Source organism: Plasticicumulans lactativorans, assembly GCF_004341245.1.
In the GTDB taxonomy this organism is placed as follows: domain Bacteria; phylum Pseudomonadota; class Gammaproteobacteria; order Competibacterales; family Competibacteraceae; genus Plasticicumulans_A; species Plasticicumulans_A lactativorans.
On sequence record NZ_SLWY01000005.1, the window covers coordinates 165,782 to 221,845 of the forward strand.

Annotated in this window: 51 protein-coding genes and 1 tRNA gene (2 of these 52 only partly in view); 38 read left to right on the top strand and 14 right to left on the bottom strand. The window is 72.9% G+C overall.

The genetic code is table 11. From position 1 onward, the window contains the following. Positions 1 to 2,357 carry the 5' portion of a bifunctional acetate--CoA ligase family protein/GNAT family N-acetyltransferase gene (locus EV699_RS05455; protein WP_132539763.1) on the bottom strand. Its footprint begins 289 nt before the window's first position, so the window shows 2,357 of its 2,646 coding nt (coding positions 1–2,357); its start codon is at positions 2,355 to 2,357; its stop codon lies off the left edge, out of view. A 170-nt stretch (positions 2,358 to 2,527) separates the two neighbouring features. Between EV699_RS05455 and acsA the strand changes: the two genes are divergently transcribed. Both acsA and EV699_RS05465 read left to right on the top strand, forming a co-directional pair. Then, positions 2,528 to 4,279 carry an acetate--CoA ligase gene (gene acsA, locus EV699_RS05460; RefSeq protein ID WP_132539765.1) on the top strand — a complete coding sequence of 584 codons (1,752 nt, stop codon included), beginning with the start codon at positions 2,528 to 2,530 and terminating at the stop codon, positions 4,277 to 4,279. Between the two features lie 166 nt (positions 4,280 to 4,445). Then, positions 4,446 to 4,697, top strand: coding sequence for an acyl carrier protein (locus tag EV699_RS05465; protein WP_132539767.1), 252 nt, complete (start codon positions 4,446 to 4,448; stop codon positions 4,695 to 4,697). Between the two features lie 54 nt (positions 4,698 to 4,751). Here the strand turns inward: EV699_RS05465 and EV699_RS05470 are convergent, their stop codons facing one another. After that, positions 4,752 to 5,375, bottom strand: a complete 624-nt coding sequence (locus tag EV699_RS05470) for an exopolysaccharide biosynthesis protein (RefSeq protein WP_132539769.1) — start codon at positions 5,373 to 5,375, stop codon at positions 4,752 to 4,754. Between the two features lie 618 nt (positions 5,376 to 5,993). Beyond that, positions 5,994 to 6,069: transfer RNA gene (locus tag EV699_RS05475), tRNA-Ala, on the bottom strand. A gap of 66 nt (positions 6,070 to 6,135) precedes the next feature. On the opposite strand from EV699_RS05475, the gene EV699_RS05480 reads away from it, so the two are divergent. Both EV699_RS05480 and EV699_RS05485 read left to right on the top strand, forming a co-directional pair. Further along, a complete protein-coding gene (locus tag EV699_RS05480; RefSeq protein WP_132539771.1) occupies positions 6,136 to 6,813 on the top strand; it encodes a TIGR04283 family arsenosugar biosynthesis glycosyltransferase in 678 nt (225 codons plus the stop codon). Positions 6,814 to 6,815: 2 nt separating this feature from the next. After that, entirely contained in the window at positions 6,816 to 7,478 is a 663-nt protein-coding gene (locus EV699_RS05485; RefSeq protein ID WP_132539773.1) for a TIGR04282 family arsenosugar biosynthesis glycosyltransferase, read from the top strand. Here EV699_RS05485 and amrA read toward each other — a convergent pair. Together amrA and amrB are read right to left on the bottom strand one after the other, a co-directional pair. Beyond that, positions 7,436 to 8,035 carry an AmmeMemoRadiSam system protein A gene (amrA, locus tag EV699_RS05490; RefSeq protein WP_132539775.1) on the bottom strand — a complete coding sequence of 200 codons (600 nt, stop codon included), beginning with the start codon at positions 8,033 to 8,035 and terminating at the stop codon, positions 7,436 to 7,438. The two genes, EV699_RS05485 and amrA, sit on opposite strands and share 43 nt — an antisense overlap. Next, entirely contained in the window at positions 8,010 to 8,801 is a 792-nt protein-coding gene (gene amrB, locus EV699_RS05495) for an AmmeMemoRadiSam system protein B (RefSeq protein ID WP_132539777.1), read from the bottom strand. The genes amrA and amrB overlap by 26 nt, the downstream gene beginning before the upstream one ends. Before the next feature lie 105 nt (positions 8,802 to 8,906). On the opposite strand from amrB, the gene amrS reads away from it, so the two are divergent. The 8 genes from amrS to secF all read left to right on the top strand — a co-directional run bounded on the left by amrS (position 8,907) and on the right by secF (position 17,015). Then, the gene (gene amrS, locus EV699_RS05500) at positions 8,907 to 10,013 is read left to right on the top strand and encodes an AmmeMemoRadiSam system radical SAM enzyme (RefSeq protein WP_132539779.1); all 1,107 of its coding nucleotides are present in this window, start codon (positions 8,907 to 8,909) and stop codon (positions 10,011 to 10,013) included. Between the two features lie 85 nt (positions 10,014 to 10,098). Further along, entirely contained in the window at positions 10,099 to 10,941 is an 843-nt protein-coding gene (locus tag EV699_RS05505; protein WP_132539781.1) for a 23S rRNA (adenine(2030)-N(6))-methyltransferase RlmJ, read from the top strand. A 16-nt stretch (positions 10,942 to 10,957) separates the two neighbouring features. After that, a complete protein-coding gene (locus EV699_RS05510; protein ID WP_132539783.1) occupies positions 10,958 to 11,806 on the top strand; it encodes a sulfurtransferase in 849 nt (282 codons plus the stop codon). 18 nt (positions 11,807 to 11,824) lie between these two features. Further along, positions 11,825 to 12,577 carry an NRDE family protein gene (locus EV699_RS05515; RefSeq protein ID WP_132539785.1) on the top strand — a complete coding sequence of 251 codons (753 nt, stop codon included), beginning with the start codon at positions 11,825 to 11,827 and terminating at the stop codon, positions 12,575 to 12,577. Positions 12,578 to 12,658: 81 nt separating this feature from the next. After that, a complete protein-coding gene (gene tgt, locus EV699_RS05520) occupies positions 12,659 to 13,780 on the top strand; it encodes a tRNA guanosine(34) transglycosylase Tgt (RefSeq protein ID WP_132539787.1) in 1,122 nt (373 codons plus the stop codon). A gap of 66 nt (positions 13,781 to 13,846) precedes the next feature. Beyond that, a complete protein-coding gene (yajC, locus tag EV699_RS05525) occupies positions 13,847 to 14,182 on the top strand; it encodes a preprotein translocase subunit YajC (protein WP_132539789.1) in 336 nt (111 codons plus the stop codon). Positions 14,183 to 14,195: 13 nt separating this feature from the next. Continuing rightward, positions 14,196 to 16,052, top strand: a complete 1,857-nt coding sequence (gene secD / locus EV699_RS05530; RefSeq protein WP_132539791.1) for a protein translocase subunit SecD — start codon at positions 14,196 to 14,198, stop codon at positions 16,050 to 16,052. 21 nt (positions 16,053 to 16,073) lie between these two features. Continuing rightward, positions 16,074 to 17,015 (top strand): protein translocase subunit SecF, encoded by a 942-nt coding sequence (secF, locus tag EV699_RS05535; protein WP_132539793.1) that lies wholly within the window; start codon positions 16,074 to 16,076, stop codon positions 17,013 to 17,015. Positions 17,016 to 17,084: 69 nt separating this feature from the next. On the opposite strand, the gene EV699_RS05540 is transcribed toward secF, so the two are convergent. Together EV699_RS05540 and suhB are read right to left on the bottom strand one after the other, a co-directional pair. Then, positions 17,085 to 17,429, bottom strand: a complete 345-nt coding sequence (locus EV699_RS05540) for a hypothetical protein (RefSeq protein ID WP_132539795.1) — start codon at positions 17,427 to 17,429, stop codon at positions 17,085 to 17,087. 115 nt (positions 17,430 to 17,544) lie between these two features. Next, positions 17,545 to 18,348 (bottom strand): inositol-1-monophosphatase, encoded by an 804-nt coding sequence (gene suhB / locus EV699_RS05545; RefSeq protein WP_132539797.1) that lies wholly within the window; start codon positions 18,346 to 18,348, stop codon positions 17,545 to 17,547. 90 nt (positions 18,349 to 18,438) lie between these two features. Here suhB and EV699_RS05550 point away from each other — a divergent pair, with 90 nt between their 5' ends. The 12 genes from EV699_RS05550 to der all read left to right on the top strand — a co-directional run bounded on the left by EV699_RS05550 (position 18,439) and on the right by der (position 29,924). Further along, positions 18,439 to 19,221 (top strand): RNA methyltransferase, encoded by a 783-nt coding sequence (locus tag EV699_RS05550; RefSeq protein ID WP_132539799.1) that lies wholly within the window; start codon positions 18,439 to 18,441, stop codon positions 19,219 to 19,221. A 47-nt stretch (positions 19,222 to 19,268) separates the two neighbouring features. Further along, positions 19,269 to 19,751: an Rrf2 family transcriptional regulator gene (locus tag EV699_RS05555; RefSeq protein ID WP_132539801.1), complete on the top strand. Its 483-nt coding sequence runs from the start codon at positions 19,269 to 19,271 to the stop codon at positions 19,749 to 19,751. Further along, entirely contained in the window at positions 19,748 to 21,346 is a 1,599-nt protein-coding gene (locus EV699_RS05560) for an aminotransferase class V-fold PLP-dependent enzyme (RefSeq protein WP_165904046.1), read from the top strand. Before EV699_RS05555 ends, EV699_RS05560 begins: the two co-directional genes overlap by 4 nt. Positions 21,347 to 21,378: 32 nt before the next feature. After that, positions 21,379 to 21,702 (top strand): iron-sulfur cluster assembly protein IscA, encoded by a 324-nt coding sequence (iscA, locus tag EV699_RS05565; protein WP_132539803.1) that lies wholly within the window; start codon positions 21,379 to 21,381, stop codon positions 21,700 to 21,702. Between the two features lie 130 nt (positions 21,703 to 21,832). Beyond that, a complete protein-coding gene (gene ndk, locus EV699_RS05570; protein WP_132539805.1) occupies positions 21,833 to 22,264 on the top strand; it encodes a nucleoside-diphosphate kinase in 432 nt (143 codons plus the stop codon). A gap of 13 nt (positions 22,265 to 22,277) precedes the next feature. Continuing rightward, positions 22,278 to 23,372, top strand: coding sequence for a dual-specificity RNA methyltransferase RlmN (gene rlmN / locus EV699_RS05575; RefSeq protein ID WP_132539807.1), 1,095 nt, complete (start codon positions 22,278 to 22,280; stop codon positions 23,370 to 23,372). Positions 23,373 to 23,380: 8 nt separating this feature from the next. Continuing rightward, the gene (locus EV699_RS05580) at positions 23,381 to 24,187 is read left to right on the top strand and encodes a tetratricopeptide repeat protein (RefSeq protein ID WP_132539809.1); all 807 of its coding nucleotides are present in this window, start codon (positions 23,381 to 23,383) and stop codon (positions 24,185 to 24,187) included. Further along, a complete protein-coding gene (locus tag EV699_RS05585; RefSeq protein ID WP_132539811.1) occupies positions 24,184 to 25,191 on the top strand; it encodes a helix-turn-helix domain-containing protein in 1,008 nt (335 codons plus the stop codon). Before EV699_RS05580 ends, EV699_RS05585 begins: the two co-directional genes overlap by 4 nt. 60 nt (positions 25,192 to 25,251) lie before the next feature. Beyond that, on the top strand, positions 25,252 to 26,544 hold the full coding sequence (gene hisS / locus EV699_RS05590; protein WP_132539813.1) for a histidine--tRNA ligase: 1,293 nt from the start codon (positions 25,252 to 25,254) through the stop codon (positions 26,542 to 26,544). 2 nt (positions 26,545 to 26,546) lie between these two features. Continuing rightward, the gene (locus EV699_RS05595; protein WP_132539815.1) at positions 26,547 to 27,176 is read left to right on the top strand and encodes a YfgM family protein; all 630 of its coding nucleotides are present in this window, start codon (positions 26,547 to 26,549) and stop codon (positions 27,174 to 27,176) included. A gap of 2 nt (positions 27,177 to 27,178) precedes the next feature. Continuing rightward, the gene (gene bamB / locus EV699_RS05600) at positions 27,179 to 28,339 is read left to right on the top strand and encodes an outer membrane protein assembly factor BamB (protein WP_132539817.1); all 1,161 of its coding nucleotides are present in this window, start codon (positions 27,179 to 27,181) and stop codon (positions 28,337 to 28,339) included. Positions 28,340 to 28,445: 106 nt separating this feature from the next. Continuing rightward, positions 28,446 to 29,924, top strand: a complete 1,479-nt coding sequence (der, locus tag EV699_RS05605; RefSeq protein WP_132539819.1) for a ribosome biogenesis GTPase Der — start codon at positions 28,446 to 28,448, stop codon at positions 29,922 to 29,924. Positions 29,925 to 29,968: 44 nt separating this feature from the next. Here the strand turns inward: der and EV699_RS05610 are convergent, their stop codons facing one another. From EV699_RS05610 to EV699_RS05620, 3 genes are all read right to left on the bottom strand, one after another. Next, a complete protein-coding gene (locus tag EV699_RS05610; RefSeq protein ID WP_132539821.1) occupies positions 29,969 to 30,565 on the bottom strand; it encodes a DedA family protein in 597 nt (198 codons plus the stop codon). A 127-nt stretch (positions 30,566 to 30,692) separates the two neighbouring features. Beyond that, positions 30,693 to 32,093: a DegQ family serine endoprotease gene (locus EV699_RS05615; protein WP_132539823.1), complete on the bottom strand. Its 1,401-nt coding sequence runs from the start codon at positions 32,091 to 32,093 to the stop codon at positions 30,693 to 30,695. A gap of 123 nt (positions 32,094 to 32,216) precedes the next feature. Next, a complete protein-coding gene (locus EV699_RS05620; RefSeq protein ID WP_132539825.1) occupies positions 32,217 to 33,281 on the bottom strand; it encodes a nucleotidyltransferase domain-containing protein in 1,065 nt (354 codons plus the stop codon). A 226-nt stretch (positions 33,282 to 33,507) separates the two neighbouring features. On the opposite strand from EV699_RS05620, the gene EV699_RS05625 reads away from it, so the two are divergent. Genes EV699_RS05625 through EV699_RS05635 form a run of 3 tightly spaced genes read left to right on the top strand, consistent with a single transcriptional unit; the run spans position 33,508 to position 35,344 of the window. Then, positions 33,508 to 34,134, top strand: coding sequence for a hypothetical protein (locus tag EV699_RS05625; RefSeq protein WP_132539827.1), 627 nt, complete (start codon positions 33,508 to 33,510; stop codon positions 34,132 to 34,134). 5 nt (positions 34,135 to 34,139) lie between these two features. Beyond that, positions 34,140 to 34,436 carry an HPr-rel-A system PqqD family peptide chaperone gene (locus tag EV699_RS19875; protein ID WP_279389401.1) on the top strand — a complete coding sequence of 99 codons (297 nt, stop codon included), beginning with the start codon at positions 34,140 to 34,142 and terminating at the stop codon, positions 34,434 to 34,436. Next, a complete protein-coding gene (locus tag EV699_RS05635; protein WP_132539831.1) occupies positions 34,433 to 35,344 on the top strand; it encodes an HprK-related kinase A in 912 nt (303 codons plus the stop codon). Before EV699_RS19875 ends, EV699_RS05635 begins: the two co-directional genes overlap by 4 nt. A gap of 19 nt (positions 35,345 to 35,363) precedes the next feature. On the opposite strand, the gene EV699_RS05640 is transcribed toward EV699_RS05635, so the two are convergent. From EV699_RS05640 to EV699_RS05655, 4 genes are all read right to left on the bottom strand, one after another. Then, positions 35,364 to 35,846, bottom strand: coding sequence for a YajQ family cyclic di-GMP-binding protein (locus EV699_RS05640; protein WP_132539833.1), 483 nt, complete (start codon positions 35,844 to 35,846; stop codon positions 35,364 to 35,366). Between the two features lie 63 nt (positions 35,847 to 35,909). Next, on the bottom strand, positions 35,910 to 39,848 hold the full coding sequence (locus EV699_RS05645; protein WP_132539835.1) for a translocation/assembly module TamB domain-containing protein: 3,939 nt from the start codon (positions 39,846 to 39,848) through the stop codon (positions 35,910 to 35,912). Beyond that, on the bottom strand, positions 39,845 to 41,617 hold the full coding sequence (locus EV699_RS05650; protein WP_165904048.1) for an autotransporter assembly complex protein TamA: 1,773 nt from the start codon (positions 41,615 to 41,617) through the stop codon (positions 39,845 to 39,847). Before EV699_RS05650 ends, EV699_RS05645 begins: the two co-directional genes overlap by 4 nt. Then, a complete protein-coding gene (locus EV699_RS05655) occupies positions 41,607 to 43,190 on the bottom strand; it encodes a bifunctional aminoglycoside phosphotransferase/ATP-binding protein (RefSeq protein WP_165904049.1) in 1,584 nt (527 codons plus the stop codon). The genes EV699_RS05650 and EV699_RS05655 overlap by 11 nt, the downstream gene beginning before the upstream one ends. Positions 43,191 to 43,301: 111 nt before the next feature. Between EV699_RS05655 and mrcB the strand changes: the two genes are divergently transcribed. The 11 genes from mrcB to EV699_RS05710 all read left to right on the top strand — a co-directional run. Then, the gene (gene mrcB, locus EV699_RS05660; RefSeq protein WP_243662570.1) at positions 43,302 to 45,710 is read left to right on the top strand and encodes a penicillin-binding protein 1B; all 2,409 of its coding nucleotides are present in this window, start codon (positions 43,302 to 43,304) and stop codon (positions 45,708 to 45,710) included. After that, positions 45,707 to 46,456, top strand: a complete 750-nt coding sequence (locus EV699_RS05665) for a tetratricopeptide repeat protein (RefSeq protein ID WP_132539841.1) — start codon at positions 45,707 to 45,709, stop codon at positions 46,454 to 46,456. Before mrcB ends, EV699_RS05665 begins: the two co-directional genes overlap by 4 nt. 40 nt (positions 46,457 to 46,496) lie before the next feature. Then, positions 46,497 to 48,428: a DNA repair helicase YoaA gene (gene yoaA, locus EV699_RS05670; RefSeq protein ID WP_132539843.1), complete on the top strand. Its 1,932-nt coding sequence runs from the start codon at positions 46,497 to 46,499 to the stop codon at positions 48,426 to 48,428. Between the two features lie 45 nt (positions 48,429 to 48,473). After that, positions 48,474 to 49,169, top strand: coding sequence for a tRNA (adenosine(37)-N6)-threonylcarbamoyltransferase complex dimerization subunit type 1 TsaB (gene tsaB / locus EV699_RS05675; protein WP_132539845.1), 696 nt, complete (start codon positions 48,474 to 48,476; stop codon positions 49,167 to 49,169). 112 nt (positions 49,170 to 49,281) lie between these two features. After that, positions 49,282 to 49,752: an Rsd/AlgQ family anti-sigma factor gene (locus EV699_RS05680; RefSeq protein ID WP_132539847.1), complete on the top strand. Its 471-nt coding sequence runs from the start codon at positions 49,282 to 49,284 to the stop codon at positions 49,750 to 49,752. Between the two features lie 20 nt (positions 49,753 to 49,772). Continuing rightward, entirely contained in the window at positions 49,773 to 50,204 is a 432-nt protein-coding gene (locus EV699_RS05685) for an acyl-CoA thioesterase (protein ID WP_132539849.1), read from the top strand. Between the two features lie 28 nt (positions 50,205 to 50,232). Then, a complete protein-coding gene (locus EV699_RS05690) occupies positions 50,233 to 51,717 on the top strand; it encodes a GTPase (protein ID WP_132539851.1) in 1,485 nt (494 codons plus the stop codon). Continuing rightward, positions 51,644 to 53,053: a GTP-binding protein gene (locus tag EV699_RS05695; protein WP_243662571.1), complete on the top strand. Its 1,410-nt coding sequence runs from the start codon at positions 51,644 to 51,646 to the stop codon at positions 53,051 to 53,053. The genes EV699_RS05690 and EV699_RS05695 overlap by 74 nt, the downstream gene beginning before the upstream one ends. Continuing rightward, positions 53,050 to 53,403 carry a DUF3301 domain-containing protein gene (locus tag EV699_RS05700; RefSeq protein ID WP_132539853.1) on the top strand — a complete coding sequence of 118 codons (354 nt, stop codon included), beginning with the start codon at positions 53,050 to 53,052 and terminating at the stop codon, positions 53,401 to 53,403. The genes EV699_RS05695 and EV699_RS05700 overlap by 4 nt, the downstream gene beginning before the upstream one ends. Beyond that, positions 53,391 to 54,101, top strand: coding sequence for a DUF599 domain-containing protein (locus EV699_RS05705; protein ID WP_132539855.1), 711 nt, complete (start codon positions 53,391 to 53,393; stop codon positions 54,099 to 54,101). The genes EV699_RS05700 and EV699_RS05705 overlap by 13 nt, the downstream gene beginning before the upstream one ends. Further along, on the top strand, positions 54,098 to 56,064 hold the 5' portion of the coding sequence (locus tag EV699_RS05710) for an ATP-binding protein (RefSeq protein ID WP_132539857.1). It continues 517 nt past the right edge of the window; 1,967 of the gene's 2,484 nt are visible here — the first part of the coding sequence; its start codon is at positions 54,098 to 54,100; its stop codon lies off the right edge, out of view. The genes EV699_RS05705 and EV699_RS05710 overlap by 4 nt, the downstream gene beginning before the upstream one ends.

Consider the following 56,064-nt stretch of genomic DNA (forward strand, 5'->3'; position numbering starts at 1 on the left):
CCGGGCACGGTGACGACCAGCGCCATCTCGCGGTGGTAGTCGATCTGCGTCAGGCGCGCCGCCATCGCGTGCGACAGCTCGCGGATCGGCTGGAAGAAGCGCAGCCGCAGCTCCTCGGGCGGGGTGCGCTTGACCAGTGCCTGCAGCGGCGGCTCGTCCTCGGGCACGATCGGGCGGATGCGCAGCTGGCGGCCGTCGGGCAGCGTCAGCTCGGCTTCGAGCTCCGCCGGGTAGGGGCGGATCGCCAGCCGGTCGCGCGGGCGCGTGCCGGTGAACGGCGCCACGCGGATGCTCGCGTCGAGGGTGAGCACGCCCTCGCCGCTGACCCGCAGCGGATTGATGTCGACCTCGTGCAGCTCGCCGAGGTCGATCGCCATCTGCGACAGCTTGATCAGCGTCAGCGCCACGGCGTCGAGGTCGGCGCCGCGCATGCGCCCGCTCCTGAGCACGTCGTGGATGCGCGTGCGCCCCATCAGCTCCTGTGCCAGCGCCATGTTGAGCGGCGGCAGCGCGTAGGCGATGTCGTTGATCGACACCGCCTCGGTGCCGCCGTGGCCGAAGCGCAGCAGCGGGCCGAAGGTGCGGCCGGTGAGCATGCCGATCATCAGCTCGTAGGCGCCCTGGCGCGGCACCATCGGCTGGATCGCGAAGCCGTGCACGGCCGCGTCGGGCTCGGCCGCGCGCACCCGTTCGAGCATCGCCGTGGCGGCGGCCTGCACCGCCGCGGGCGTATCGAGCCAGAAGGCCACGCCGCCGACCTCCGACTTGCTGGCGATGTCGTGCGACAGCACCTTCAGCGCGACGAAGCCGCCGAGGCCGGCGGCGATCGCCGCGGCCTCGGCGGGCGTGGCGGCGGCGTGCGTGGCCACCACCGGGATGCCGTAGGCCTGCAGCACCTGCGCGGCCTCGAACACGTCGAGCTGGCGGCGGCCCGCGGCGAGCGCCTGGCGGAGGATCGTCCGCGCGCCCTCGGTGTCGGGCGAGAAGGCCTCGGGGATCGACGACGGCGTTTCCATCAGCAGGTCGAGCGCGCGGCGGTGGCGGGCGATGCGGGTGAAGGCGGTGACCGCATCGCCCGGGTTGTCGTAGGTCGCCACCTGGCGCTCCTTGAACACCCCGCGCGCGGCCACCGCGCTGTCGGCGCCGAGCCAGCTGGTGATCACCAGGCGCCGGCTCTTGGCGGCGCGCTCGGCGACGGCGCGGGCGATGGCGAGGTCGTGCGCGGGCGCGTAGGGCGCGTGCAGCACCAGGATGGCATCGACCCCCGGGGCTTCGAGCAGGGTGTCGAGGGTGGCGACGTAGCGCTCCGGCGCCGAGAGGTCGCCGAGGTCGAGGGGGTTGTCGATGCGCGCGCCGGGCGGGGCGATCCTGGCCAGCGCGGCGCAGGTGTCGTCGCTGAAGCGGGCGATCGCGCCGCCGGAGCGTTCGAGCTTCTCGGTGGCGAGCAGGCCGATGCTGCGGCTGTTGCCGACGATGCCGAGGCGGTTGTTGTAGATCGGCTTGGCGGTGCCGAGTGCTTCCACCGAGTTGAACAGCTCCTCGATGCTGTGCACCCGCAGGATGCCGGCGCGGCGGAAGGCGGCGTCGTAGACGGCGTCCTCGGCGGGGTGCGAGCCGTAGTTGCTCGGGCGCAGCACGATCACCGGTTTCACGCGCGACGCGGCACGCGCCGCCGACATGAACTTGCGCGCATCGTGGATGCTTTCCAGGTACAGCAGGATCGCCTTCACGTAGCCGTCGCGGGCGAGGTAGTCGAGCATGTCGCCGAAGTCGACGTCGATCTTCGCCCCTACCGACAGCACGTGGGAGAAGCCGATGTTGTGGCCGCTGGCCCAGTCGAGCACCGCGCGCATCACCGCGCACGACTGGCCGACCAGCGCCAGCCCGCCGCTCTGGATCGGCGTGTGGCAGAGGCTCACGTTGACCCCGGCGCGCGGCGCGGCGAGGCCGAAGGCGTCGGGCCCGGCGATGCGCACCAGCCACGGCCTGGCGGCGTCGAGCAGGGCCTGGCGCAGGCTCGCGCCGCCGTCCTCGGCCGCCTTCAGCATCTCGTCGTTGAGCAGCAGCACGGCACGGGTGCCGCGTTCGCCGAGCTGGCGGATCTGCTCGGGGGCGGCGGCCATCGCCGTGGTGATCACCGCGAGGTCGGGCGCGAGCGGCAGGCTGGCGATGTCGGGGTAGCAGAGGATGCCGCGCAGGGCGGTGCGGTCGGGCGTCACCGGCATGATCGGGCCGCTGTAGCCCTGGCGCATCAGGTTGTGCACCAGGCGCGCGTCGGCGCCGTCGTCACCCTTGCCGCGGCCGAGCACGGCGATGGAGCGCGGCTTGAACAGGTGGTCGAGGTTGCGGATGGTCATGGAGCGGGCTCCGGAGGATGGCGAAGGGGGGCGCGCGGGCGCGATCGGCAGAGTGTAGGCGAGTGCGGCGCGCGGCCGCTGACGACGGGCAACAGCGGCTGGCGGCGGCGGGCGGGACCGTTAACATCGGTCCCCGGAAACGCCTCGTGGCGAGGCGGGGGAGTGGCGCTATGGACTATCCGATCATCGACAAGCCCGTCCCCGCAGGGGGCTGGAACCTCGCCGACTACGCGGCGGCCCGCCGCGACTTCGACTGGCAGCAGGCGTGCCGGCTGCTCGACGGCCGGCCCGGCGGCATCAACATCGGCTGCGTGGCCACCGACCGCCACGTGCGCGCCGGGCGCGGCGCGGTGGCGGCGCTGCGCTGGCTCGGCAAGGACGGCACCGTGCGCGAGCTGAGCTACGGCGAGCTGGCCGCCGCCTCCGACCGCTTCGCCGCGGCGCTGCAGGCGGCCGGGATCGCGCCCGGCGAGCGCGTCGCGGTGCTCGCCGGGCGCATCCCCGAGCTGTACGTCGCCGCGCTCGGCACGCTCAAGGCGGGGGCGGTGTTCTGCCCGCTGTTCTCGGCCTTCGGCCCCGAGCCGGTGTACACGCGCCTGAGCCGCAGCGAGGCCCGCGTGCTCGTCACCACCGCCACGCTGTACGCGCGCAAGGTGCAGGCGAACCGCGCGCGCCTGCCGGCGCTCACGCAGGTGGTGCTCGCCGCCGGCGAGGCGCCGGACACGCTGGGCTGGCAGGCTTTCCTCGACGCCGCGCGCGAGCCGCTGCGGCCCGTGTCCACCGGCGCCGAGGACGCCGCGCTGCTGCACTACACCAGCGGCACCACCGGCGCCCCCAAGGGCGCGCTGCACGTGCACGGCGCGGTGCTCGCGCACGCCTGGAGCGGCCACGCGGTGCTCGACCTGCGCCCCGGCGACGTCTACTGGTGCACCGCCGACCCGGGCTGGGTCACCGGCATGTCCTACGGGCTGGTGGCGCCGCTGGTGCTCGGCGCGACGCTGGTCGTCGACGAGGCGGAGTTCGACGCCGGGCGCTGGTACGACATCCTCGAACGCGAGCGCGTGAACGTCTGGTACACCGCGCCGACGGCGATCCGCATGCTGATGAAGTACGGCGCCGAACCGCTCGCCGGGCGCGGCTTTCCGGCGCTGCGCCTGCTCGCGAGCGTCGGCGAGCCGCTCAACCCCGAGGCCGTGGTGTGGGCCGAGCGCCACCTCGGCCGGCCCTTCCACGACACCTGGTGGCAGACCGAGACCGGCGCGATCATGGTCGCCAACTACGGCGCGCAGGCGGTGCGCCTGGGCTCGATGGGGCGGCCGCTGCCGGGTGTGGAGGTGGCGATCGTGCGCCGCCGCCGCGACGGTGGCCTCGACTTCCTCGCCGACGGCGAGGAGGGCGAGATCGCGATCCGCGCCGGCTGGCCGTCGATGTTCCGCGGCTACCTCGACGAGGCCGAGCGCTACGCGGCGTGCTTCGCCGAGGGCTGGTACCTCGCCGGCGACCTCGCCGTGCGCGATGCCGACGGCTACTTCTGGTTCGTCGGCCGCAACGACGACGTGATCAAGACCGCCGGCCACCTGATCGGCCCGTTCGAGGTCGAGAACGTGCTGATGGAGCACGCCGCGGTGGCCGAGGCCGGCGTGATCGGCAAGCCCGACCCCTACGCCGGCGAGGTCATCAAGGCCTTCGTCGCCCTCAAGCCCGGCCACGTGGCCGACGACGCGCTGCGCAAGGCATTGATCGGACTGGCGCGCGCGCGCCTGGGGCCGGCGGTGGCGCCGCGCGAGCTCGACTTCCTGCCGGAACTGCCGCGCACGCGCAGCGGCAAGATCCTGCGCCGCCTGCTCAAGGCCCGCGAACTGGGCCTGCCCGAGGGCGACCTGTCGACGCTCGAAACCGACAGCGACTCAGCGCGATCGTGAAGCCCTGTCGCAAATGACTGATCAGGAACGCAGATCATTGAATGTTGCTTAGCAACAATTTTTCATGGTGCGTCGCAGCAAAAACGGCCGGGAGCGATATAATCGGGCCAAAGCCCCCCTGCCTCGGGGCGATGGCCTGCCAAATCTCAACTTCCGGAGCCTCGCCATGACCACTGAAATGATTCACGACACGGTGATACGCCTGCTGTCCGAGATCGCACCGGATGCGCAGACCTCCAGGCTCGACCCCAACGTCAGCTTCCACGACCAGTTCGAGATCGACTCGATCGATTTCCTGCGCCTGATGATGGGGCTCGAAAAGGAACTGAAGGTCACGATCTTCGACTTCGACTACCCCAGGCTGTCGACGCTGAAGGGCTGTGAGGAGTACCTGATGGCGCGCGCCAGCGCTGCCTGAGGTCCACCCCAGGGGCCGTCCGCCGTCGCCCGACGCGCGGAAGGCCCCCGGCCTTCAGCCCAGCCCGAGGACCGTCAGGGCGACCTTGGCGGCGGTGAACGACACCGCCGAGGCGATCGCCAGGCTGAGCAGCCCCGCCACGCAGCCGGCCATCACCAGCAGGCCGTCGCGTTCCATCAGGCCGAGCGCCACCAGCACGATGGTCAGCGCCGGCGGCAGGTTGGCCAGCGGCAGCGGCAGCGCGAGCACGAAGGCCTGCAGCGCGCAGTAGCCGCCCAGCACGCGTTCGGCGCGCAGTCCGGTCCAGTGCACCGCGCGCGGGCGCAGCCAGCGTTCGAGCCAGCGGATGCGCGGCAGCACCTTGTCGAGCATGCCGACGAACACGTTGCGGGCGATCGAGCGTTCGAGCGCCCAGCGCGGCATCCACGGCGTCGGCCAGCCGAGCATCATCTGCAGGCTGACCAGCATCAGCGGGATGCCGAACACCGTCGACGAGCCGGGCGGCAGCGGCACCAGGTTGGGCATCGCGAACAGCAGCAGCAGGATGCCGAAGGAGCGGTTGCCGAGCAGTGAGACCAGGTCGCCGAGGCGCACGCGTTCGCCGTCGAGCCGGCTGGCGAAGTCCTCGAGCAACTCGGAGGTGCGGGCCTGGCCGGGGGGAAGGGAGACGGTGCTCATCGTGGGGGCTCGTGCTGGGGGGCGCTCGGGGGGCGCGCCGGCACATACCCTGCCACGGCCGTCGCCGCCCCGGAAGCCCGCGCGCGGCGCCGCCCCGCCACGCCTGCCCCGCCGTCGGCACGACGCCCCCGCCGGGACCGCGGGACCGCGGGACCGCCCACGGGACCTGCCGAGGGTGCCCGCCGTTGATCAGCAGGGTCTGCCGGTGACCCGCCGGCCGTCGCTGAGGATGCCGCCGGCCTCGTCGGCCCGCTTGACGGCCTGCCCCTTGAACTCGGCCGTGTACGCCGGCTTCGGGATGCGTTTCACGTCGTTTTGTAGGGCTTGAGGTGTTGCCCCTCGTCGACTTTGCGGCCTGCTCAAGAAGTGCTGCTTCGCGCCGCGGATCAGGCCATGGATTCCGGTGACGGGCTGGGCACGTCGCTGGATGCAGGGCCGCGGTGCCGCCTGTGGCCTCGGCGCAGGCGGCCTATGAGCCGGTCTGCGGCCATCCGACCGGAGCGCCTGGTTGCGCCCCGGGCAGTGCAGGCCGGGGAGGTGGCCGCTGCCGTGCAGTCCGGCCGGGAGCGGCCTTCCGCGCAATGAAAAAGGCCTGCAGCAAGTGCAGGCCCTTGAGTTTGGTGGAGCGGAGGAGGATCGAACTCCCGACCTTCGCATTGCGAACGCGACGCTCTCCCAGCTGAGCTACCGCCCCACGGTACAGGCGCCGCATTATACGAATCCCGTCCGGGGGCGCCAGCCCCGCGCAGGACTTTTTTCCATGCGGATCTCGATCGTGATGCCCGTGCTCGACGAGGCGGCCGAGCTCGGCGCGCGCCTGGCGGCGCTGCAGGCGCTGCGTGCGCAGGGGGTGGAGCTGGTCATCGTCGATGGCGGCAGCCGCGATGCGACGGTGGCGGTGGCGCGCGCCGGCTGCGACCGCCTGGTGACGGCGCCGCGGGGGCGGGCGGTGCAGATGAACGCCGGTGCTGCGGCGGCGCGCGGCGACGTGCTCTGGTTCGTGCACGCCGACACCGGGGTGCCGCTGCCGGCACTGACGGCGCTGCTGCGCGCGTGCGGGCAGGGGGCGCAGTGGGGGCGCTTCGACGTGCGCCTGTCGGGGCGCTCGCCGCCGCTGCGCGTGATCGCGACGGCGATGAACCTGCGCTCGCGGCTGACCGGCATCGCCACCGGCGATCAGGGGCTGTTCGTGCGTCGGGCGCTGTTCGAGCGCATCGGCGGTTACCCGCCGCTCGCGCTGATGGAGGACATCGCCCTGTCGGCGATCCTGAAGCGCATCGCCCGGCCGGCCTGCCTGCGCCCGCCGCTGACGACGTCGAGCCGGCGCTGGGAGCGCGACGGCATCCTGCGCACCGTCGTGCTGATGTGGCGGCTGCGCTTCGCCTACTGGCGCGGGGCCGACCCGGCCGAGCTGCGCCGGCGCTACTACGGAGACTAGCGATGGAGTTTCCCGGGCTGCGCGTGCTGGTGTTCGCGAAGGCCCCGTGCCCGGGCCGGGTCAAGACGCGCCTCGCGCCGCGCCTCGGCGCGCGCGGCGCGGCCTGGCTGTACCGGCGCCTGCTGCGCGGCGTGCTGGCGCAGGCCGCGGGGCTCGCGCCGCTCGAACTCTGGGGGGCGCCCGATGCCCGTCACCCGGCGCTGCGCGCCTGCGTGCGCGACTTCGGCGCGCGGCCGCGCCGGCAGGCGGGCGCCGACCTCGGCCGGCGCATGGACCTCGCGCTGCGCTGCGCGCTCGCCGGTGCCGCCGGCGCGGTGGTGATCGGCGCCGACTGCGTGTCGCTCACGCGCGCCGACCTGCGTGCGGCGCTGGCGGCGCTCGCCGGTGGGCGCGACGCCGTGCTGGTGCCCGCCGAGGATGGCGGCTACGTGCTGCTCGGCCTGCGCCGGCCCTGCCCGGCGCTGTTTCGCGGTGTCGCCTGGGGCGGGGCGCGGGTCGCGGCGCAGACGCGCCGGCGGCTGCGTCGCGCCGGCCTCGACTGGGTCGAGCTGCCGCCCGGCTGGGACCTGGACCGCCCGGCGGACCTGCGCCGCTACCGGCGGCTGGCCGCCCGCGCGCAGGCTCACGACGCGGCCGGGTCGTCGCCGAAGGCCTCGGTGGTGTAGCGCGCAAAGCGCAGCTCGGGCGACCAGTACGCCGCCGGCAGGCCCGCCTTGCGCTTCAGGTGGCCGAGGAATTCCGCCGGCGCCGGCAGGTCCTCCCACACCGCGGGCAGGAAGGTCGCGCGGTGCCCGGGCGCTTCGAGGATCAGGCCGTCGACGCCGGGGCGCAGTTGCGCCAGCAGTTCGGCCTCGCTGCCGGCCGGCAGCGGTTCGGGCGGCGTCAGCACCGAAACGTGCAGCTCGACGCGCGGCCACTCCGCCGCGGTGAGCGGCGGGAAGCGCGGGTCCTCGAAGGCGGCGGCGTGGGCGTGGGTGGCGACGTCCCGCACCAGCGGCACGCGCGCCTCCAGCGTGCCGATGCAGCCGCGCAGGTGCCCGTCGATCTCCAGCGTGACGAAGCTCGCGCCGGGCTCGCGCAGCCGCGGCGGGAAGGCCGCCACGTCGACTGCGAGGCGGCGACCGTGCGCGAGCGCGTGGGCGATCGCCGCGCGCGCCACGCCGAGCAGGGCGCGGCGCTCGCCGGCGCCGAGGTGTTCAGGCGACGAAGGCGTAGGCGCCATAGCCGACCACCTGATGGCGCGAACCCGCGGTATCGCCCGAGTTGCGCAGGTCCAGCACCTCGCAGTGCAGGCCGTGGCGACGTGCCGCCCACAGCAGCCCGGCCACCGGGCGGCAGCCGCAGGCCTGCTCGGGGCCGATCGGGCGCGGATCGAGCGCGGCGATCGCCTGCGAGGTGGCGCTGTCGCTCAGCTGCGCGGAGCGGTAGTCGAGGTAGTGCGAGAGGTCGGAGCTGACCACGATCAGCGTCTCGTCGCCGCCCCACAGGGCTTCGAGCACGCCGTCGACCTCGGCCGGCGAGGCCTCGCCCACCACCAGCGGCACCAGCCGGAAGGCGTCGAGCACGCTCTGCAGGAACGGCAGGTGCACCTCCAGGCTGTGCTCGGGGACGTGCGCGCGGTCGAGCGGGATGACCCCGGGCAGCCCGGCGATCGCCGCCAGGGCCTCCAGGTCGAGCGCCACCTCGCCGAGCGGGGTGGCGTAGGCGGTCACCGCCGGCGTGGCGATGCCGTGGAAGCCCACGCGGTGGCTCGGCCCCAGCAGCACCACGCGCGTCACCGTGTCGCGCAGGGCTTCGAGCAGGCGGTAGCCGCTCGCGGCGACCGGCCCGGAATAGATGTAGCCGGCGTGCGGCACGATCAGCGCCTTGGGGCGCAGCGGACGGACGCTGGCGGCGGCGAGGTGGGCGGCGACGGTGCTGCGCAGTTTGCGCGCATCGGCGGGGTAGAACAGGCCGGCGACGGCCGGCGGGCGTACGCGGGCGGACATGGTCGACTCCTGCCGCAACGGCGGTGTAACGGTACCTATACTTTAGATAGCATAAGCCTTTATGGCGGCATTCCAGCCGTCGATCAGCCTGCGGGGAGGCCCCCGATGAGCACGTATGACGCCAGTCCGAATGACGCCCGCTACACGGTGCCGGGCCGTTACTGGCACCGGCTGGACGACGGCCGCATCCAGTGCGACCTGTGTCCGCGCGACTGCCGCCTGCACGCCGGGCAGCGCGGGCTGTGCTTCGTGCGCGCCCGCGAGGGCGACGCGATGGTGCTGACCAGTTACGGGCGTTCGAGCGGCTTCTGCATCGACCCGATCGAGAAGAAGCCGCTCAATCACTTCCTGCCCGGCACGCCGGTGCTGTCCTTCGGCACCGCCGGCTGCAACCTGGCCTGCAAGTTCTGCCAGAACTGGGACATCAGCAAATCCCGCGAGATCGACCGCCTCGCCGACGCCGCGTCGCCCGAGCGCATCGCCGAGGTCGCGCAGCGGCTGGGCTGTCGCAGCGTGGCCTTCACCTACAACGACCCGGTGATCTTCCTCGAGTACGCGGTGGACGTCGCCGCCGCCTGCCGCGCCCGCGGCATCAAGTCGGTCGCGGTCACCGCGGGCTACATCAGCGCCGCGGCGCGGCCCGAGTTCTACGCCGCGATGGACGCTGCCAACGTCGACCTCAAGGCCTTCACCGAGGATTTCTATCACCGCCTGTGCGGCGGGCACCTGCAGCCGGTGCTCGACACGCTGGTGTACCTGAAGCGCGAGACCCAGGTGTGGTTCGAGATCACCACGCTGCTGATCCCCGGGCACAACGACGGCGATGCCGAAGTCGAGGCGCTGAGCCACTGGGTGATGGAGCAGCTCGGCCCCGACGTGCCGCTGCACTTCACCGCCTTCCACCCGGACTGGAAGCTCACCGACGTGCCGCACACGCCGCCGGCGACGCTGACCCGCGCCCGCGACATCGCCCGGCGCGCAGGCCTGCACCACGTGTACACCGGCAACGTGCACGACCGCGACGGCGGCAGCACCTGGTGTTCGGGCTGCGGCACGCGGCTGATCGGCCGCGACTGGTACGAGCTCGACGTATGGAACCTCGACGCCCGGGGGCACTGCCGCAGCTGCGGCACGCCCTGCCCGGGGGTGTTCGAGGCGCGTCCGGGTGCCTGGGGCGCGCGCCGCCAGCCGGTGCACATCGCCACCGCCTGAGTGCCGGCGCGCCGCGCCGGGTGCCGCTGGCCGCGCTGCGGGGCTTGCGGCATGCTGCACGCCCGTGCCTGCCGCCCGTGCGTCCATGCTCGCCTACCGTCACGCCTTCCACGCCGGCAACTTCGCCGACTGCTTCAAGCACACGCTGCTGCTCGAGCTGCTCGCCGGGCTGGCGCGCAAGGACAGGCCCTTCGCGGTGCTCGACAGCCACGCCGGTGCCGGCGTCTACGACCTCGGTGGCGCCGCCGCCGACAAGACCGGCGAGTGGCGCGCCGGCATCGGCCGGCTGTGGGACGCGCCCGCGCTCGGCCCCGAACTCGACGCCTTCCGCGCGGCGGTGGCGGCGCTGAACCCCGACGGCCGCCTGCGCCACTACCCGGGTTCGCCGCAACTCGTGCGCGGGGCGCTGCGCGCGCACGACCGGCTGATCGCCTGCGAGCTGCACCCGGCCGACCACGCGCTGCTGAAGGCGGCCTGCGCCGGTGACCGGCGCGTGGCGGTGCACCGGCGCGATGGCTACGAGGCCGCCGGCGCGCTGCTGCCGCCGCCGGAGCGGCGCGGGCTGCTGTTCGTCGACCCGCCCTACGAGGACAAGCGCGAGTTCGACCGCCTCGTCGAGTTCGTCGCGCGGGTGCACCGGCGCTGGCGCGAAGGCACGCTGGCGCTGTGGTACCCGATCCTCGACCGGGCGCCGAGCGAGCGCTTCGCCCGGCGCGTGACGGCGCTCGGCATCCCCGCGCTGCTGCGGCTCGAACTCGGCATCGCCCCCTACGACAGCCCGCACGGCATGGGCGGCAGCGGCATGCTGATCGTCAACCCGCCCTGGCAGCTCGACCGCAACGCCGCGCGCTGGCTGCCGGAACTGCTCGAACACCTGCGCGCCGGCCCGCACGGGCAGACGCGCGTCGATTGGCTCACCCCGGCCTGACCCGCAGGAGGTCCGCATGACCGCATCGCCGCTGGTCGACGCCCGCACCCTCGCCGCGCATCTCGACGATGCCGCGTGGGTGGTGGTCGACTGCCGTTTCAGCCTCGCCGATCCCGCGGCGGGGCGCCGCGACTGGGCCGCCGGGCACATCCCCGGCGCGCGCTACGCGCACCTCGACGAGGACCTCTCCGGCCCGGTGCGCGCCGACAGCGGCCGCCACCCGCTGCCGGACCCGGCGGCGTTCGCCGCCTGCCTCGGGCGCTTCGGCATCACCCCGGACTCGCAGGTCATTGCCTACGACACCGCCGGCGGCGCGATGGCCGCGGCGCGGCTGTGGTGGCTGCTGCGCTGGTTCGGCCACGCGCGCGCGGCGGTGCTCGACGGCGGCCTGGCGGCGTGGCTGCGCGCCGGCCTGCCGCTCGCCACCGACACCCCGGCGCCGCAGCCGACGGTGTATCCGCCGACGCCCGACGACCACGCCTGGCTGCCGAGCGCCTGCGTGCCGGCGGCACTGGCGCTCGGCGAGCGGCTCGTCGACGCCCGCGCGGCGGCGCGCTTTCGCGGCGAGGTCGAGCCGATCGACCCGGTCGCCGGCCACATCCCCGGCGCGGTCAACCTGCCGCACGACGGCAACCTCGACGCCGACGGCCGCTTCCTGCCGCCCGAGCGGCTGCGCGAGCGCTTCGCCGCGGTGCTCGGCGGTGCGGCGCCGGCGACGGTGATCCACAGCTGCGGCTCGGGGGTCACCGCCTGCCACAACCTGCTGGCGATGGAAATCGCCGGGCTGCACGGCTCGCGGCTCTACGCCGGGTCGTGGAGCGAGTGGGTACGCGACCCGGCGCGGCCGGTGGCGACCGGTGGCTGAGCGCGGGTGGCGGCAGCGATGTGCCTGATCCTGTTCGCCTGGCAGGCGCGGGCGCGCTACCGGCTGGTGCTGGCGGCGAACCGCGATGAGTTCTACGCGCGCCCGGCGGCGCCGATGGACTGGTGGCCCGAGCGCCCCACGGTGCTCGCCGGGCGCGACCTCGAAGCCGGCGGCACCTGGTTCGGGGTGACGCGCGACGGGCGCTTCGCCGCCGTCACCAACCACCGCGACCCGCACCGCAACGTCGACGGCCGCCCGTCGCGGGGGGCGCTGGTGGCCGACTACCTCGGCGGCGATGCCGCGCCCGGTGACTACCTCGCCGCACTCGCCCGCCGCGGGGAGGATTACAACGGCTTCAACCTGCTGGTCGGCGACCGCGAGACGCTGTGGTACTACGGCAACCGCGACGGCGCGCCGCGGCCGCTCGCGCCCGGCGTGTACGGGCTGTCCAACGCGCTGCTCGACACCCCCTGGCCCAAGGTGCGCCACGGCAAGCACGCGCTCGCGACGGCGCTGGCGCAGCCCGAGGTCGCGCCGGAGGCGCTGTTCACGCTGCTCGCCGAGCGCCGCGAGGCGCCCGACGCCGAACTGCCGGCGACCGGCGTCAGCCTGGAGTGGGAGCGGCGGCTGTCGCCGCTGTTCATCGCGAGCGAGAGCTACGGCACGCGCTGCTCGACGGTGCTGCTGTTCGGCGACGACGGCTGCGTGCAGGTGCACGAGCGCGACGCCGGTGACGGCGCCGAGCGCGGCTTCGGCTGGCGCCTGGGGTGACGGCGCGGGGGAGGGCGCGCGCTTGCCAATCCGCTGCCGCCTCCGGACACTAGCGCGCCCCCCGGCCCGGTTCTTCTCCCGATGCAGTTCGAACTCCTCCACACCGACGGCGCGGCACGGCGCGGCCGCCTGCGCTTTGCCCGCGGCAGCGTCGAAACCCCCGTGTTCATGCCGGTCGGCACCTACGCCACCGTCAAGGCGATGACGCCCGAGGAGCTGCGGGCGAGCGGCGCCGAGATCATCCTCGGCAACACCTTCCACCTGTGGCTGCGCCCGGGCACCGAGGTGATCCGCGCGCACGGCGACCTGCACGGCTTCATGCACTGGGACGGGCCGATCCTGACCGATTCGGGCGGCTTCCAGGTGTTCTCGCTCGCCGAGCTGCGCACCATCAGCGAGGCCGGCGTGAGCTTCCGCTCGCCGGTGAACGGCGACCGCGTGTTCCTCGGCCCCGAGGAGTCGATGCAGATCCAGCACGCCCTCGGCTCCGACGTGGTGATGATCTTCGACGAGTGCACGCCGTTCCCGGCCACCGAGGAGCAGGCACGGGCGTCGATGGAGCTCAGCCTGCGCTGGGCCGCGCGCTCGCGCGCCGAGCACGACCGGCTCGGCAACGCGCAGGCGCTGTTCGGCATCGTCCAGGGCGGCATGTACCCGGCGCTGCGCGCGGCATCGGCCGCCGGGCTGCAGGCGATCGGCTTCGACGGCTACGCGATCGGCGGGCTCGCGGTCGGCGAGCCGATGGCGGTGCGCAACGCCATGCTCGACAGCACCGTGCCGCACCTGCCGGCCGCGCGCCCGCGCTACCTGATGGGGGTGGGCAAGCCCGAGGACCTCGTCGAGGGCGTGCTGCGCGGCGTCGACATGTTCGACTGCGTGATGCCCACCCGCAACGCACGCAACGGCCACTACTTCACCCACGACGGCGACGTGCGCATCCGCAACAGCCGCTACCGCGACGACACCCGGCCGATCGCCGAGGACTGCGACTGCTACACCTGCGCGCACTACTCGCGCGCCTACCTGCGCCACCTCGACAACTGCGACGAGATCCTCGGCGCGCGCCTCGGCACGCTGCACAACTGCCGCTACTACCAGCAGCTGATGGCGCGCCTGCGCGACGCCATCGCCGCCGGCCGCCTGGCCGAGTACGTGCGCGAGTTCTACGCGCGGCGCGGGAAGCCGTCGGACGCCCGTGTATAATGCGCGGCCCGCGCCGGGAGCCGGCGCGGGCCCCACCACCACCGAACCCCCCGAGGATGCCCTTCCATGAGTTTCTTCATCGCTGATGCCATGGCGCAGGCCGCGCCCGCCGGCGCGCCGGCCGGCGGCGGCTGGGAAGCCCTGTTGTTTCCGCTGCTGCTGGTCGGTGTCTTCTACTTCCTGATGATCCGCCCGCAGCAGAAACGCGCCAAGGAGCACAAGGTGATGCTCGAAGGCCTGAAGAAGGGCGACGAGGTCGTCACCAACGGCGGCGTGCTCGGGCGCGTGACCGAGGTCGGTGAGAGCTTCCTGCAGGTCGAGGTCGCCGACGGCGTGCACCTCAAGGTGCAGAAGCAGGCCGTCGGCTCGCTGATGCCCAAGGGCACCTACAAGAACTCGTGAGCGGGGCCGTCCGATGCTGAACCGCTACCCCTGGTGGAAGTACGCGATCATCGCCGTCGCCACGCTGATCGGCATCGTCTATGCGCTGCCGAACGTGTACGGCGAGGACCCCGCGGTCCAGGTGTCGCCGACGCGCTCCGCGGCCGTGGACCAGGCCCTGTACCGGCGCGTCGCCGAGCGGATCAGCCAGGACGGCATCAGCCCCAAGACCATCGAGCTCGGCGCCGGGCAGCTGCTGGTGCGGCTGAAGGACACCGACGACCAGCTCAAGGTCGCCGACAGCCTCGAGCAGGCGCTGGGCCGCGACTACTCGGTGGCCCTGAACCTCGCGCCGAGCACCCCGGCGTGGCTGCGCGCGCTCAACGCCCATCCGATGTTCCTCGGCCTCGACCTGCGCGGCGGCGTGCACTTCCTGATGGAAGTCGACATGAAGGCGGTGGTCAAGCAGGCCGAGGAACGCTACGTCGAGGACATCCGCGCGCTGCTGCGCAACGAGAAGGTGCGCTACGTCAGCGTGGGGCGTAACCCCGGCGGCGGCGTGCGCGTGAGTTTCCGCGAGGCCGCCGACCGCGACCAGGCGCTCGGCCTGATCCGCGACAAGCTGACCACGCTGCAGGTGGGCGACGCCGGCGCCTCGGCGCTCGACCTGGTCCTCACGATCGGCGAGCCCGAACTGCGCGAGCGTCGCACCTTCGCGCTGCAGCAGAACATCACCACGCTGCGCAACCGGGTCAATGCGCTCGGCGTCGCCGAACCGGTGATCCAGCAGCAGGGCGAGTCGCGCATCGTCGTGCAGCTGCCGGGCATCCAGGATACCGCGCGTGCCAAGGAGATCCTCGGCGCCACCGCGACGCTCGAATTCCGCCTGGTCGACAGCAGCGGCGACATCAACGCCGCGCTGCAGGGACAGGTGCCGATCAACGCCAAGCTCTACAAGGGCCGCGACGGTCGCCCCTACCTGCTCGACCGGCGGGTGATCCTCACCGGCGACTCCATCACCGACGCCTCCAGCGGCATCGAGCAGCAGAGCGGCAGCCCGGCGGTGTACATCACGCTCGACGGCAAGGGCGCCAAGCGCATGGAGGACGGCACCAAGGACAACATCGGCAAGCTGATGGCGACGGTGTTCATCGAGACCCGCACCGAGACGCGCACGGTCGACGGCCAGCCGCAGAAGGTCACGACCACGACCGAAGAGGTCATCAACGCCGCCACCATCCGCGACCGCCTCGGCGCGCGCTTCCAGATCACCGGCATCGACAGCCCGCAGGAGGCGCGCAACCTCGCGCTGCTGCTGCGCGCCGGCGCGCTGTCGGCGCCGATCCAGATCGTCGAGGAGCGCACCGTCGGTCCCAGCGCCGGCAAGGAGAACATCGAGCAGGGCTTCGATTCCGCGCTGGTCGGCTTCCTCATCGTCGCCGCGTTCATGATCATCAGCTACCGCCTCTGCGGCGTGGTCGCGGTGATCGCGCTCGCCGCCAACGTGGTGCTGATCATCGCCATCCTGTCGCTGTTCCAGGCCACGCTCACGCTGCCCGGCATCGCCGGCATCGTGCTGACGATGGGCATGGCGGTGGATGCCAACGTGCTGATCTACGAGCGCATGCGCGAGGAGATCGACCTCGGCCTGACGCCGCAGGCGGCGATCAAGGCCGGCTTCGACCGTGCCTTCGCGACCATCGTCGACGCCAACTTCACCCACCTGATCGCCGGCGTCGCGCTGCTGCTGCTGGGGTCGGGGCCGGTGCGCGGCTTCGCGGTGACGCTGATCATCGGCATCCTCACCTCGCAGTTCACGGCGGTGATGGTCAGCCGCGGCGTCATCAACCTCATCTACGGTGGCCGTAAGGTCGAACGCCTGTCGGTCTGACCGGCGCGACGGAATCCGCACATGCGTCTGCTTCCCAAGAAAACGAACATCGACTTCCTGCGCTACGGCAAGCTCTGCGTCGGCCTGTCGATCGCGCTGCTGCTGGGCTGCATCGTCGCGCTGGTGCTGCGCGGGCTGAACTTCGGGCTCGATTTCACCGGCGGCACGCTGATCGAGGCGCGCTACTCGCACGCCGTCGAGATCCCGCAGGTGCGCGAGGCCTTGCGCGAGGCCGGCTTCGGCGATGCGCAGACGCAGTACTTCGGCTCGGCGGCGGAGGTCCTGATCCGCGTGCCGCCGCGCGAGGGCGTCAACACCGCCGAGATCAGCACGCGGGTGCTGGAGGCGCTGCGCAGCGGCACCGGCAACGCCGATGCCGAGATCCGCAAGATCGAGTTCGTCGGCCCGCAGGTCGGCAACGAACTGGTGCAGGACGGGGCACTCGCGGCGCTGATCGCCACGCTCGGCATCCTGGTCTACGTGGCGTTCCGCTTCGAGTGGCGCCTGGCGGTGGGGGCGATCGCGGCGACCGTGCACGACGTGGTGTTCTGCATCGGCGTGTTCGCCCTGTGGCGCATCGAGTTCGACCTGACCACGCTCGCCGCGGTGCTGGCGGTGATCGGCTACTCGGTCAACGACACCGTGGTGGTGTTCGACCGCATCCGCGAGAACTTCCGCAACCGCGCCTTCAGCAAGGCGACGACGAAGGAGGTGATCAATGCCTCGATCAACGAGACGCTCGCGCGCACGATCATGACCAGCATGACGACCCTGCTCGCCGTGATCGTGCTGCTGGGCTGGGGCGGGCCGGCGATCCACACGTTCTCGCTGACGATGGTGATCGGCGTGGTGGTCGGTACCTATTCGTCGATCTACATCGCCAGCGCCACGCCGTATTTCCTCGGCCTGAAGCGCGAGGATCTGCTGCCGCGGGCGAAGGAAGACCTCGACCACATTCCCTGAGCGGCACGCGCCGGGAGCGGTCACGCAAAAGGGGCGGCCTTGGCCGCCCCTTTTGCGTCGGGGCGCGCGTCAGCGCAGGCCGCGGATCTGGTCGAGCGGGTCCGTGTCGTCGTCGGCGCGTGCGGCCAGGCGGTCGGCGGTGCTGTCGGGCGTGTGCGCGGCGTCGCTTTCGACGCCGCGGATCACCATCACCGCCCAGATCGACGACACCGCCCACACGAACAGCCCGAACGCGAGCACCCAGTGACTCGGCCCCTGGGTGCTGCCGGCGACGTCGCCGTTCAGGCCCATCGCGATGCCGACCAGCGCGCTCATCCAGACCGTCGCGATCGGTGCCGCGCACCAGGCCGCGCGACCGCCGTACTTGGCGATCGCCAGCGGCGGGAGCACGGCGGCCAACGCCATCTTGTTCATCTGCGGGTCTCCTCTGCGGTCGTGCGGGTGCGGCCGTGGTCGGCCGTCTGTAGGGTTTTTCAGGGCGCTGCGGGATAGCACGCGGGCCCGTTTCCCGCAAGCGCCGGTCGCGGCCTCAGCGGGCGAGCGCGGGCGTGAGGTGCGGCTGCAGGGTCTGCAGCAGCGCCTTGAACACCTTCGGGTGCCCGGCGACGACGTTGCCGCTCAGCAGGTAGTCGTTGCCGCCGCCGAAGTCGCCGACCAGCCCGCCCGCCTCCTGCACCAGCAGGGCCCCCGCGGCGATGTCCCACTCGGCGAGCCCGATCTCCCAGAAGCCGTCGAGCCGCCCGGCGGCGACGTAGGCGAGGTCGAGTGCCGCCGAGCCGGCGCGACGCATCTCGGCGCACTGGGTGGCGAGCGCGGCGAAGCACGCCAGATAGGCGGGCATGTGCTGGGGGCGGCGGAACGGGAAGCCGGTGCCGAGCAGGGCGCCTTCGAGGCCCGGCAGCGGCCGCACGCGGATGCGGCGGTCGTTGAGTTGCGCGCCGGCGCCGCGCGAGGCGGTGAACATCTCCTGGCGCAGCGGGTCGTAGACCAGCCCGGCCTCCAGCCGGCCGCGCACCTTGAGCGCGATGGAGACGGCGAAGTGCGGGTGTCCGTGCAGGAAGTTGGTGGTGCCGTCGAGCGGGTCGATGACCCACTGGTACTCGGCATCGGCGGCGCCGTGGCTGCCGCTCTCCTCGCCGAGGATGGCATGGTCGGGATAGGTCCTGCGCAGCACGTTGACGATTTCGCGCTCGGCCTGGACGTCGACTTCGCTGACGAAGTCGTTGCGACCCTTCTCGCTGACGCTGAGATGGTCGAGCCGTTCGAGGTTGCGCAGGATGACCTTGGCGGCGGCGAGCGCGGCGCGCTTGGCGATGGTGAGCGTCGGATGCATGGCGGCGGGCTTACGTGTGAAAGATCGGGCCGGGGCGTCGGCAAAGCGGGCTATTATAGCAGACCGTGCTCTGCCCGCCGGCGAATCCCCATGCTCATCCCCCACCTGCGTATCGTCCTCGTCGACACCAGCCACCCCGGCAACATCGGCGCCGCCGCGCGCGCGATGAAGAACATGGGCGTCACCGAACTCGTCCTGGTGACCCCGCAGCAGTTCCCGCATCCCGAAGCGGATGCCCGCGCCTCGGGCGCCGACGACGTGCTCGCCGCCGCGCGCGTCGTCGCGACCCTCGACGCGGCGCTCGCCGACTGCGTGCTCGCCATCGCCACCACCGCGCGCACGCGCCACCTGTCGGCGCCGGTGCTGGAGCCGCGGGCGGTGGCCGAGCACGCCGTCGCGACCCTCGCCGAAGGGCCGGTCGCGCTGGTGTTCGGCCGCGAGCGCACCGGCCTCACCAATGCCGAGATCGACCGCTGCAACCTGCTCGCGCACATCCCGACCAATCCCGGGTACAGCTCGCTGAACCTCGCCGCCGCGGTGCAGGTGATGTGCTACGAGGCGCGTCTCGCCTGGCGTGCGCAGCAGGCCGACGCCGCGGCGGGCGGGAGCGCACGCGCGGAGCCGCTCGCCACCGCCGAGGAGCTCGAGGCGCTCTACGCCCACTACGCGTCGGCGCTGATCCGCATCGGCTTTCTCGACCCGGACAAGCCCCGCCACCTGATGCGCCGGCTGCGCTGCCTGTACCACCGTGCCGCGCTGCAGCGCAACGAGGTGGCGCTGCTGCGCGGCATCCTCAGCGCCGTCGAGGAGCGCAAGCAGCCCGGCAGCAAGTGCGGGCCGCGCCCGCCCCGGCGCGGGGATGGCAATAGTTGACCGCATTGCTCGGGATTGGCTATAAAACGGCGCGTTGAAGAGGCGCCATGAAACTGACCACCAAAGGCCGCTACGCGGTCACCGCCATGCTCGATCTCGCGATCCACTACCAGGGTGACCCGGTGGTGCTCGCCGACATTTCGGAGCGTCAGTCGATTTCGCTCGCCTACCTCGAGCAGCTGTTCGCCAAGCTGCGCCGCTTCGGGCTGGTGTGCAGCACGCGCGGGCCCGGGGGCGGGTACTCGCTCGGCCGGCCCGCGCACGCGATCACGCTGGTCGACGTCATCGAGGCGGTGGACGAGGGGGTCGACACCACCCGCTGTGGCGGGGCGTCGAACTGCCAGGGCATGCAGCGCTGCCTCACCCACGACCTGTGGGCCGAGCTCAACGAGCACATCAACGCCTTCCTGAGCGGGCACACGCTGGGCGATCTCGTCGAGCGCCACCGCCGCCGCGCCACGGCCGCGGGCGGCGAGCACGTGGTGGCGTTCGAGCGCAGTGAGCCGGCGGCGGGCGAGCGGGTGTCATGAACCGTCCGCTCTACCTCGACCACGCGGCGACCACACCGGTCGACGCCCGCGTGGTCGCCGCGATGGTCGACTGCCTCGGCGCCGACGGCGCGTTCGGCAATCCGGCCTCGGTGACGCACGGCTACGGGCGCGAGGCGGCCGAGCGGGTCGAGGCGGCGCGGGCCGAGGTGGCGGCGCTGATCGGCTGCGAGCGCCGCGAGATCGTCTGGACCTCCGGCGCCACCGAAGCCGACAACCTCGCGCTGAGCGGCGCGGCGCGGGCCGCCCCGCGCGGCAAGCGGCACATCGTCACGCTCGCCACCGAGCACAAGGCGGTGCTCGACACCTGCCGCCAGCTCGCCCGCGGCGGCTGGGAGATCACCTGCCTGGCGCCGGCGGCGGACGGCGTGCTCGACCTCGACCAGCTCGCTGCCGCGCTGCGGGACGACACCCTGCTGGTGTCGGTGATGGCGGTGAACAACGAGACCGGCGTGACCCAGGATCTCGAAGCCATCGGCCGGCTCACGCGCAGCCGCGGCGTGCTGTTCCACATCGACGCCGCCCAGGCCGCCGGGCGGATCGCGCTCGACGTGGCGCGCTTCGAGGCCGACCTGATGAGCCTGTCCGCGCACAAGGCCTACGGGCCGAAAGGCGTGGGCGCGCTCTACGTGCGCCGCTGGCCGCGCGCCCGCGTGGAGCCGCTGCTGCACGGCGGCGGCCAGGAACACGGGCTGCGTGCCGGCACGCTCGCGACCCACCAGATCGTCGGCATGGGCGAGGCCTGCCGGCTGGCGCGCGAAGCGCTCGAGCGCGACGCGGCCCATCTGCGTGCGCTGCGCGAGCGCTTGTGGGCGGGGCTGCGCGAGCTCGGGGGCGTGCAGCTCAACGGCCACGCCACCCGTGCGGCCGGCGGCATCCTGAACGTGAGCGTCGACGGCCTCGGCGCCGAAAGCCTGCTGCTCGCGCTGCCCGGGCTCGCGCTGTCGGCGGGCTCGGCGTGCACCTCGGTGGCGGACGAGCCCTCGCACGTGCTGCGGGCGATGGGCCTCGACGCGGCGCGGCTGCGCTCGGCGCTGCGCTTTTCGCCCGGCCGCCACACCACGGTCGAGGACATCGATCGTGCGCTGGAGGCGGTCCGCCGCGCCGTGGCGCGCCTGCGCGCGCTGGCGGGCGGGCGCCGACCGGCGCCGGGTGCCGCTCCGGCAGCCGGGGCGTTCGGCTACGGCCCGGTGGTGCTGGAGCGCTTCGCGGCCGCGGCCCGCGCCGGCGACTTCGAGCCCGGAACCCCGGGCGTCGCCCGCGGCCAGGCGGACGACCCCGCCGGCACCGAGACGCTCACCGTGCAACTGCGCGTGGATGCCCGCGGCATGATCGCGCAAGCGCGGTTTCGCGCCCACGGCAGTCCCGCGCTGATCGCCGCCGGCGATTTCACCGCCGAATCCGTCAGCGGCCGCACCGTCGAGGAGGCGCGCGGTCTCACCCATCGTCACATCGCCGAGGCCCTGCGCCTGCCGCCGTCGCGCCTGCCGGCGGCGGTGCTGGCAGGGCAGGCCCTGATCGCCGCGCTCGACGATGCCGTCGCGCGCCTGCTGCCGCGCCCGGTCGGCGCGGCCTGATTTCGAACCCGTACTTAAGGAGATACGCCCGCATGGCACTGACCCTCACCGAAACCGCCGCCGAGCGCGTGCACAACTTCCTCGCCAAGCGTGGCAAGGGCATCGGGCTGCGCCTGGGGGTACGCACCTCGGGCTGCTCGGGCTTCATGTACACCGTCGATTACGCCGATGCCGTCGAGGCCGGGGATCAGGTGTTCGAGAGCCGCGGCGTCAAGCTGATCGTCGCCGCGAAGAGCCTCGCGTTCCTCGACGGGATGGAGGTCGACTTCGTCCGCGAGGGGCTGAACGAGGGCTTCAAGTTCCGCAATCCGAACGTCAAGGGCGCGTGCGGCTGCGGCGAGAGCTTCAGCGTCTGAGCGCGCCGGGTCGCGTTGCCGCCCTGCCCCCGATGCCGCTACACTCTGCGCCCGCCGTCGCCCTGGCGGGCGCCCTTCCTTCCCGGTTTTCAAATCAAGCCCTTGGTTCACAAAGCGGAGATTTTCCCGAATGGCCGTTGAGCGCACGCTTTCCATCATCAAACCCGATGCCGTCGCGAAGAATCTGATCGGTCAGATCTACGCGCGCTTCGAGGCCGCCGGCCTGCGTATCGTCGCCGCCCGCATGCTGCAGCTGTCGGAAGAGCAGGCCGGTGCCTTCTATGCCGTGCACAAGGAGCGTCCGTTCTACAAGGACCTGGTCACCTTCATGACCTCGGGCCCGGTGATGGTGCAGGTGCTGGAAGGCGAGAGCGCGATCCAGAAGAACCGCGACATCATGGGGGCGACCGATCCCAAGAAGGCCGCCGCCGGCACCCTGCGCCACGATTTCGCCGACTCGGTCGACGAGAACGCCGCGCACGGCTCCGACGGCCCGGAGACGGCCGCCGCCGAGATCGAGTTCTTCTTCGGCCGGGACGGCATCTGCCCGCGCACGCGCTGAGCGACATCGACCCGTGGACACCCCGGCCCGCATCAATCTGCTCGACCTGACGCGGCGCGAACTCGAGGCTTTCTTCGCCGGTCTCGGCGAGAAGCCGTTCCGTGCCCAGCAGGTCATGAAGTGGATCTACCACGAGGGCATCACCGACTTCGAGGCGATGACCAACCTCTCGAAGAAGGTGCGCAGCCAGCTCATGGCGCTGGCCGAGGTGCGCCTGCCCGAGGTGGTGCTCGACCAGGCCTCCGGCGATGGCTCGCACAAGTGGCTGATCCGGGTCGATTCGGGCAACTGCATCGAAGCGGTGTTCATCCCCGAGACCGGCCGCGGCACGCTCTGCGTGTCCTCGCAGGTGGGCTGCGCGCTCAACTGCAGCTTCTGCTCGACGGCGCAGCAGGGCTTCAACCGCAACCTGTCGGTCGCCGAGATCATCGGCCAGGTCTGGCTCGCCAACCGCGCCCTCGGCTGGCGCATCGCCGGCGAGCGCGCCATCACCAACGTGGTGATGATGGGCATGGGCGAGCCGCTGATGAACTTCGAGGCGGTCGTCGCGGCGATGGACCTGATGATGGACGACTTCGGCTTCGGCCTGTCGAAACGCCGCGTGACGCTCAGCACCTCGGGCGTGGTGCCGGCCCTGCACCGCCTGCGCGAGGTGACCGACGTCAGCCTCGCGGTGTCGCTGCACGCGCCCTTCGATGGCTTGCGCGACGAGCTGGTGCCGATCAACCGCAAGTACCCGATCGCCGAGCTGCTCGATGCCTGCGCCGCCTACATCGCCGGCAAGCCGCACCGCCGCATCACCTGGGAATACGTGATGCTCGACGGCGTCAACGACAGTCCCGAGCACGCGCATGCGCTGGCCAGGCTGATCCGCCACATCCCGTCGAAGGTCAACCTGATTCCGTTCAACCCCTTCCCGCACACGCGCTACCGGCGTTCGCCGCAGGCGGCGATCGACCGTTTCCGTGACATTCTGATCGGGCATCGGCTGACCACGGTCACGCGCCGTACCCGGGGTGATGACATCGACGCCGCCTGCGGTCAGCTGGCGGGGCGGGTGCTCGATCGCGGCACGCGCGCGGTACGGGTGTTGCGGGCGGCGGGCTGAACCATCGCATGCACGCGTTTCGCTTCGCGCTCGTGCTGGCGCTCGCCGCCGGCCTTTCCGGCTGCCAGACCATCGGCAAGTGGTTCGGCGCCGAGGAGGACCCGAACGCGGCCGGGGTGCCGCAGGCCCCGCCGCCGCGCATCGAGCCGAATCGTGAGGAGGCGGCCCGGCTGAACCTGCGCCTCGGAATCGGTTACATACAGAGTGGCGACTACGCCGTGGCCGTCGAAAAGCTGAAGAAAGCCATCGAGTTCGACGACTCCGTCGCGGAGGCGCACAACGCCCTGGGGCTCGCCCACGAGCGCCTGCGCGAGCTGGGGGCCGCCGAACGCGAATACGCGCGCGCCGTGGAGCTCAATCCGAACTTCGCCCCGGCGCAGCTCAACCAGGCGCGACTGGCCTGCCTGCGAGGGCAGGTGGGGGTGGGCGAGAAGCGCCTCGTCGCGATGGCCGACAACCCCGTCGGCGACGTCACGCCCGAAACCGCCCTGGTCGAGGCGGCGTCGTGCGTGCGGACGGTGGCGCCGGAGCGCGCCGAGGATTACCTGCGCCGCGCGATCGAACTGAACCCGCGCGCGTCGCGCGCGCATTATGATCTCGCCGTGCTGCTGCTCGACCGCGGTCGTGCCACCGAGGCGCGGGTTGAACTGCAGCGCTTTCACGAACTCGCCGGCTACTCGGCCGAAAGCCTCGCCCTCGGCGTCCGGATCGCGGATGCCACCGGCGACGCCGCGCTGCGCCGCGAGTACCAAACCCTCCTGCAGAGCCGCTTCGGCGGCTCGCCCGACGCCCGCCGACTGCGCCCGCCGCGATGAAGAAAGCCGATACCCAACAGCAGGGCCGCACCCAACAGGACGTTTCCAGCCTCGCCGCATACCTGCTGGGCGGGCGCGAGGAGCGTGGACTGTCCGCGGCCGACCTGGCCCAGCGCGCCGGCCTGCCGCTGCCAGCGATCACGGCCCTGGAGAACGGGCGCTTCGCCGAGGTGGGGCCTCCGGTGTTCGTGCGCGGCTACCTGATCCGCTACTGCCGCGCGCTCGGCCTCGCCGAGGAGGCGGTGCTCGAACGCTACCGCGCGCTCGGCCTCGCCGAGCCCCCGCCGCTGCGCCTGCGCGGTGAGCCGGACGGCAGCGCGCCGCGCGGACAGGGCGTTCTGCGCCCGTTCACCTATCTGCTGGTGCTGGTGCTGCTGGCCTATGGCGGCTGGCGCGGTTTCGAACTGGTCTCGACGTACCTGGCGGGGTCGGGCACCTCCGGCACCACCACCACGTCCGACGCCGGCGTGCGACAGGAGCTCGCGCTGCCGAATGCCGCGCCGCCGCCGGCCACCTCAGCTGCTGCAGGGAGCGCTCCGGTCGCGCCGCCGCTGGCATCCGCTGCGCCGCCGGCGCCACCGCCCGAGCCGGTGGCGCGTGCCGCCACGGCCGAGGCGGCGACCCTGCAGCCGTCGCCGGCGGCTTCGGCGGCAGCCCCCTCCGCCACGGCGGCGGTCACGCCGAGCGTGGCGAACACGCCCGCGGCGTCCGCCCCCGCGGCGGCGGCCGACGCCGAAGCCCGGCTCGAACTCGAGTTCACCGCCGCCAGTTGGGCCGAAGTGCGCGACGGCGGTGGCCGGATCCTGCTGAACGGCACCTTGCGTGCCGGCTCGGCGCGCACGCTCACCGGCAAGGCGCCGTTCAAGATCGCCCTCGGCAATGCCCAGGCGGTGCGCCTGAAGCTGGACGGCGCGCCGGTCGACACCGCGGTCTACGCCCCCAAGCGCGGCACCGTCAGCCGCTTCACGCTCGGTGCCGACCAGGCGGCCGGCAGCGGCGACTGAACGTCCCCCTTTCCCCACGCGGCGGGTCCGTGCCGCCCCTCACCGAGCACGTTTCGAACGATGGCGAAGAATCTCCAGGCGATCCGCGGGATGAACGACATCCTGCCGGACGCATCCCCACGCTGGGCTGCGCTCGAGGCCGCGGTACGCGAGGTCCTGGGCAGCTACGGCTACGCCGAGATCCGCTTTCCGATCGTCGAGAGCACCGAGCTGTTCCGCCGTTCCATCGGCGAAGTCACCGACATCGTCGAGAAGGAGATGTACACCTTCGCCGACCGCAACGGGGACAGCCTGACCCTGCGTCCCGAAGGCACCGCCTGCTGCGTGCGCGCCTGCCTCGAGCACGGCCTGCTGCACAACCAGCAGCAGCGGCTCTGGTACGCCGGCCCGATGTTCCGCCACGAGCGCCCGCAGAAGGGACGCTACCGGCAGTTCCACCAGATCGGCGCCGAAGCCTTCGGCATCGACGGGCCGGACATCGATGCCGAGATGATCTGCATGACGGCGCGGTTCTGGCAGCGGCTCGGGCTCGGCGACGTGCGCCTGCAGCTGAACTCGCTGGGTTCGGCGGCGGCGCGGGCCGCGTATCGCGAGCGGCTGGTGGCCTACTTCGAGGCGCACGCCGATGCGCTCGACGAGGACAGCCGGCGCCGGCTCGCGAGCAATCCGCTGCGCATCCTCGACAGCAAGAATCCGGCGATGGCCCCGCTGCTGGCCGAGGCGCCGCTGCTGATCGAGCACCTCGACGCCGCGTCGCAGGTGCATTTCGAGCGCCTGCGCGAGCTGCTCGACGCCGCCGGCATCGCCTACGAGCTCAATCCGCGCCTGGTGCGCGGGCTGGATTACTACAGCCGGACCGTGTTCGAATGGGTCACGGACCGTCTCGGCGCGCAGGGGACCGTGTGCGCCGGCGGGCGCTACGACGGCCTCGTCGAGCTGCTCGGCGGCCGGCCGACACCCGGCGTGGGTTTCGCGATGGGCATCGAGCGCCTGCTCGGCCTGCTCGAAGCCGATGCGGAGCCCGCCGCCGCGGGCGCACCGCAGGCCTACCTGGTGACCGTCGGCGCCGCGGCCGAGCTCGCCGGCCTGGTGCTCGCCGAGTCCCTGCGTGACGCCCTGCCCGGTCTGCGCCTGCAGGTCAACGGTGGCGGCGGCCAGTTCAAGAACCAGCTCAAGCGCGCCGACCGCTGCGGCGCGACCTGGGCATTGATCCTCGGCGACCAGGAGGTCGCGGACGGCAGCATCGGCGTCAAGGCCCTGCGTGAAGACGAGGAGCAGATTCGTCTGCCGCGCGCGCACCTGACCGAGTGGCTGCGTGCGCGCCTGCCGGCCCGGAGCGGGAGTACAGCGTAGCGATGGACGATTTCGTCACCGAAGAGCAACGGGTCGAAGCCCTGCACGCCTGGTGGCGCCGTAACGGCGCGGCCGCGATCCTGGTGGTGCTGTTCGCCCTGGCGGGCCTGCTCGGCTGGCAGTACTGGCAGCAGCGGCAGCGCGGCGCGGCGCAGCAGGCGTCGCTGCAGTACGACGGCGTGCTGGCCGCGCTCGGCGCCGGCGACGCCGCGCAGGTCCGCGAGCGCGGCCAGTTGCTGCGCAACGCCCACCCCGACTCGACCTACTCCGTGCTCGCAGCCTTGGCGATGGCGCGGGCGGCGAGCGATGCCGGCGATGTCGCGGCGGCGCTGGAGCAGCTCGGCTGGGTGGCCGCGCATGCCGGCACGCCGGAGCTGCGCGAGGTCGCGCACCTGCGCGCGGCGCGCCTGCTGCTCGGCGCCGGCAAGCTCGACGAGGCCCTCGCCGAGCTCGGACGGTCGATGTCCGCGGGCTTCGCCGCCGAGCGCGAAGAGCTGCGCGGCGACATCGCCTTCGCCCGCGGCGACATGGCGACCGCCCGCAGCGCGTACACCGCCGCCGTCGCGGCGGCCGGCCCCGCCGCCACGCTGATCCAGCTCAAACTCGACAACCTTCCGGCGGTGGAGAAGTGACGATGCGACGTTTCATCGTGATGGCGGCCATCGCCTGGACCGTGAGCGGCTGCGGCTGGATCACCGAATGGGTCTCGGGTACCGACAACAGCCCGCCGCCGGCGCCGCTGCAGGCGGTGGCGAACCCGATCCCGTTCAGCAAGGTCTGGGATACCCGCGTCGGCGCGGGGACCGATGGCGCCTTCGTCAAGCTCGTGCCGGCCCTCGACCAGGGCGGCGGGCTGTATGCCGCCTCGCGCGACGGCGAGGTCGTGGCGCTCGACGCCGGCAGCGGCCAGGCGCGCTGGAAGGTCGCCACCAAGCTGCCGATCAGCGGTGGCGTGGGGGTCGGCGACGGCCTGGCGGTGGTGGCCACCAGCAAGGGCGAGGTCGTGGCGTTGCGCACCGACAGCGGCAACGAGGCGTGGCGTGCGCGGGTGTCGAGCGAGGTGCTGGCACCGCCGCGGATCGCCGAGGGCGTCGTCGTGATCCGTGCCGCCGACGGGCGCTTCTTCGGCTTCGAGGTGGCCAGCGGGCGGCAGATATGGGGCTACGCCTCCACCGTACCGGTGCTGACGCTGCGCGGATCGGCGCCGCCGCTGGTGGGGCAGGGCGTGGTCATCGCCGGGCTGGAGAGCGGGCGCGTGCTCGGCCTCGACCTGCGCAGCGGCCGCCCGGTGTTCGAGCGCGTGGTGGCGGCACCGCGTGGACGCACCGAGATGGATCGCCTGGTCGACATCGACGCCGAGCCCCGCGCCGCCGGCTCGACGCTCTACATCGCGCCCTATCACGGCAGCGTCACGGCGATCGACCTGCAGAGCGGCAACCCGGTGTGGGCCAAGGACATCTCGACCTACGCCGGCCTCGACATCGACCCGCAGGCGGTCTACGTCGTCGGCGCCGACGACACCGTGTCGGCGCTCGACCGGCGCGACGGCTCGGTGCTGTGGCAGCAGGCCGAACTCAGCGGTCGCCATCTGAGCGCGCCCACGGTGTACGGACCGCTGGTCGCGCTGGCCGATTTCGAGGGCTACGTGCACCTGCTCGACAGCCGCAGCGGCCGCATCGTCGGGCGGGCGCAGATCGATTCGACCGGCGTCGGCGTGGGGCCGCTCGCGCGCGGCAACATGCTGTACGTCTATGGCAAGAGCGGCACGCTCGCGGCCTACCGCGCCGGCGGTTGAGGCCTCCCTTGTCGCCGCGGCGGCCCCTGCGCCGCGGCCTGACGCCGCCACCGGGCCCGTGCGGCCCGGTTTTCGTTTGTCCGGATCCTGGAGAAAGCTTGGCGCCATGCTCCCCGTGATCGCCCTGGTCGGCCGCCCCAACGTCGGCAAGTCCACCCTGTTCAACTGCCTGACGCAGACCCGTTCCGCGCTCGTCGCGGACTTCCCCGGCCTGACCCGCGACCGCCAGTACGGGCTCGGCAAGATCGGGCCGCTGCCGTACCTGGTGGTCGACACCGGCGGCCTCAGCGGCGAGACCGATGCCATCGACGCCCTCGTCGCCCGCCAGGCGCACAAGGCGATCGAGGAGGCCGACGCCGTGCTGCTGCTGGTGGACGCCCGTGCCGGGCTCGCCGCGGCCGACGAGGAGATCGCCACGCGCCTGCGGCGCAGCGGCAAGGCGCTGTTCCTGGTGGCGAACAAGACCGAGCACCTCGATCCCGCGCAGGCGACGGCCGACTTCCACGCGCTCGGCATCGGCGCGCCCTGGGCGATTTCGGCGACCCACCGCCGCGGCGTCGACGCGCTGATGGAGGCGGTGCTGGCGGCGGCGGCCGCGCAGCGGCCGGCGGACACGCTGCCCGCGCTCGAACGGACCACGATCGCCGCCGACGACGGCTCGATCCGCCTCGCCATCGTCGGCCGCCCGAACGTCGGCAAGTCCACGCTGGTCAACCGCCTGCTCGGCGAGGAGCGCGTGCTCGCCTTCGACCAGCCGGGGACGACGCGCGACGCGGTGGCGATCCCCTTCGAGAAGGACGGCACGCGCTACACGCTGATCGACACCGCCGGGGTCCGGCGCCGCTCGCGGGTCGACGACGCGATCGAGAAGTTCAGCGTGATCAAGACGCTGCAGGCGATCGAGGAGGCCCACGTGGTGGTGATGGTACTCGATGCCCGCCAGGGCATCGCCGACCAGGACGCCACGCTGCTCGGCTACGTGCTCGACAGCGGCCGCGCGCTGGTGCTCGCCGTCAACAAGTGGGACAAGCTCGAACCCGAGGTGCGCGACGAGGTGCGCGGCGAGCTCGCGCGCAAGCTCGCCTTCATCGACTTCGCCAACACGCACTACATCTCGGCGCTGCACGGCTCGGGGGTGATGGACCTGTTCCGCTCGGTCAGGCAGGCGTATGCCGCGGCGACGCGCAAGCTGTCCACGCCGGAACTCACACGCATCCTCGAGGACGCCGTGGCGACGCATCAGCCACCGCTCGTGCACGGGCGCAGCATCAAGCTGCGCTACGCCCACCCGGGCGGACAGAACCCGCCGGTGATCGTCATCCACGGTTCGCGCGTGGAGCACATCCCGGACGCCTACCGGCGTTACCTGATCAACACCTTCCGCCGCGTGCTGCGCCTGCACGGCACGCCGATACGCGTGGACTTCAAGGCGGGTGACAACCCCTACAAGCCGGAAGGGCTGCAGCGCAAGCAGACGCACCGGCCGCTCGCCGAGGAGCGTGCCCAGCGCATCGCCCGCCGCCGCGCCGCGACGGCCGGCACCGGCGGGCCGCGCAAGCCGTCGCCGGGGCCGAAGAAGCGCTGAAACCGCGCCCGCGCGCCGGCGTCCGGGCGCGCGCGGCGGGGCGCTCAGAGGTTCGCGCCCTCGCGGGCTTCGCGCGCCTCGCGGGCGCGCCGGCGCAGGCGCATCACCACCCAGGCGATGAACGCGAGCGCGACCACCGTGCCGAGGATGTAGAGCTGGGCATGGTGCATGTTGCCCATGAAGGCTTCCATCGCGTGGCCGAAGGCATACCCGGCGCCGGCGAAGCTCGTCGCCCAGACCGCGGCGCCGATGGTGTTGAGCACGAAGAAACGCAGCGTCGGGATGTCGCTCGCACCGATCACGAAGGGCGTGACGTTGCGGATGCCGTAGTAGAAGCGGAAGGTCAGGACCAGGAAGTCGCGGTGGCGTTCGAGGTGGCGATTGATCCACTCGACGCGCTTGCTCCACTTGGGGTGGCGGTCGAGGAGCTTCTTGCCCTGGAAGCGGCCGATGAAGAAGTAGAACTGGTCGCCGCACAGGCTGCCGACGAAGGCCGCCAGGATCACGTAGGGGAGTTCGAGCTGACCGAGCTTGGCGATGACGCCGGCGACGATCACCACGGTTTCGCCTTCGATGAAAGTCCACACCAGGATCGTCAGGTACCCGTATTCGGCGATCCAGTGCTGGATTTGTTCGAACATGCTGCCTCGTTCCCGGTGTGCCCGGTGTTGTCGTCGTTATCGTCCGGCGGCGCTCGCCTGCCCTGGAGCGGGGAGGGGCGCCATTGTCGCGAAGTCGATCGGGCGCGTCCATGCGCCCGGCCGGTGCTCACGGCTCCAGCGTCAGGGCGAGGAACAGCGCCGCGTCGCCGCGCTTCACCAGGATCGGCACCGGCTTGCCCTTCGGCAGCTTGCGTACCAGCTCCTCGAACTGGGCCACCCCGGTCACCGCCTCGTTGTTGATCCGCGTGATGACGTCGCCCGGGCGCACCCCGGCCCGCGTCGCCGGCCCCGGCGACAGTTCGCGCACCACCACGCCGGTTTCGCCCTTCGCGAACTGTTCGGCAGCGAGTTCACCGACCACCAGGCCGAGCCCCTGGCGGGCGAACCCGCCGGGCTTGTCGGCGCGGGCGACGTCGTCGGGCAGCTCCTCGATCGTCACGTTGACCACGATCTCCTTGCCCTCGCGGAACACCTTCAGCGCGGCCGGCCGGCCCGGGCTCAGGCTGCCGACCAGCGGCGGCAGGTCGCCCGAGCGCAGCACCACTCGCCCCTCGCACTCGAGCACGATGTCGCCGGCCTTGAGGCCCGCCTTGGCCGCCGGGCCGTCGGGCAGCACCTGGCCGACCAGCGCCCCGCGCGGACGGTCGAGCCCGAACGAGCGGGCGAGGTCGGGGGTCACCTCCTGGATCAGCACGCCGAGCCAGCCGCGCGAGACCTTGCCCGAGGCCTTCAACTGCTCGACCACCTTCATCGCGACGTTGATCGGGATCGCGAAGGCGAGCCCCTGGTAGCCACCCGAGCGGCTGTAGATCTGCGAATTGATGCCGATCACCTCGCCGTCGCGATTGAACAGCGGGCCACCCGAGTTGCCGGGGTTCACCGCCGCATCGGTCTGGATGAAGGGCACGTAGCTTTCGCTCGGCAGGCTGCGCCCGAGCGCGCTGACGATGCCGAGCGAGGCGCTCGCCTCGAAGCCGAAGGGCGAGCCGATCGCCACCACCCACTGCCCCACCTTCACGCGATCCGAGTCGCCGATCCTGACCGTCGGCAGGTTGTCGGCCTTGACCTTGAGCAGGGCGAGATCGCTGCGCGCATCCTTGCCGACCACCTCGGCGGCGAGTTCGCGGCGGTCGCTGAAGCCCACGGTGACCGTGTCGGCGCCCTCGACGACATGGGCGTTGGTCAGGATGTAGCCGTCGGCCGAGACGATGAACCCCGAGCCGATCGCGTTCGGCATTTCGCGCGGGGCGCGCTCCGGCATCTGCTCGAAGAAGCGGCGGAACGGTTCCTCGAAGGGCGTGCCCTCGAAGGGGTTGGGCGTTTCGGCGCGCGGCGCGCCTTTGCCGGCGGCCGGCTGCCGGTTGCCGGCGTTGACGCTGACCACGGCAGGGGCGTAGCGCTCGACCAGTTCGGTGAAGTCGGGCAGATCGGCGGCGGTGGCCGCGGTCGCCAGCAGCGCCACGCCGGCCAAGCCGGTGGCAGCCGCCCAGCGGGCGAGAGCGTTCATGGGGGTGGGCTCCTCCGAAGCGGGCAGGGGGTGGTGGCGCATGATGCCGCAGGCGCATGGACGATGGGTGACGTTGCGCCTGCGTGCAGCCCATCGACCGCGGCTGCGGCGCGAGGTTCGGCGTCAGCCGGCGCGGATCGCCTGCAGGCGTCGCCAGGCCTTGCGGCCGAGATGAGCGGCGAGCATCGCCGGCGGCATGCGCAGCCAGTGCGAGCGCCCGTAGAGCAACTGGCCGGCGAGGGGGTGCCACGGGGTCTCGAAGGTGACGGCATCGAGCAGGCGATCCATCGTCCAGCGCAGCGGGGCGGAGGGGGTGTCCGCCAGCGCGGCGAGCGCGTGCGGCGGGATGGGGCTGTCGAGCAGGCGGCGGCAGGTGTGCAGCGCATACCAGGCCGGCCGGGCCAGGTCGAGGGCGCGCGCGCGCGCCACCAGCGCATCGGTGAAGCCGGCCTCGGTGGCGATGAAGTGCGTCAGCAGGGCATCGAGGTCCACCAGGTCGCGCAGCACGTTGCCGAGGTCGCCGTCCTGGAAGGCGTGCGCGGCGCTGTGCAGCACCATGTCGGCGGGCGCGAGCACCGAGAACACCGTGCCCGGCAGGGGACGTGCCGCGTTCAGCAGCGCCGTCGCATCGGGCCGGCGGCGGCCGGTGAGCGGCAGGATGGTGTGGTGCACGTCGATCGAGGTACCCCGCAGCGGGTGGTGCAGCGGCGGCAGTTCGTGCATCCACTCGCGGTAGTAGCGCTGGTCGTAGTCGTCGAGCTTGACGTGCTGCCAGCCGTGCTGCAGCAGGTGGCGCTCCACGCTCGCCAGCGCCGCGCGGGGCACCAGCAGGTCGAGGTCGGAGGCCAGCCGGCCGTGCGCCGGCGGCAGCTCGGCGAGTTCATAGGCCGCGCCTTTCAGCAGCACCAGCGGGATGCCGAGCCCCGCGAGCGCACGCCGCACGCGGTCGGCTTCCCAGCGCAGCATGCGTGCGCGATCCTGGGCCTGCACCCGCCCGGCGACGAGGTGGCGGGCGATGGTCGGCGGCAGCGCGGCGAACACCCCGGCACTGCACACCGCGTGGTCGATGCGGCCGAGCAGGCCGCGACGGAACGCGTACGGAATCACCCGGTCCCATTCCGCGGGCGTCAGCGCAGGCGCGACGTGCGGATCGGCCAGGAGGCGGATCAGGAGACGGGGGGCGGGCACGGCACAGGGGACTCCCGGATGGACGTCCGCGAATTTTACAGCAGGCCTTGCAGGGACTCCGGAGGGAAGGGGAGATTTGCCACAATCGTTAGCCAACTCAGGCAATTGCTGCGGTTGGGAGCGAAAATTGCTTGCAGTATGATGCAGATGACGTCGGCGCCCATGCCGAGCGCGGCCGCGATGGCGAGCGCCGCGCGTTCGAATCCAGACTTCGGAGAACGCAGTAATGACTGATCCGTTCGATCAGAAACCCGCACACGAGGAGCCGACCGGCGTCGCCGCCGGTCTGCGCGCGCGACGGCGTCTGCTGAAGGGCGCGGCCGTGGGGCTGCCGGCGATCATGACGCTGCGCAGCGGCGCCGTGCTCGCGGCGCAGAGCCTGACCTGTCTCGCCAAACGCACCGGCAGCACCGAGCAGGGCACGACGAGCGCCGAGCCCGCGAGCGCGTCGCCTCTCACAACGAGTTCCAGCGGCGCCGACGGCAGCGGCATCAACTGGGCGCGCGGCCAGGTGAGCAGTGTCTACACGGTGCAGCGGATCCTGAACGGGCAGCCACAGCCAGCCTTCAACGTCTACTTCGATGGCTTGGCGAGTCGCTGGCGGAAAGCGGTCGATGGGCTGGTCGTACCGGGTGCCGGGACGACGATCGACGAATCGTCGCTGACCCAGGTGTATCCGCCGTCCACGGTCAATCCGAACGACTACTACACGCTCACCCCCCTGGGTAACGGCTACTACGCGATCGGCTGGATCGACAACAACGGCGCGGTGCAGGCTCTGGGCCCCAACAACGTCGACCTGCCGGCCGGTGCGTCCTGCATGACCTCCATCCTCAACAAGTCCAAGCCCTGAGCGTGGTGGCCACGTCGGCGCGCGGGTGTTGGCGCATCAACCCGACGTGCATCCTTCACTGGCGGCACTGGGACGAAGGCTACGTGCTGTTCGACGCCGCGTCGGGACTGACGCACGCGCTCAACGTGATCGGCGCCGTGTGCCTCGAAACCCTCGCGGCCGGTTCGCGTGACGAAGCCGAACTGGCTGCCGCCGTGCGTCACGAACTCGATCTGGGGCCCGACGAGTTGTCGGCCGGCGAGTTGCACCTGCTGCTCGCGCGTTTCGACGAACTCGGCCTCGCCGAGCCGGTCAGCGCATGATCGTCGCGGATGTCCCGCCCGGTGAGTGGGCGGCGGGGCTGCGGGCGGGGCGCTTCGACGTCGGCTGCGGGCCGTTCCGCTTTCGCCTGCGCTCCCGGCTCGCGGCGCTCGCCAGCCAGCTGCACACGCTCTACGGGCTGTACCCGATGGCGCCCGCCGCCGGGGCCTTCGCCGACTTCCACATCCGCGTCGACCACCCGCCCGGGCTGCGCCGCTGGCTGCGCCCGCAGGTGCAGTTCCGCACCGACGGCGAGGCGCCGTTCGAGCCCTTTCCGGCCGACACCGCGCTGCCGTTCCTCGAGTGGGGCAGCAACTGGTGCGTGGCCACGCGCATGGACGGCTACCTGCTGCTGCACGCGGCCGTGCTCGAGCGCGCGGGGCGGGCGCTGCTGCTGCCCGCGTGGCCGGGTTCGGGCAAGAGCACGCTGGCGGCGGCGCTGATGTTCCGCGGCTGGCGCCTGCTGTCCGACGAGTTCGGCCTGCTGCGCCCCGACGACGGGCTGCTGGACCCCTTCCCGCGCCTGATCCCGCTGAAGAACGTCTCGATCGGGGTGATGCGCCGGTTTGCGCCGCAGGCCGTGATCGGGCCGGTGTTCCCGAAGACGCGCAAGGGCGACGTCGCCCACGTGCGCCCCAGCGCCGACAGCGTGGCGCGCATGGACGAGCCGGCGCGCCCGGCCTGGGTCGTCTACCCCAACTTCCAGGCGGGCAAGCCGCCCAGGCTCGTGCCGCTGGCGCGCGAGCGCTCCTTCCTGAAGCTGTCCGGCAATTCGTTCAACTACGAGCGCACCGGCCTGCGCGGCTTCGAGTCGGTGGCGCGGCTGATGGACACGACGCGGAGCTACCTGTTCGAGTACGGCGATCTCGACGCCGCGGTGGCGACGCTCGACGCCCTGGCCGCCGCCTGAGCCGGCGCCGCCGCGGCGCTCAGTCGCGGAAGTTGGTGAACTGCAGCGGCAGCTCGAACGTCGCCTCGCGCAGCGCGGCGATCGTCGCCTGCAGGTCGTCGCGCTTCTTGCCGCTCACCCGCACCTGCTCGCCCTGGATCTGCGCCTGCACCTTGAGCTTGGCGTCCTTGATCAGGCGCACGATCTTCTTCGCCAGCTCGGCGTCGATCCCCTGCCGCACGGTGATCTTCTGCGACGCCTTGAGGTTCGCGATCTCGACCTTGCCGACCTCCAGGCACTGCACGTCGATGCCGCGCTTGGCCAGGCGCTGGTAGAGGACGTCGCTCATCTGCTCGATCTGGAACTCGCTCTGCGCATGCAGCGTGAGCACCCGATCGGCCCGCTCGATGCGGGCGTCGACGCCCTTGAAGTCGTAGCGCGCGCCGATGTCGCGGTTGGCCTGGTCGAGCGCGTTGGTCAGCTCGTGCTCGTTGATTTCGGAGACGACGTCGAAGGAGGGCATCGTGGGCGTTCCCGGGTGGTGGATGACGAAGGCCGCGCAGTATAGCGACGCGGCCGCGCCGGCTCAGCGCGCGCGCTCGAATGAGTAGAGCAGGTCGCCGCCGGTGGCGGCGCCGCTCGCGCGGGCTTCCACGCGCAGCCGCTTGGTGAGCTGGTAGCGCACCATGAAGCTCCCCACCGGCTCGAACAGGCCCACGCCGTAGCTCACGTAGAGCTCGGGCGTGAGGTACTTGCCGAGCATCAGCGCGGTGTCGCGCGCGCCGCCGTTGCCCGAGGACTCGAGCCCGAACTGGTCGAGGCCGACCGCGTCGCCGATCTTCTTGCCGAGGGTGTTGCCGCCGCCGGTGGCGAGCGCAGCCGCGGCACGGCCGAGCAGCGCGCCCTCCGAACCCGAGGTGGCATCGGGGGCGCGGCCGAACACCAGGTAGCTCAGCACGCTGGCGTCGGGCATCGACGGTTCGGAGAAGAGCTTCATCACCGGCTTGCGCGCCGACCCGGTGATGCGCGCGCCGGCCTTGACGGTATCCACGGTGCGCAGCGCGCGGATGTCCAGGCCGGGGTTGTCGAGCGGGCCGCCCGAGAACAGCAACTGCCCGCGCTCGATGCTGAGGTCCTGGCCGTAGATGCGGTACTCACCGGCCTTGATGCCGATGATGCCGTTGCCGCGCGGCGCGAGCGGCGGCACCTGCTCCACCAGCAGGCTGCCTTCGAGCTGCGCCTTGAAGCCCGCGGCTTCGACGCGCACGTCGTCGCCGAGGCTCACCCGCACCTTGGTGAGGAGGTTGAGCGGCGTGGTTTCCTCGGGTGCGGGGAGGTCGACGCGCTTGACGTCGTCCGACGGGGTCACCGCCGAACTGGTGTCGGGCGGGGTGATGCGCGCGCGCGGGATCGCCACCTCGCCTTCGATGCGCAGCTGGCGCTGTTCGAGGCGCACCGTCAGGTTCGGGCTGATCGCCGCCTTCAGGGTGTCGGCGTCGGCGACCTGGAAGTCGCTGCCGCGCAGGTCGAGCTGGAAGCGCTGCGCTTCCGGCTGCCAGGCGCCGCCGAGCGTGAGCTCGCCCTTGCCGGCACGCGCGCCGCCGCTGAACTGCAGCCCGCCCTGCGGGGTGCCGGCGGCCGCGAGCTGCAGGTCGGTGACCTTGAGGCCGATCGCCGGGGCCTCGAAGCCGCCCTCGGTGACGCGCACCTGGCCGCGGAACTGCGGTTTGGTCACGCTGCCGGCGAGCGTCAGGTCGGCGCCGAGACGCCCGCGCGGGTTGGCCAGCGCCGGCACGAAGGCGCGCAGCGCGACGAGCTGCGAGAAGGTCGCGCGGATGCGGCCGTCGAGGCGCCGGGCAGTGCTCGGGTCACCCAGGCGCAGGTCGGCATCGAGCCCGTCGCTGCCGAGGCCGAGCCTGATCGCGGCCTTGACCTCGCTGGCGTTGCTGTCGGCCTTGAGCTCGCCGCTCAGCGGGAAGCTCAGCGCCTCGGCGCCGCCGGTGTAGCGCAGCGTGCCGGGCCTGAGGCGCGCGTTCAGGTGCGCGGTCGGCATGCCGCCGGCGGCGCCGAGGCTCGCTTCGGCGTCGGCGGCGAGTTCGGTGTCGAGTGTGAGCCCCGCCGGCAGCCAGCGCGCGAAGCGCGCCGGGGCGAGGCGTTCGAGCTTGAGCCTGGCCGCGCCGCCGTCGCGGGTGCTCCAGTCGCCCTCGACGCACAGGCGCGTCGGTGCGCTGGCGAGGCAGAGCGCGCCGAGTCGCGCGCGCGCGGCGCCGGCGGCGAGCGCGACCGGCTGCTGCAGCCGCCAGTCGCCGATCGGCGTGGCGAGGGCGTCGAGCGTCTGCAGGCGGCCTTCCCAGGTGTCCTCGCGCAGGCCGCCGGCCAGCGCCAGCGCCAGGCGCAGCGGGGCGCCGGTGAGCTTCAGCGTGGCCTGGTGCTGCGCCGGGGTGCCATCGGCGCGCAGGTCGAGGCGCTCGAAGCGCTGGCCGCCGAGGTTCATCGCGGTGGCGGCCAGCGTGAGCTCGGAACGGCTCTGGCCGAGCGCGTCGAGCGCGGCCTTGAGGTCGATCCGTCCGATGCCGTTGCCCTGCAGCGCGAGATCGCGGCCGCCGAGGTCGAGCGTCACGCGCGGCTGCCGGCGCGGCCCGGCGAGGCGCCCCTCGCCGTTGAGCGTGCCGCGCGCGCCGGGCACGGCCTTGCCGAAGTCGGGCACGCGCAGCTTGAAGCCGAGGTCCCAGTCGCGGTCGAGCGTGCCGGCGGCGTCGAGGCGCGCGCCGCCGAGGGCCAGGGCGAGGCGCGGCAGCTCCACGCGCTCGCCGTCGAGCATCACGCGCAGCGCTCCGTCGAGCGGCTGGCCGTTCAGCGTGCCCTGGAGCGCGTCGAGGGTGGCGGTGGCCTGGAGGCCGCCGTCCGCGCGCAGGCGTCCGTCGGTGGCCAGCGCGAAGCCGATGCGCCCCGGCCATTGCGCGGCGAAGGCACCGGGGTTGAGCGCCTTGCCGTCGAGGGCGGCGCGCCATTCGAGCTGCGGCGCCCAGCGCACGCCGGCATGCCCGCTGAGGTGGCCGTCGAGGGTGTCGCCCTGCAGCTCGGCGAGTTCGACCGCCTCGCTGCTGCCGCTGCCGGCGAGTTGCCAGCTGCCGGCGGGGATGTTCGGCCCGCGCAGTTGCGCGGCGAGGCTGAAGCGGTAGTCCGCCGGCGTGCCCGCGGCCTTGAAGCGGCCGTCGCGGCTTTCCACCTGGGCTGCGCCGAGCAGCGGCCAGACCAGGTTCTGCCACGCGCCGGCGGCACTGAAGCGCTGTTCGGCGAAGGCGTAGTCGCCGTGGGCGGTGAGCGCGAGGCGGCCGTCCGCCGAGGTGAGCGCGAGGCGTTCGAGGTGGATCGCCTGCGCGCCGCCCTGCGCGACCACCGCCGCGGTGACCTTGCCGAGGGCGTCGGCGGCGAGCCCGGCGTCGACCGTCGCGCGGTAGTCGGCCGGCGAGCCGACGAAGGCGAAGCGCCCCTGCGGGCTGTGCACCGTCGGCGCCTCCAGCGGCCACAGCAGGTTCTCCCACTCGCCGGTGAGATCGAGGCGGGGGGCGGGGTCGCTCAGCACGGCATCGCCGCGCACCCGCAGCCGGCTCGGCGTGCCGTCCAGGCCGAGGTCGAGGCGCTCGATGTGCGCCCGCGTGCGGTCGCCGTCGGCCTGCGCCGCGGCGACCAGCGGCTTGCCGGCGAGTTCGGGGACGAGCGCGCCGAGCTCCACGGGCTCGACCTCGACGCGGGCGCGCCAGGTGAGGCCGCCGAGCAGGTCGCCGACCTCGGCCTCGACCTGCGTGCGTGCGGCGCCTTCGGTGCGGTGGCTGAGCGTCAGGCGCTGCGCGTCGCCGGTGATCCGGCCGCTGCCCTCGAGCGCACCGCCGAGCGGCGTCGTGGCGAGGCGCCAGTGCAGCTCGAGCTGCGCCGGCCAGGCGCCGGCGGGCTGCACGCTGCCCGCCGCCGAGGCGCTGAGCCCGGGCAGGGCGAGCTCGAGCGCTTCCAGCGCGAGGCCGTCGTGGTCGAGGCGTGCGCGCAGCCGCGCCCGGTCGAGGACGAAGGGCGCCGCCGTACCGCTCTGCACGCGTACTTCGTCGACCTCGACGGCATCGAGGGCGAGCGCGAGCGGCAGGCGCAGCTCCGGCAGCCCCTGGGGCGCCGCCGGGGAGGGCTCGGCGGTGGCCGCCGGCGCCGCCGGCAGGGCGAGGTCGAGGCCGGCGACGCGCAGGCGTTCGATGTGCAGGCGCGGCTCGAACAGCGCCCGCGGCGACCAGTCGAGTGCGAACTCGCGCAGCTCGACGCGCAGTTCGCCGGCGTGGTAGCGCAGCCCGGCGAGCGTGAAGCCACCGAGCACGCGACCGCTCGCGTGCTCGACCTGCAGCTCGCCGGGCACGAAGCGCTGCGCGGCGGCGAGCACCACCGCGAGGCCGCGCTCGCTGCCGAGCAGCCAGCCGCCGGCGGCCGCGACGCCGGCGAGCGCGGCGAGCGGTGCGAGCCACAGCCAGTGGCGCCGCCTCACAGGTCCGGCCCCAGCGTGAAGTGGATGCGGAAGGCGTCGCCGGGCTCGTCGAAACCGTGGGCGAGGTCGAGGCGGATCGGGCCGATCGGCGAGGACCAGCGCACCCCGAGCCCGGCGCCGACCTTGAACTCGGGGGACTCGTCGAAGGCGTCGCCGACGTCGACGAAGGCGGCCACGCTCCACGGGCCGTCGACGCGGTGCTCGTACTCGAGGCTGCCGACGATCAGGCGCTTGCCGCCCAGCACCTTGTCGTCGGAGTCGCGCGGGCCGATCGACTTGTAGTCGTAGCCGCGCACGCTGTTGTCCCCGCCCGCGGCGAAGCGGATCGACGGCGGCAGCGCCGGGTCGTTCGACGACCAGGTGGTGCCGAGGTCGCCGCGGGTGAGCAGGCGGCTGTCCGCGGTGAGGCGCCACACCCACTTCGCGCTGACGCTCGCCTGCACGAACGAGAGGTCGGACAGCAGCGGCTCGGCGGCGCCGCGCAGGCGCAGGTCTAGGCGCGTGCCCTGGCTGACGTTCATGCGGTCGTCGGCCTCGATCCGCGACCAGGTGACGCCGGGGATCAGCAGCTTGGAGTTGCGCAGCTCCTCGTCCTCGCGGTAGCGCTCGAACTGGTAGTCGAGCGACAGCACGCGCTGCCAGAGGCCGTCCTGGTGGCGCGCGCCGACCCCGAACAGGCCGACCTCGCTGAACAGCGTGCTGGAGTCCTCGCGCTCGAAGCCGGTGCGGATCGCGTACTGGTCGGTGCGCGGGTCCTCGCCGGGGATCAGGTACTCGCCGGTCAGCGTCGACTTCACCGGCGCCAGGCGCAGGTCGACGTTGAGGCGGTGGCCCTCGGCGTTGATCCAGCGATCGGCGTAGGCGATGCGCGCACGCGGCCCGGTGTCGGTGCCGTAGCCGAGGCCGAAGTCGTAGCGCTCGCGCGCCCGCGGCGTGAGCCTGACGTCGACCGGGATGGTGTCGCCCTCGGCGCGCTCCGGGCCGGCCTGCAGCTCGATCTCCTGGAAGTAGTCGGCGTCGGCGAGCGCGCTCTGCAGGTCGATCAGCGCCGTGGCGTCGTAGGGGCTGCCGGGCTGGATGCGGTTGTAGCGTGCGAGCAGCTGCGGGCTCAGGAAGCCCTGCTGGAAGCTCACGGCGCCGAAGCGGTAGCGCTTGCCGCTGCTGAGGTGCAGTTCGACGTCGGCGGTGTGCGCGCCGGCGTCGACGCGCACCTCGCTCACCTCGAAGCGCGCCTCGAAGTAGCCGCGCTCGGTGGCGAGGCCCTGCAGCGCCGACTTGAACTGCTCGTAGCGCGGGTGTTCGAGCACCTCGCCGGGGCGCAGCGGGTTCTTCGCCAGCAGTTGCGCGAAGGCCGGGTCGTCGTGCGCCGCGCCGTCGACGCGCACGTCGACGGCACGCAGGCGCACCGGCTCGCCGGGGCTGATGCGATAGGTCGCGACGAAGCCCTCGGCGGCGGACGCGAGCTCGGCGTCGATGCGCGGGCTGTAGTAGCCGAAGGGTTCGAGCGCGCTGCGGATGACGCCGAGGTTGCGCGCGTGCAGCCACTGCGCGCGGGTGTCGCTGACCTTGCCGCCGTCGGCGGGGTTGTTGGCGTCGAGCAGGGTCTGGACGTTGCCGCGCAGGCGCTCGTCGTCCAGCCCCTCGACCCGCAGGTGCAGCGGACGCTCGCCGTCGGCAGCCGCGGCGTCGCCGTCGGCCGCGAACGCCGGCATGCCGAGCAGGGCGAACAGCAGCGCGAGCGTCGGCCGGCGGCGCCGCTCACCCGCCATCGGCCAGCCTGCGGGCGAGCGCGGCGAGCAGGGAAGGGGTGTCGAGGCCGCGCGCGTCGAGCGGGTGTTCGTCGGCCGGCGGCGGCGTGTAGGCGGCGAGCTGGCGCTCCAGCACGGCGAGGTCGGCCTCGGCGGCGTCGTTGCCGGCGGCCACGCGCGCCGCGACCCGCGCGCGCAGTTGGTCGGGTTCGGCATGGCAGGCGAGCAGCACGCAGGGCACCCCGCGCGCCGCGGCCAGCGCCCGGAACGGCGCGCGGTGCGCGGCTTCCGGGAAGGTCGCGTCGACCAGCACCGGCCAGCCCAGCGCCAGCACCGTGCCGGCGAGTTCGAGCAGGCGCGCGTAGGTGCGGGCGTTGGCCGCGGGCGTGTAAATGCCGCCGGCGACCGCCGCGGCGCTGTTCGCGCGCGGGGCGAGCCCGAACAGGCGCTTGCGCTCGACGTCCGAGCGCAGCCGGATCGCCCCGAAGGCTTCCAGCACCGCCTGCGTGGCGGTGGACTTGCCGGAGCCCGAAACCCCGTGGGTGAGCAACAGGAACGGCACGCGCGGCTGCGTGAAGCGCTCGGCGAGCGCCAGGTAGCTGCGGCACTCGGCGAGCAGCGCGGCCTGCGCCGGCGCGTCGAGCCCCGGCTGGTGCAGGCGGATCGCCGCCACCTTGGCGCGCACCATCGCGCGGTAGACGAGGTAGAACGGCAGCACCTCCAGCGCGCCGAAGTCGCCGCCGTGTTCGAGGTAGGTGTTGAGCAGGCGCCAGGCCCAGCCCTCGGCGCCGCGCTGCACCAGGTCCATCACCAGGAAGGCGAGGTCGCTCGCGGTGTCGATGCAGCGGAACTCGTCGTTGAACTCGATGCAGTCGAACACCTCGACGCCGCCCTCGGTGAGGATCATGTTGCCGAGGTGCAGGTCGCCGTGGCACTCGCGCACGCGGCCCTCGGCCTTGCGCCGCGCGATCGCCGCCGCGGCGGCGGCGTGGGCGCTGCGGGTCCAGGCCTCGAGGCGCTCCAGCCGGGCGAGATCGGCCGGCTCGGCGAGCAGCTCGCGGGTGTGGCGGAAATTGTCGAAGGCCGGCGCGGCGACCGTCGCGGGCGTGCCGAAATGGCTGGCGGCGGGCAGCGGCGCGGCGGTGTCGCTGTGGAAGGCGGCGAGGCGCTCGGCGAGGGCGTCGAGGTGCTCGGCACGCAGGCGGCCGTCGGCGAGGCAGCGGTCGAGCAGCGCCTCCTGCGGGAAGCGGCGCATGTGCACCGCGAACTCGATCGCTTCCGCCGGATCGCCGCCGAGCACGGGGTTTTCCGCCGAGCCGGTGATCGCGATAGAATCCAAATAGAGTGAAGGCGCAAGGCGGCGGTTGAGCCGTACTTCCGCGGCACAGAAGTCGCGCCGTCGCACCAGGTCGGAGAAGTCCAGGAAGCCCAGGTTCAGGGGCTTCTTGATCTTGTAGGCGTCGTCGCCGGCGAGCAGCACCACCGAGATGTGCGTCTCGATGCGGCTGACCTGCGCGGGCGGCCCTGGAAAGCGCACCGGGTCGGCGAGTGCGTCGATGAGCGTGGTGAAGCGATCCTGCGGTTCCTGCGACATCGCGTCCCGACGTGAGCTGGCTGGAAGGGAGCGACAGGATAGGCCAGCCGCCGAGCCCAAACCAAGCATGCACCCCTGCCGCCGCCGTGCGGCCCTCCAGCCGGATCGTCGATGAAGAAAGTCCTCCCCCGCCGCCGCCCCAGTGTGTTCGGTGGCCTGTTCGGTCTGATCATGCTGCTGTTGCTGGGGGCGCTCGCCGTCGGCAGCGTGGCGCTGTTCTCCTATGCCCGCCACCTCGACGGCATCATCCGCACGCAGTTCGAGGGCAAGCGCTGGGCCCTGCCGGCGCGCGTGTACGCGCGCCCGCTCGAGGTGTTCGCCGGCATGCCGCTCGGCGCCGAGCAGTTCGCGCGCGAGCTCGGGCTGCTGAACTACCGCGTCGAAGGCCAGGACCTCGGCCCCGGCAGCTACACCCGCAAGGGCGAGACCTTCGAGCTCAGCACCCGCAGCTTCGCATTCTGGGACGGTGTCGAGCCGGTGCGCCGGCTGCGGGTGGCGTTCAAGGCCGGCACGGTCGCGGAGATCGCCGCGCTCGACGGCCAGCCCGCACCGGGGCTCGTGCGCCTGGAGCCGCCCGAGATCGCCGGCATCTACCCCTCGCACCGCGAGGACCGCGTGCTGGTGCGTCGCGACGAACTGCCGAAGGCCCTCGTCGATGCCCTGGTCGCCATCGAGGACCGCTCGTACTTCGAACACTTCGGCATCGATCCCAAGGGCATCGTGCGTGCCGCCATCGTCAACCTGCGTGCCGGACGCACCGTGCAGGGGGCGAGCACGCTGACCCAGCAGCTGGTGAAGAACTTCTTCCTCAGCAACGAGCGCACGATGACGCGCAAGCTCAACGAGATGCTGATGGCGGTGCTGATCGACTGGCACTACAGCAAGGACGAGATCCTCGAAGCCTACGCCAACGAGATCTACCTGGCCCAGGACGGCGCGCGCGCCATCCACGGCTTCGGCCTGGCGGCGCGCTACTTCTTCGGCCGCACCCTGAGCGAGCTGGACCTGCCGCAGGTGGCGCTGCTGGTGGGCCTGGTCAAGGGGCCGTCGTACTACGACCCGCGCCGGCATCCCGAGCGCGCCCGCGACCGCCGCGCGCTGGTGCTCGACGCGATGGCCGAACTCGGCAGCATCACGCCGGAGCAGGCGGCCGCGGCGAAGCAGGCGCCGCTCGGCGTGGTCGAGCGCCCGTCCAGCGGCGTGACGCAGTACCCGACCTTCCTCGACCTGGTGCAGCGGCAGCTGCGCGAGAGCTACCGCGAGGAGGACCTGACCTCGGCCGGGCTGAAGATCTTCACCACCCTCGACCCGCAGCTGCAGGGCGTGGCCGAGCAGACCATCATCAACATGCTGCCGGTGCTCGAAAAGAGCGTGCGGCTCAAGCCCGACCTGCTGCAGGGCGCGGCGGTGCTGGCGGTGCCCGACACCGGCGAGGTGCTGGCGATGGTCGGCGGGCGCGACGTGCACTTCGCCGGCTTCAACCGCGTGCTCGACGCGCGCCGGCCGGCCGGCTCGCTGCTGAAGCCCGCGGTGTACCTGACCGCGCTGGAAGACCCGTCGCGCTTCACCCTCGCCACCGCGCTCGACGACTCGCCGTTCACCTGGCACCTGGCCGGCAGCGACTGGTCGCCGCACAACTACGACAAGCGCTACCACGGGCGCGTGCTGCTGCGCGACGCGCTCGCCAAGTCCTACAACATCCCGACCGCGCGCCTCGGCCAGATGGTCGGCATGGACAAGGTCGTCGACACGCTGAAGCGCCTCGGTGTGCGCCAGGAACTCAAGCCCTTCCCGTCGCTGGTGCTCGGCGCCACCGACATTGCGCCGATCGAGATCGCGCAGGTCTACCAGACGCTGTCGAGCGGCGGCTACCGCGCGCCGCTGCGCGCGATCCGCGAGGTCACCACGCAGGACGGCCGCCCGCTCGCCCGCTATCCGCTGAAGATCGAGCAGGTCGTCTCGCCGGGGCCGGCGTACCTGATCACCCAGGCGTTGCAGACCGTGGTGCGCGAAGGCACCGCGGCTGCGGCCACCGCCAAGCTCGATCGCAAGCTCAACCTCGCCGGCAAGACCGGCACCACCGACGACCTGCGCGACTCCTGGTTCGCCGGCTTCAGCGGCAACTACATGGGCGTGGTCTGGGTCGGGCGCGACGACAACCAGCCGACCGGGCTGTCGGGCACCACCGGTGCCCTGCGCGTGTGGGTGGAGCTGATGAAGCAGCTCCCGCTGCAGCCCGTCGACGCCGCGCCGCCGGCCGGCGTGCAGACCGCGCGCATCGACCGCGACAGCGGCCTGCTCGCCGACGAGCACTGCCCGCGCGCGCTGAGCCTGCCGTTCATCGCCGGCTCGGCGCCGAGCACCGTCGCGCCCTGCCACGCCGGCTACGAGTCCGCACCGGGGTATGATGACAACAGCGATCCGGGGGCCGGCGGCGCGCCGGCCGACCCGTCCGCGCCGCCGTCCGGCGGCGGCGGCAACGATTCGATTGGCGATTTCTTCAAGAGGTTGATGCAATGATTTCCCACGCCCCGCGCCCAGCCCTGGGCCTGGCCCTGCTGCTCGTCGTGCTCACCGGCTGCGCCAGCGCGCCGTCGCCGTTCGGTGCTCCGGTCGAGGACCGCAGCATCCGCGGCGCACCGCGTACCGCCAGGGCGACGCCGAATCCGCCGCCGGCATCGGCGGTCGAGGTCCAGCCGCTGGCCCGCCCCGAGCCGCTGGTGCCGAACGTCGGCGCGCTCGAGCCGGCGCCGGCGATGGAGTCGTCGGCCGACCTGCCGGCCCCGACGACGCCGCTGCCGACGCCGCCGAACTCGGTGGTCGCCGCGCGCCCGGCGCCGCCGGCCCCCGCGCCCGCCCCGGCCCCGGCCGCCGCTGCGGCGGAGCCGGCCGCACGCGCGCCGGCGCCGCCGCCGGCCGAGATCAACCGCCAGGGCAATCCCGCGGTGGTCGCGCTGCTCGACAGCGCCGCCGGCTTCGTGCAGAGCGGCGATCTCGACAAGGCCGCAGCGGCGCTCGAACGCGCGCAGCGCATCGAGCCGCGCAACCCGAGCATCCTCTACGACCTCGCGCAGGTGCGCGCGCACCAGGGCCAGTACGGCCAGTCCGAGGCGCTCGCGCAGAAGTCCATCGGCCTCGCCGGCGCCGACAACGCGCTGAAGGCGCGCAACTGGAAGCTGATCGGCGCGGTGCGGCGTGCCGGCGGCAACGCGAGCGGCGCCGACGCCGCCGACGCCCAGGCCGCGCTGGCCGAGCGCGGCCGCTGAGGCGGGCCGGCGCGCGTGCGCGCCGGCCGTTCCCCCGACCATGGACATCGACGCGGCGTTCGGCGCCGACGGCCCGCTCGCGCGGTCGCTGCCCGGCTTCGCGCCGCGCGCGGCGCAGGTGACGATGGCGCGCGCCGTCGCCGCCGCGCTCGAATCCGGCGGCGTGCTGATCGCCGAGGCCGGCACCGGCACCGGCAAGACCTTCGCCTACCTGGTGCCGGCGCTGCTGAGCGGGCTCAAGGTCATCGTCTCCACCGGCACGCGCAACCTGCAGGACCAGCTCTTCCACAAGGACCTGCCGGTGGTGCGTGCGGCGCTCGGCCGCGGCGTCAAGGTAGCGCTGCTGAAGGGGCGCGCCAACTACCTGTGCCGGCAGCGCCTGGAGGGCTTCTCCGGTGCCGGGCGCTTGCGCTCGCGCGCCCAGGCGCACGAGTACACCCGGGTGCAGGCCTGGGCGGCACGCACCCGCAGCGGCGACATCGCCGAGCTGGCCGACGTCGCCGAGGATTCGCCGCTCTGGCCGCAGGTGACCTCCACCGCCGACAACTGCCTGGGGGCCGAGTGCCCGGTCTACCAGGACTGCTTCGTGGTGCAGGCGCGGCGCGAGGCGCAGGAAGCCGACCTGCTGGTGATCAACCACCACCTGTTCTTCGCCGACATGGCGATCAAGGAGGAGGGCTTCGCCGAGCTGCTGCCGGGGGCCGACGCCTTCGTGCTCGACGAGGCGCACCAGCTGCCCGAGGTCGCCGGGCAGTTCTTCGGCGTCAGCCTGTCGAGCCGCCAACTCGTCGAGCTGGCACGCGACGCCGGCGTCGAGCAGTTGCGCGACGCGCCCGAGTTCCGCGAACTCGGCGAGCGCGCCGGGGGCCTCGACAAGGCGGTCGCCGACCTGCGGCTCGCGTTCGGCACCGAACTGCGGCGCGCGCCGTGGAACGAGGTGGCCGCCTTGCCTGCGCTGGTGGACGGCATCGCCGCGCTGCAGGCGGCGCTCGCCGCGCTGACCGAGGCGCTGCGGCTGGCCGCACCGCGCGGCAAGGGACTCGAGAACTGCCTGGAACGGGCCGGCACGCTCGCCGCGCGCGTCGAGCAGCTCACCCAGCCGGCCGCCGGCGAGGTCGTGCACTGGTTCGAGACCCACGTCCGCAGCTTCACGATCGCGCAGACGCCGCTCGAGATCGCCCCGCTGTTCCGCGGGCGCATGGAGCGCTACCACAGCGCCTGGATCTTCACCTCGGCGACGCTCGCGGTGGCCGACGGCTTCACGCATTTCGCCCACCGCCTCGGCCTGCCCGCCGAGGCGGCCACGCTGCGCCTCGACAGCCCCTTCGACTTCGCCCGCAACGCGCTGCTGTACCACCCGCCGGACCTGCCCGATCCGGCCTCGCCGCGCTACACGCAGGCGCTGGTCGAGGCGATCGTGCCGGTGCTGGCGGCGAGCCGCGGCCGCGCCTTCCTGCTCTTCACCAGCTTCCGCGCGCTCAACGAGGCGGCCGAGCGGCTCGCCGGGCGCGTGCCGTGGCCGCTGCTGATCCAGGGCAGCCTGCCCAAGGCCGCGCTGCTGGCGCGCTTCCGCGAGCTGGGCGATGCCGTGCTGCTCGGCACCGCGAGCTTCTGGGAGGGCGTGGACGTGCGCGGCGAGGCGCTGTCGTGCGTGATCATCGACAAGCTGCCGTTCGCCTCGCCGGGCGACCCGGTGCTGGCGGCGCGCATCGAGGCGATGAAGCGTGCCGGCGGCAACCCCTTCATCGAGTACCAGCTGCCGCACGCGGTGATCACGCTGAAGCAGGGCGTCGGGCGGCTGATCCGCGACGTCTCCGACCGCGGCGTGCTGGTGCTCGCCGACCCGCGCCTGCTCACCAAACCGTACGGCCGGCTGTTCCTCGACAGCCTGCCGCCGATGACGCGCACCCGCCAGATCGAGCGCGTGCAGCGCTTCTTCGCCTGGGTCGACGCCGGGGCCGCCGATGCCTGAGGCGGCCGCTCGCGTCCCCCGGCACCTTCCGTTGCGGAGACCCGCGTGAAGCTGCTCGCCTTCGATACCGCCACCGATGCCTGTTCGGCCGCCGTCTGCTGCGACGGCGCCAGCGTGCACCGCTACGCCGTCGCGCCGCGCGGCCACACCGCGCTGCTCCTGCCGATGATCGAGGCGGTGCTCGCCGAGGCCGGCCTGCGCCTCGGCGAACTCGACGGCATCGCCTTCGGGCGCGGACCGGGTGCCTTCGTCGGCGTGCGCATCGCTGCGGCGGTGGCGCAGGGCCTGGCCTTCGCCGCCGATCTGCCGGTGGTGCCGGTGTCGACGCTGGCGGCGCTGGCACGCCAGGCGTGGCGCGTGCACGGCGCGCAAAACGTCGCCGCGGCGCTCGACGCGCGCATGGGCGAGGTCTACTGGGGCGCCTACCGCGCGACGGCTGCCGGCGACGTGGTCGCCGTGGGTGACGAGCGCGTGTGCCCGCCGGCGGCGGTGCCGGTGCCGGCGGGGGACGACTGGGTCGGCATCGGCAGCGGCTGGGATGCCTGCACTGAGGCGCTGCACGCCGTCTGCCCGGTGCGCGCGCAACTGCGCGATGCCCAGCCGCACGCGCTCGACGTCGCCGTCCTCGGCGGGCTGCGGCTGGCGCGCGGCGAAGGCGTCGCCGCCGAGCACGCGCAACCGGTGTACCTGCGCGACGAGGTGGCGCAGACGCTCGCCGCGCGTGCCGCCGCCGCGCGCTGACGGCGGCTGGCCGGCGCGTTCGCGCTGCTGCTAGCATGGCCGCGCCCTGGCGCCGCGGCACCCTGCCCGCCGCCGACGCGTCCCGCACGCGCGACAGATCGAGGAAGCCGATATGACAACGACAAGTACCGCGATTCCCGACAGCCTTAATGGCAAGGCACTGCCCGAACTGGTCACCAAGCTGCTCGACGAGCGTGCCGACGTGCTCGCGCATCTGCGCGAGCTCGCCGGACGCTGCGACACGGGGGATGCCGCCGAACTGCGCCGGCGCCTGCAGGGCTTCCGTCAGGTGCTGATCGACTACCTCGCGCTCGGGCATTTCGAGGTCTACCAGTGCCTGAACGACAGCGCGCGCACCGCGCCGCGCTGCGCCGACGTGCTCGAACTCGCCGGCCGGCTGGAGGACACCCTGTCCGAGATCACCCAGGCGGCGGTGGACTTCGACGAGCGCTACGGCGGCGAGGTCGAACCCGACCTCGCCGCGCTGCCGACCGACCTCGCCGGCCTCGGCGCCCAGCTCGAAGCGCGCATCGCGCTGGAAGACCGCCTGATCGCCGCGATCCGCGGCTGCAGCGGACACTAGGCGCCGCCGCGCGCACCGCCATGGCCCGCGTCCGCCTCGATCTGCCCGCGCAGTTCCCGTTCCGCACCGAGCTGCAGGTGCGGGTGGTCGACATCAACTACGGCAACCACCTCGGCAACCATGCGCTGCTCGGCATGGTCCACGAGGCGCGCGTGCGCTACCTCGCCGCGCACGGCCAGAGCGAGCTGGACTGCTGCGGCGCCGCGCTGATCATGGCCGACGCCGTGGTGGTCTACCGCTCCGAAGCCTTTCTCGGCGAAACCCTGGTGTTCGAGGTCGCGACCACCGACCTCGGCAGGCACGGCTGCGATTTCGTCTACCGCGTCAGCGCGCGCGACGACGGGCGCGAGGTCGCGCGCGCCAAGACCGGCATCGTGTTCTTCGACTACGCCGCGCGGCGCGTGCGTCCGGTGCCCGACGCGTTCCCGGCGCTGTTCGCCGTCTGCGCCTGAAGCGGCCGCGTGCCGCTCCCGTTCCTGCATGCGTCCGCTGCTGCCCCTGCGAATCGTCGTTGCGCTGCTGCTGAGCCTGGGGCTCGCGGCGCTGCTGATCCTGATCCTCTACCTCACCGACCTCGGCTTCGCGGTGTGGGAGCGCCTCGCCACGGCGCCGACCGGCTTCGTCGTCGCCTATGCGTTGCTGATCGCGCTGGTCGCCGGCGGCGGCGGCTGGCTGATCTGGCGCCTGCTCGCCCCGTCGCCGGCGCCGCCGTCCGCCCCGCCGGCACCCACCGCCCCGCCCGCCGAACCCGAGCTCACCGCACGCCTCGAAACCGCGGCGGAGCAGGGCGTGGATGTCGCCGAGCTGCGCGCCGAACTCGACGAGCTGGCCCGCCGCCGCGCCGCCGGGCGCATCGTGGTGGCGCTGTTCGGCGAGGTCAGCGCCGGCAAGTCGAGCCTGATCCGTGCACTCCTGCCCGACGCCGCGGTGGCGGTCGACGTGCTCGGCGGCACCACGCGCACGGTGACGCAGCACACCTGGACCAGCCCGGCGGGCGATGCCCTGGTGCTCGCCGACGTCCCCGGCACCAACGAGGCCGGCGGTGCGCTCGATGCGCTGGCACGGGCCGAGGCCGAGCGCGCGCACCTGGTGATCTACGTCTGCGACGGCGACCTCACCCGCGACCAGGCTGCGCAGCTCGACGCCCTGCTCGCGCTCGGCAAGCCGCTCTTGCTCGCGCTGAACAAGACCGACCGCTACAGCGCCGACGAGCGGGCGCAGGTCGAGGCGCGCCTGCGCGAACGCCTCGCCGGGCGCGCCGAACTGGTCGGCGTGCAGGCCGGCGGCAGCGAGGAGGTGCTGCGCGTGCTGCCCGACGGGCGCGAGGAGTGGCTCACGCGGCCGCGCCCGGCCGAGGTCGAGGCGCTGCGCGCCGCGCTGCGGCGACAGCTCGACGCCGACCCGGCGGCGCTCGAACAGCTGCGCGACCTCGCCGTGTTCAGCGTGCTGGCGCGCCGGCTCGAGCGCAGCGTGGCGGCGCACCGGCGCGAACGCGGCGATGCGCTGGTGCAGGGCTACGCGCGCAAGGCGGTGTTCGGCGCGCTCGCCGCCGTCGGCCCGGGCACCGACGTGCTGATCCAGGGCTACCTCGGCGTCGCCATGCTCAAGGACCTGTGCGCGCTCTACGAGGTGCCGGCGCGCGAGGTCGACCTGCAGCGCTTCGTCGAACTCGCCAGCGGCCACGTCAAGCGCAACCTCAACCTGCTGCTCGCGCTCGCCGGCAACGTGTTCAAGGCCTTCCCCGGCGTCGGCACCGTGGTCGGCGGCATGCTGCACGCGGTCGCCTACGGGCTGATCTTCGAGAGCCTGGGGCGCGCCGTGGTGCGCTCGCTGGAGACCCGCGGCGAGCTCGCCGCCGCCCCCGTGCTGCGCCTGTTCGAGGACGATCTGCGTGAACATCTGGAAACGCGTGCGCGACGCCTGGCCGGCCTGGTTGTCGGTCGGGCGCGCGGGCACGACGCCTGAGCCGCCGGCGGACCTGCCAGTCCCCGCCGCAAGCGGCGATGCGCACCTGCGCCTCGCCCGCGAGAGCCTGCGCGAGCTGCTCGACGACGCTCGCGTACCCGCCGACGTGCGCGCGCGGCTCGGCGAGGACTACCGCCAGCTGCAGATGCTGCTCGACCGCCTGGAGCACGAGCAGCTGCACATCGCCGTGTTCGGGCGCGTCAGCGTCGGCAAGTCGGCGCTGCTCAACGCGCTGCTCGGCGAGTCGCGCTTCAGCACCAGCCCGCTGCACGGCGAGACCACCGCCGCCGCGGCGGCACGCTGGGAGGCGGTCGGCGACCTCGCCGGGGTGCGCCAGATCTGTGACGGCGGCGTCTACCTGGTCGACACGCCCGGCATCAACGAGGTCGACGGCGCGCTGCGCGAGCGCCTGGCGGTGGAGGTGGCCGGCAGCGCCGACCTGGTGCTGTTCGTCTGCGACGGCGACCTCACCGAAACCGAGCTGGCGGCGCTGCGCCGCCTCGCCACCGGCACCCGGCCGATCGTGCTCGCGCTGAACAAGACCGACCGCTACACCCGCGCCGAGCGCGACAGCCTGCTCGCCGCGCTGGAGCGGCGCAGCGCCGGGCTGGTGCGCCCCGAGCACATCGTGCCCACCGCGGCCGCGCCGGCCGAGCGCGTGGTGATCCGGGTGGCGGCCGACGGCAGCGAGCGCGAGACCCGCGAGCGCCCGCCGGCGCAGGTCGAGGATCTGCGCGAGACCCTGTGGGCGGTGCTGGCGGCCGAGGGCAAGACCGTGGCGGCGGTCAACGCCGGGCTGTTCGCCGGGCATTTCGCCGATCGCCTCGCGCGCGAGATCCTCGGCGTGCGGCGCGAGCTCGCCGAGGCCGTGGTGCGACGCTACAGCCTCGGCAAGGGGGTGGCGGTCGCGCTGAACCCGATCCCGCTCGCCGACCTGCTCGCCGCCGTCAGCGACGTCGCCATGGTCGTGCACCTGGGCCGGGTGTACGGGCTGCCGGTGAGCCGCAGCGAGGCCGGCGGGGTCCTCGCCGCCATCGTCGCCCAGCTCGCGCTGCTGCTCGGCACGGTGTTCGGGGTGAATCTGCTGGCCTCGGCGCTGAAGGGCGTGAGCCTCGGATTGTCGACAGTTGTGACGGCGGCGGCGCAGGGCGCGATTGCCTATTACGGTACTTATGTGGTCGGCCGTGCCGCCGAGCGCTACTTCGCCCAGGGACGTTCGTGGGGCGAGGGCGGTCCCAAGCGGGCGGTGCAGGAGATCCTCGACAGCCTCGACCGCGATTCGCTGCTGGCCGACGCCCGTGAGGACATTCTCGCCCGTCTCAAGGGCCGTTCATGACCCCGTCGCAGGCCCTGCTGGTAATCGTCATCATCGCCGCGGCCGGCGCGCTGTGGCGCAGCGCGCTGGCCGCGCGCGAGCAGGCGCTCGTGCTCTGCCGGCGCTTCTGTAGCTGCCGCGGGCTGCAACTGCTCGACGACACGGTCGAAGTGCGCGGCCTCGCGCTGGTGCGCGACGCCGACGGCTGGCCGGTATGGCGCCGGCGCTACGGTTTCGAGTTCACCCCCGACGGCCAGGCGCGCTTCGGGGGCGAGTTGGTGTTGCGCGGCCTGCGGCTGGAATCGCTGCATGCCGCCGGAGACTTCGAGGAGGGCGCGGTGATCCGCGCGCAGGCGCGATGGCGGGAATAGGGTGGCAGGACCTCGGGGCCTTCGGTTTCTTCGTGCTGGCCTGGACGCTCTACGCCCAGCTCGCCGACCACGAGCGCGCCGGGCGCAACCTCGCGCGCGCCACGCACCGCCACCGGCTGCGCTGGATGCGGCGCATGCTCGATCGCGACAACCGCATCTTCGATTCCAACCTGGTCGGCAACCTGATGCGCAGCGTGGCCTTCTTCGCCTCCACCACGCTGATCATCATCGGCGGCGTCGTCGCCATGCTCGGCTCGGCCGACCGCGTCGTGGCGGTGGTGTCGCAACTGCCCTTCGTCGCCCACGTCTCGCAGGAGCTCTGGGAGCTCAAGATCCTGCTGCTGGCGACGATCTTCATCTACGCCTTCTTCAAGTTCACCTGGTCGCTGCGCCAGTTCAACTATTGCTCGATCCTGATGGGGGCGGCGCCGCCGCCCGCCGCCTTCGCCGACGCGGCGGCGCGCGAGCGCAGCGCGGTGTGTCTCGCGGCCCTCAACTCGCTCGCCGGTGACCATTTCAACCGCGGCTTGCGCGCGTACTACTTCGGGCTCGCGGCCCTGACCTGGTTCATCCATCCGGGCCTGCTCGTCGTCCTCACCGGCTGGGTGGTGCTGGTGCTGTACCGGCGCGAGTTCCGCTCGCCCGCGCTCGACGTGCTCGAAGCCGAGGCCGGCGGAGGCGACGAGCCGCCGTCATGAACGCGCGCCCGCTGCCCCCGTGGCTCATCAGTGCGCTGGTGGGCTGCGCCTACCTGGCCGGCGGCTACGCGGTGGCCCGGTTGCGGGTGGAGGCCGATTACCCGCTGGCCTTCTGGCCCTCGGCCGGCATCGCGCTCGCCGCCTGCCTGCGCTGGGGGCGCGGGGTGCTGCCGGGCGTCGCCGCGGGGGCCTTCCTGCTCGCGGTGTGGCTGCGGCTCGAAGCCGGCAGCCTGCCCGACGCGGTCATCGTGCGCAGCCTCGTCGGTGCGCTCGCGACGCTGCTGCAGACCGCCGTCGGCGCCTGGGCGGTGCGCCGGGGGCTGGGCTTCCCGAACGAGCTCGGGCGCGGGCGCGACGTCGTCGCCTTCTGGCTGCTCGGCGGGGTGCTGAGCACCTGGATCGCCCCGGCCACCATGGTGATGCTGCTGGCGGGCGAAGGCGGGTTCGCGGCCGCGGTGCTCGCGCGCACCTTCGCGCTGTGGTGGCTCGGCCAGATGCTGGGCGTGATGGTGTTCGCTCCGGTCGTGCTGGCGCTGGTGATGCCGCGCGAGGGGGCGTGGCGGTCGCGGCCGCTGACGGTCGCCGTTCCGGTCACGGTAGCCCTGGCGGGCACGCTGATGCTGCTCGACCTGGTCGGGGTCGACGGTCGCGAGCCGATCGGCGCCGACCTGGTCTGGCGCAGCTATCCGTTCCAGGCCTGGGCGCTGCTGACCGCCGGCCTGGTGCTCTGCGCGGTGTTCGCGGCGCTGCTGCTGGTGCTCAGCGCGCGCTCGGCGATGGTGCTGCGCCTGGTGGAGCAGCGCACCGCCGAACTCGACCGCTACAACGCCAAGCTCAAGCACGAGATCACCGAGCGTCGCCGCACCGAGGAGCAGCTGCGCGACGCGCTGCGCATCGCCGGTGACGCCAACCAGGCCAAGAGCGAGTTCCTCGGCACCATCAGCCACGAGTTGCGCACGCCGCTGAACGCCGTGCTCGGCATGACCGAGCTCGCCCTCGACACCGAGCTCGATGCCGAACAGCGCGGCTACCTGCTGGCGGCGCAGACCGCCGGGCGGCAGCTGCTGCGCCAGATCGGCAGCCTGCTCGACTTCGCCCAGGTCGCCGCCGGGCGCCTGCGGGTGCGCAGCGTCCCCTACAGCCTGCGCGAGCTGCTCGCCTCGGCGCTCGCCGAGGATTCCGAACGCGCGCGCGCCAAGGGCCTGCGCCTGCACTGGCAGGTCGCACCCGACGTGCCCGACGCGCTGCTGGGCGATCCGCTGCGCCTGCGCGAGATCCTGCTGCAGCTGGTCGACAACGCCATCAAGTTCACCCCGCGCGGGCGCATCGAGGTGACGGCGCGCCGCCTCGCGTCGTCCGCCGGCGAAGGCGCGCGGCTCGTCATCGAGGTGGCCGACACCGGGATCGGCATGCCGCCTGCGCGGATCGGGACGATCTTCGATCCGTTCCACCAGCTCGACGGCGCCAGCACGCGCCGCTTCGGCGGTACCGGGGTGGGGCTCAGCCTGTGTCGCGAGCTCGCCCTGCGCCTCGGCGGCGAGCTGGTGGCCGAAAGCGCCGGCGAGGGCCAGGGCAGCCGCCTGCGCTGCACGCTGCCGCTGCTGGAGGCACCGAGCGGCGAGGCGATCGGGCCCGGTACCAGCGCGCTGGTGATGGCCGATTCGCTGGGTGGCCGGCGCGCGCTGGTCGATGCGCTGGAACGTCTCGGCCTGGCGACGGTCACCGCTGGTGAGCCCGAGGAGGCGCTGGCGCTGCTCGAACGCAGCCGCGTCGAGGGCCAGCCGTTCCGGCTGCTGCTGCTCGACATCGAGGAGTCGGTGGAGCGCGCGTTCACCTGGATCGAAACGCTCTACGGCCTGCTCGGCGGCGATGCGCCGCGGGTGATGCTGCTCACCGCCAGCGGCATCCGCGGCGATGCCGCGCGCTGCCGGACGCTGGGCATCGCCGCCTACCTGACCAAGCC

Bases quoted from the DNA above. Each gene is read 5' to 3' on its own strand.
- ndk (WP_132539805.1), top strand. From the start codon at position 21,833: ATGGCCGTTGAGCGCACGCTTTCCATCATCAAACCCGATGCCGTCGCG.
- EV699_RS05615 (WP_132539823.1), bottom strand. From the start codon at position 32,093: ATGAACGCTCTCGCCCGCTGGGCGGCTGCCACCGGCTTGGCCGGCGTG.
- bamB (WP_132539817.1), top strand. From the start codon at position 27,179: ATGCGACGTTTCATCGTGATGGCGGCCATCGCCTGGACCGTGAGCGGC.
- EV699_RS05680 (WP_132539847.1), top strand. From the start codon at position 49,282: ATGACAACGACAAGTACCGCGATTCCCGACAGCCTTAATGGCAAGGCA.
- der (WP_132539819.1), top strand. From the start codon at position 28,446: ATGCTCCCCGTGATCGCCCTGGTCGGCCGCCCCAACGTCGGCAAGTCC.
- EV699_RS05610 (WP_132539821.1), bottom strand. From the start codon at position 30,565: ATGTTCGAACAAATCCAGCACTGGATCGCCGAATACGGGTACCTGACG.
- EV699_RS05465 (WP_132539767.1), top strand. From the start codon at position 4,446: ATGACCACTGAAATGATTCACGACACGGTGATACGCCTGCTGTCCGAG.
- EV699_RS05690 (WP_132539851.1), top strand. From the start codon at position 50,233: ATGCGTCCGCTGCTGCCCCTGCGAATCGTCGTTGCGCTGCTGCTGAGC.
- EV699_RS05585 (WP_132539811.1), top strand. From the start codon at position 24,184: ATGAAGAAAGCCGATACCCAACAGCAGGGCCGCACCCAACAGGACGTT.
- secD (WP_132539791.1), top strand. From the start codon at position 14,196: ATGCTGAACCGCTACCCCTGGTGGAAGTACGCGATCATCGCCGTCGCC.
- yoaA (WP_132539843.1), top strand. From the start codon at position 46,497: ATGGACATCGACGCGGCGTTCGGCGCCGACGGCCCGCTCGCGCGGTCG.
- EV699_RS05580 (WP_132539809.1), top strand. From the start codon at position 23,381: ATGCACGCGTTTCGCTTCGCGCTCGTGCTGGCGCTCGCCGCCGGCCTT.
- EV699_RS05480 (WP_132539771.1), top strand. From the start codon at position 6,136: ATGCGGATCTCGATCGTGATGCCCGTGCTCGACGAGGCGGCCGAGCTC.
- EV699_RS05685 (WP_132539849.1), top strand. From the start codon at position 49,773: ATGGCCCGCGTCCGCCTCGATCTGCCCGCGCAGTTCCCGTTCCGCACC.
- EV699_RS05640 (WP_132539833.1), bottom strand. From the start codon at position 35,846: ATGCCCTCCTTCGACGTCGTCTCCGAAATCAACGAGCACGAGCTGACC.
- EV699_RS05705 (WP_132539855.1), top strand. From the start codon at position 53,391: ATGGCGGGAATAGGGTGGCAGGACCTCGGGGCCTTCGGTTTCTTCGTG.
- secF (WP_132539793.1), top strand. From the start codon at position 16,074: ATGCGTCTGCTTCCCAAGAAAACGAACATCGACTTCCTGCGCTACGGC.
- EV699_RS05665 (WP_132539841.1), top strand. From the start codon at position 45,707: ATGATTTCCCACGCCCCGCGCCCAGCCCTGGGCCTGGCCCTGCTGCTC.
- EV699_RS05485 (WP_132539773.1), top strand. From the start codon at position 6,816: ATGGAGTTTCCCGGGCTGCGCGTGCTGGTGTTCGCGAAGGCCCCGTGC.
- EV699_RS05470 (WP_132539769.1), bottom strand. From the start codon at position 5,375: ATGAGCACCGTCTCCCTTCCCCCCGGCCAGGCCCGCACCTCCGAGTTG.
- amrS (WP_132539779.1), top strand. From the start codon at position 8,907: ATGAGCACGTATGACGCCAGTCCGAATGACGCCCGCTACACGGTGCCG.
- EV699_RS05555 (WP_132539801.1), top strand. From the start codon at position 19,269: ATGAAACTGACCACCAAAGGCCGCTACGCGGTCACCGCCATGCTCGAT.
- hisS (WP_132539813.1), top strand. From the start codon at position 25,252: ATGGCGAAGAATCTCCAGGCGATCCGCGGGATGAACGACATCCTGCCG.
- EV699_RS05650 (WP_165904048.1), bottom strand. From the start codon at position 41,617: ATGGCGGGTGAGCGGCGCCGCCGGCCGACGCTCGCGCTGCTGTTCGCC.
- amrB (WP_132539777.1), bottom strand. From the start codon at position 8,801: ATGTCCGCCCGCGTACGCCCGCCGGCCGTCGCCGGCCTGTTCTACCCC.
- acsA (WP_132539765.1), top strand. From the start codon at position 2,528: ATGGACTATCCGATCATCGACAAGCCCGTCCCCGCAGGGGGCTGGAAC.
- yajC (WP_132539789.1), top strand. From the start codon at position 13,847: ATGAGTTTCTTCATCGCTGATGCCATGGCGCAGGCCGCGCCCGCCGGC.
- suhB (WP_132539797.1), bottom strand. From the start codon at position 18,348: ATGCATCCGACGCTCACCATCGCCAAGCGCGCCGCGCTCGCCGCCGCC.
- EV699_RS05540 (WP_132539795.1), bottom strand. From the start codon at position 17,429: ATGAACAAGATGGCGTTGGCCGCCGTGCTCCCGCCGCTGGCGATCGCC.
- EV699_RS05560 (WP_165904046.1), top strand. From the start codon at position 19,748: ATGAACCGTCCGCTCTACCTCGACCACGCGGCGACCACACCGGTCGAC.
- mrcB (WP_243662570.1), top strand. From the start codon at position 43,302: ATGAAGAAAGTCCTCCCCCGCCGCCGCCCCAGTGTGTTCGGTGGCCTG.
- iscA (WP_132539803.1), top strand. From the start codon at position 21,379: ATGGCACTGACCCTCACCGAAACCGCCGCCGAGCGCGTGCACAACTTC.
- EV699_RS05655 (WP_165904049.1), bottom strand. From the start codon at position 43,190: ATGTCGCAGGAACCGCAGGATCGCTTCACCACGCTCATCGACGCACTC.
- EV699_RS05515 (WP_132539785.1), top strand. From the start codon at position 11,825: ATGTGCCTGATCCTGTTCGCCTGGCAGGCGCGGGCGCGCTACCGGCTG.
- EV699_RS05550 (WP_132539799.1), top strand. From the start codon at position 18,439: ATGCTCATCCCCCACCTGCGTATCGTCCTCGTCGACACCAGCCACCCC.
- EV699_RS05625 (WP_132539827.1), top strand. From the start codon at position 33,508: ATGACTGATCCGTTCGATCAGAAACCCGCACACGAGGAGCCGACCGGC.
- EV699_RS05505 (WP_132539781.1), top strand. From the start codon at position 10,099: ATGCTCGCCTACCGTCACGCCTTCCACGCCGGCAACTTCGCCGACTGC.
- EV699_RS05635 (WP_132539831.1), top strand. From the start codon at position 34,433: ATGATCGTCGCGGATGTCCCGCCCGGTGAGTGGGCGGCGGGGCTGCGG.
- EV699_RS05510 (WP_132539783.1), top strand. From the start codon at position 10,958: ATGACCGCATCGCCGCTGGTCGACGCCCGCACCCTCGCCGCGCATCTC.
- tgt (WP_132539787.1), top strand. From the start codon at position 12,659: ATGCAGTTCGAACTCCTCCACACCGACGGCGCGGCACGGCGCGGCCGC.
- EV699_RS05595 (WP_132539815.1), top strand. From the start codon at position 26,547: ATGGACGATTTCGTCACCGAAGAGCAACGGGTCGAAGCCCTGCACGCC.
- amrA (WP_132539775.1), bottom strand. From the start codon at position 8,035: ATGGCGCCTACGCCTTCGTCGCCTGAACACCTCGGCGCCGGCGAGCGC.
- EV699_RS05700 (WP_132539853.1), top strand. From the start codon at position 53,050: ATGACCCCGTCGCAGGCCCTGCTGGTAATCGTCATCATCGCCGCGGCC.